Consider the following 55,837-nt stretch of genomic DNA (forward strand, 5'->3'; position numbering starts at 1 on the left):
ACGAACACGATGCACTGATCGCAGCCACAGCCCTCGTCCATGGCATGACGGTCGTTACCCGGAACGTTGCCGACTTTCAGCCCACCGGGGTCACCATTCTCAATCCCTGGCAGCCGGCGAGAGCCGGCTGGATCTGCCCATGATCAAACGACGAACCAAAGCAGCGCCAGCCCCATCCCGGCCAGGGTCATCGGCACGCCCGATCGGGCATGGGTCGCGAAATCCACCACCAGCCCCAGGCTGCGGACGCGTTCGACCGCGATGATATTGGCAAGGCTGCCGACCACCAGAAAGTTCCCGGCGAGCGTCGAGAGCACGGCAAGTGCGGTCAGCGCCGCCGGCGACCAGTCGGGCTGGATCGCCAGCAGCAGCATCACCAGCGGCACATTGCCGATGGTGTTGGAACCGGCAAGCGTCAGCGGGGCCATCACCGCCAGCCGGTCCGGCGCGATGCCGGCGCTCGCGAGCCAGGCCAGCGCCTGCCCCGGCAGACCGGTGGCCGCAAAGGCGCCGGTCACCACGAACAGGCCTGCGAAGAGCAGCAGCAGCGACCAGTCGACCTCGGCCAGCAGGCGACGGGTTTCGATCCGGCGGCTGATCATCAGCGCGGCGGCGATCGCAACCGCGGCCTCGACATGGGGCACGGGGGTCGAGAAGGCGACCAGCACCGCAAGCAGCGCCACCACCGCCTTGATCAGCGCCGGGCGATCGACCGCCGGCGCCATCCCCATGTCGGGGGCCGTCCCGGACAAGCTGTCCGCCGCCAGATGCCAGCGCCGCCGCCAGACCAGGACGATGGCGAGATGCACGGCCACCAGGGCCGCGAGCGAGGGCACGGCCGCCGCCGCGGCATAGCTCCAGAAATCGAGCCCGCCCAGCTGACCGATCAGGATGTTCTGCGGATTGCCGATCAATGTCAGAGCCGAGCCGGCATTGGCACCGCCCGCCAGCCCCAGCACGAAGGGCCGGGGATCGAGCCCCCGCCCCCACACCCCGCGGGCCAGCGGCAGGGCGAGTGCGAAGACCACGACGTCGTTCGACAGCACGGCCGAGGTAAGCCCTGAGACCGCCACCACCAGCCCCAGCAGCAGGGCCGGCCCCACCCTGCCCGCCGCCAGCCGCGCCGCCGCCCGGTCGTAGAAGCCGGCGAGTGCAAACTGCGCCGACAGGATCATCAGCGCGAACAGCAGGATCAGCGTCGGCCAGTCGATCAAGGCCAGCGCCGCCTCGGGCGTCACCGCCCCGCTGATGACCATGGCCAGCCCGCCGATCACGGCGATCCCCGTGCGATCGACCGCCAGCCCCGGCCAGCGCCCGGCCGCCATGCCGGCATAGACGGCCAGGAAGATGGCGAGGGTGAGCCAGGTCATCGGCGGACCGGCTGGTCGTAGGCGGAACCGGCAGAGGCCATCGGCACGCTCGCGGCGGAGAGGACGGATCTCCGTCTATCGGCCGGCCGGGGCCGGAGGTCAAGCCTGTCAGGATGTGAACCGCCCGTTCAGATCCGCTCGAACGTCACGAAGGGGGAGAGCAGCGAGATCAGGAAAGCGGCCGGGTTGAGCAGCGGCGGGGCATCGTGGAGCAGCGGTTCGGCGTGGGCGGCGGCATCGATGTCGACCGCGTCCCCCGTGCCGGGGACCAGGGCATCGGCCAGCGCACGGGCGATCAGGGCCTGGCCGGCACCATTGAGATTGAGGTTGTCGATGCCGTAAAGGCCGGGCGTTTCGGGGTCGAGGATCAGATTGCCGAGGGCGAGACGGCGGCCGCCGACATCCACCGGCAGGCCCTCGCCGCCATGCTTCTGATCGTAGGGCGCCAGCACCGCGGCGGGATCGACCTCGATCACCCGGTCGGCCGTGCGGCCGATGGCGCCGCGGAAGGCCTCCACCGCCTTGCGCCAGGTTTCGGCGGCATGGGCGTCGAATTCCACCACCTCGCGGCCGGTCATGTCGCCGCGCATGGCCAGGAAGCCGACATAGCGCCGCCAGTGGTCGCGCGCCTTGGGGTCGCGGCCGGGATCCTGCTCGTCCGGATGCAGGGTTTTCGGGCGGAGATTGGCAACCAGGCCGGGCCGGGGCAGACCCAGCAGAACCACGCGCTGCGTCTCTTCCAGGCCCGGCGCCAGAGCCTCGCCCAGCCGGCGCATCGCCTCGGGCAGGCGGGCGAGACGGCGGTCGAAAACGTCGATCCGCTTGCCGGCCATGATCGCGCTCACCAGCCCGTCATTCTGGCCGATACCGATCACCAGCCGCTTCGGCCGGCGCAGATCGACCTGGTCGACCTGGGTCAGCCCGTCGAGCTCGGCCAGGCCGCGCGGGTTGAGGGTATGGACGGTTTCCACCCCCATATGGATCTCGACCAGCTCGTCACCGGGCAGGCCCGAGGCGGCGCGGAAACGCTTCGCAGCCCCGGCCAGCATCCGCCGCGCGCCACCGGCACTGCCCGAGGCCGGATCGGTGAGATCGCCCACGGCAGCCCCCGAAATCGCGAGCACGTCGAACCAGGCCGGGCCCTCGGCTTTCGGGCCGGCCAGATCCGCCTCCCACAGCGCCAGATCGCCCAGGATGCGCTCGCGGAAGCCGGCGACGTTCAGGGCACCCGCCGCCAGATCGCGGCAGGCCTGTTCCATATCGGCCAGCACGGCGCGGGGCAGCGCCACCGGCCGGATCGGCAGCCCGGCGGCGGCGGCGGCCAGCACCGGCGGTGCCGCCGCCGCGCGGCGGCCATCGATGGTGGCGGAACTCATCCCGTTGAGCGCGTTGTCGCCGATCACCATCAGTTCGGGCGACCGGAAGCCGCGCCCGTCGATGGCATCGATCATCTCTGCCAGCGCAGACCGCGCCGCGGGTTCGAGGGCCATGATCCTTGTCTCCTCCCTGGACGCGGGGCCGGGGTGATCATCCGGGCGTGACTGCATCGCACGCCATCGAATGCGCGCCATCCGCGCTTTTCTTATGATGATAAATATACCATGAAGAGAAACGATACGGCTACGGTCGCGCCGGGGATGCAGGAGCAGAGTGGCGGCAGCGCCTGGCCTAGCTTCGTTCACCGAAGATATCGGCATAGAGCGCCTCCACCGCGGCCGCCTCGGCGTCGGTGAGGGCCTGGAACTCCCTGCGGCGCGCCCGGCCCGAAAGCTGCCCATTACCCTGGAGAATAAAGCGGAACAGCAGATCGATCATGCGGTCGGGCATGTCGACGATCGCTGTCACCCCGTCGCGGAAGCTGTCATAGCGCCGCAGAAAGGCCGCTTCGTCAGGCAGGTCGACCTCAATGGTCTGGATAACGCACGCCTGGAGAAATTCGGCATGGGGGGTCGCGTCGAAGAACCGGTAGAAGTCGGCTGTGTCGTTCAGAACCTGGATATTGTGCCGCGCGGTCGGCAGCCACTCGACAGCCGGCAGCAGCCGCTCGGAATAGCTTTCCAGCGCGCGGCGATAGGCCTCGATATGCCTGAGGATTGCCGCCGAGACCGGAAATACCACGCCGGGTGGATTGAACCCGCGCGCTGCCAGCGCGTGATGAATGAGATAGCGATGCAGCCGGCCATTGCCGTCCTCGAAAGGATGGACATAGACGAAGCCGAAGGCGAGCACCGCTGCGGCGATGACCGGGTCGAGCGCCGCAGCAGGGCCGTTGGCGAAAGCCAGCAGCCCGCCCAGCAGCGACGCCAGATCCTCCGGCCGGGCGCTCACATGACCTGGCAGAGGCAGGCGGGTCTCGCGATCATGCTCTCCGACGAAACCGCCTTCTCTGCGAATGCCGAGACGCACGAAGCGGGCGTCCCCGATCACCAGCCGCTGCAATCTCAGAAGATCCTCCAGATCCAGCGGATGTCGGCCGGCCTCGCCGATCGCACGCCCCCAGCGCTGGATGCGATCCTGCGGTGGATGCTCTCCTTCGATCGCATAGCTGGACCGCGAATCTTTGAGCAGCAGGAAGGCCGCCGTGCGCGCCAGAAGATCCCGCGGCACCTGCGCCACAACGGCGCGGGCACGGCTGGCCAGATCGCCGGCGGCAAGCCGCTCCAGTGCCTCGGTCCGGAAGACCAGCGGGCAGAAATCCGGTGTCCCCGGAAGATTGTCCCGGACCCTCTGGCGCCGGATGCTGCGGGCCTCGCCGGGAAACTGGATCCGGGGGTCCAGTACGGCGACATATGCGCCGGCAGACGCATCCGGAAGATCCAGAAGGCGGCCGGTCAGCCACTCGTACAGAAACCAGATCCTGCGGGCATGGGCACCGGTGGGCGCGGCACGCACAAGCGCCTCGACCGGCTCAGGGCCGATGCAGAGGAACAGCCGCTTGAGGACGGCCAGATCCAGGCCCTCATAGCGGAGCGCAAACACCAGATGGCCCGTCAGATCGCCGGCCGGCGCATGTCGAGGGGTCAGCAGACGCCAGGCATCGTCCTCCACGATCCGATGGCGGATGCCGATCGCGAACAGGCGGCGCGGCAGAGGCACGTTCAGCCGGTACGCCTCGATCAACGCTGCATACCCCGCCGGTGTTGCGGGCGCCGGCAGACGCCGATCCCGGAAGACCGTCACACGACCGGGAAAGGCGGCATCCGATGCGGCATGCATAACAAATCCTCCGGCTGTCGTGAAAAACGATTCCACGCCGTGAAGACCGATTCCTCAAGCCCCTTGATCGTGAAAAATGATTCCAAAGACCTTCGCCGCTGTCAGCGCGCCCAACAGAAAACCGCCGGGCATCGCTGCCCGGCGGCGGGGTGGGTCGGCGGGGTGAGGCGGCGTCACTTCGCGGCGAGCAGGGCCGCCTGAAGCGCCTTGTCCTGCACGACCTGGCGGACCGCCTCACGCAAGGCCTCTTCCAGCGCCGGCGCGGCGTTGTCACCCGAGAACATCATGATGTCCTTGTTCATGCCGACGGCCCGGTAGGCGCGGCTGTAGACCAGGGTGCCGTCGGGCTTCGTCGCGGTCAGCATGAAGGCGACCTCGGCCACGGCTTCGCCGCTCCAGAAGCCGGTCTTGAAGTCGTTGTAGAAGGTCTGGGTCTCGATCACGACATGAATGCCGCCCTCGCCGATGGTGAAGCCCAGCGACTGCAGCTCGGTGCGCACCGCGTTCGCGACCTCGGCGACCACGTCATTGGCGGCCAGGATGCGGGCGGTCTCCATGCCATAGCCGTTCTTCTTGCTGGAGATGCGGTCGCGATTGGACACGCGGCCATCCTGGCCCACGACCTCCAGCGTCACGTCCGATGCCCCCTGCACCAGCTCCAGATTGGCCGGGGCGGTGTAGTGGACGGGGATCGAATCCTCGGTGAAGGCGCAGGCGGAGAGCATCAGCAGCCCCAGGGCCACGGTGATCAGCTTCTTCATGGCAGGTCCGGCTTTCTTCGGGGTGTCGGATGACCGCGCGGGGTCAGTCGACGATCTTCACTTCCTTGGGGCGCGACACTTCCGACGGCAGATTGGCGGTGGAGAGCACGCGCTGATAGCTGCCGCTGGTCTGGATCATCACCGGGGCGCCGGGGGCGAAGATCTCGTCGCCCTCGTCCTGTTCCTGGACCACGGTGATGGTCTTGCCATTGGCCAGGATCAGCACGTATTCGATGCCGACCCGATCAGCCGCCGCCTGCTCGATCACCGCACCCGCAACCGCGCCGACCAGCGCACCGCCCAGAATCGCCGCGACATTGCCGGTGCCGCTGCCCACATTCGACATCGCAAGCCCGCCGGCGGTACCGCCGACCACGGCGCCGGCGCCGGTGTTCTGGCCGGTGATATCCACCTGGCGCGACGACAGCACCGTGCCGAAGGCCACCTCGCTCGCCCGGCCGACATCCTTGTAGCTGTAGCGGCTCTGCCCCTGCGTCGCACAGCCACCGAGTGCCATGGCCGTCCCGGCCATCAGCGCGATCCCGACGATTCCAGTCCTCGCCCGCCTCACGCGCACCTCCTCTGAGAGATGTCATTCCCTGAAAACGCGCGAAGGTTATGCGGATGCCATGGTTAATGCAACAATGTGCCCGCGATTTGTCGCCAAGGGTTTACTCCAGAACGAAAAAACCGCCGGGCATCGCTGCCCGGCGGTTCTGGTGCGATCCCGGTTGCCCGGGAAGGCGATCGGTCACTGTGCCGTGGCGTCGGCCGCAGTCTCGATCGCCGGCAGTTCGATGTCGCGGCGGTTGACCACCTCGTCGCGCATGCGGGCGATGACATCCGCGATCGGCATGGCCCCCAGATCGGTACCGTTGCGCAGGCGCACGGCCACGGTCCGGGTCTCGGCCTCCTTGTCACCCACCACCAGGATGTAGGGGATCTTCTCCAGCTGGGCGTTGCGGATCTTCTTCTGCATGCGCTCGGTGCTGGTATCCACCTCCACCCGCAGGCCACCGGTGCCGGTCGGCACATCTGCGTCGAACAGCAGGTTGCGGACCTCTTCGGCATAGGCGTTATGCCGGTCGGCGATCGGCACCACCATGGCCTGCACCGGGGCAAGCCAGGTGGGGAAGTTGCCGGCGTAATGTTCGATCAGGAAGGCCACGAACCGCTCATGGCTGCCCAGCGGCGCCCGGTGGATGACGTAGACCGGGTGTTCCTTGCCGTCCTCGCCGATATAGGTGAGGTCGAAGGTCTGGGTGGCCAGGAAGTCGAGCTGATTGGTCGAGATGGCGTATTCGGTGCCGATGACCGACTTGATCATGAAGTCGACCTTGGGCCCGTAGAACGCCGCCTCGCCTTCCACCTCGCGGAAGGGATAGCCCGATTCGATCATCGCCTCGCGGATGATCTTCAGCGCCGCCAGCCACTTCTCGGGTTCGTCGACATATTTGTCGAGCTTGTCGAGATCGGGCAGCGACAGGCGCATGTAATAGTCCTTGATCCCGAACAGGTCGTAATAGCGGGCATGGAGCCGCATGACCTTCAGGAACTCGTCCTTGGCCTGATCGTACCGGCAATAGATATGGGCGTCGTTCTGGCAGAAGCCGCGCACCCGCATCAGGCCCGACAGCGCGCCGCTCGCCTCGTAGCGATAGACCTGGCCGTATTCCGACAGGCGCACCGGCAGATCACGATAGCTGTGCTTCTCCGCCAGATAGACCTGGTGGTGATGCGGGCAGTTCATCGGCCGCAGATAGAAACGCTCGCCATCGATCTCGAAGGGCTTGTACATATCCTCGGCATAATAGGGCAGATGCCGGGACCGGTAATACAGCTCTTCCTTGGTGATCTGTGGGGTGACGACACGCAGATAGCCGTCGCGCCGCTCTTCCTTCTGGGCCAGGAATTCCAGCTCGTCACGCAGCGCCGTGCCGCGGGGCAGCCAGAGCGGCAGGCCCGCACCCACCTCGGGCGAGAAGCGGTAGATCTTCAGCTCGCGGCCGATCTTGCGATGATCGCGCAGCTTGGCCTGCTCCATCTGCCACAGGCAGTGCTCCAGCTCCTCCTTGGTGGGGAAGCAGAGACCGTAGATGCGCTGCAGCTGCGGGCCGTCGCTGTTGCCGCGCCAATAGGCGCCGGCAATGTTGATCAGCTTGAACTCGCCGCACTGGGCGGTGTTCTCGACATGCGGACCCCGGCAGAGGTCGACGAAATTGCCGGTGGTGTAGAACGAAACGCTGTCCACGCCCGCCTGATCGCCCCCGACGGCGGTGTCGTCGCCCGTCTCCTTGGCGATGGCGGTGGTACCGCGATCCCGCAGCAGCTGGAGCAGCTCGACCTTGTAATCCTGGTGATGCTCGCGCATGAAGCCGATCGCATCCTCGATCGGCAGTTCGCGGCGTTCGAAACGCAGCTTCTTCTTGCGCAGCTTGCGCATCATCTGCTCGATCTTCTGCAGATCGTCGAGCTTCAGCGCCTCGGGCAGATCGATGTCGTAATAGAAACCGGTCGCGGTCGGCGGCCCCACGCCGAATTTGGCTTCGGGATAGAGTTCACGGATCGCCGCTGCCATCAGATGCGCACAGGAATGGCGCATTGCATAGACGTCCGGCGCGATCTCGCTCGCCATGGGTCATGTCCTCATCTGCGAGGCGCGCCACCCGCACCCGCATACGACACGGGTGGGCCATGAACGCGCCTTTCCGAGAAAGGGGTATAGGGCCCGCCAGGGGCCGTGGTCAAGGACCGCAGATGTCGCAACACCCCGACATCTTTTCAAGCGAGCCCGGTACTTATGGCAGTGCGGCGGGGCATGCATACCTGCGCCTGCGCGCTCCGGCTGCATGCGGCGGCGCGTTTTCGCGGTAGAGTTACTACCATAAGTTCGAAATCATGATTAAGCTCCCGGTCGAGTTGTTATCCCTCTCCTCCGACCGACCAGGAGCCCGATGTTCCCCCGTCTCGCTTCCGCGGCTGCCGCCCTCATCATCCTTCTGGCCCTGCCGGGGGGGATCGCGCCCGCGCTCGCTGCCGACATCACCGGCCGTGCCAGCGTGATCGACGGCGACACGCTCGACATCCACGGCACCCGCATCCGCATGTTCGGCATCGATGCGCCGGAAAGCGCGCAGATCTGCGCCGACGCACAGAACCGCGCCTGGCGCTGCGGCCGCGACGCCACACAGCTGCTGGACCGGCTGACCGCCGGCCGCACCGTCGCCTGCGAGATCGTCGACCGCGACCGTTACGGCCGGGTGGTCGGGCGCTGCGCGGTCAATGGCGAAGACATCAACCGGCGCATGGTCCAGGACGGTCTGGCGGTGGCTTACGTCAATTACGGCCGCGACTACGTCCCGGCCGAGACCGAGGCGAAGGCGGCGAAGCGGGGGCTGTGGTCCGGCCGTTTCGTGATGCCCTGGGACCATCGCAAGGGCGTGAAGCTGAACCCGCCGCCGGGCGCACTGGCCCCCGCCACGCCCGGGCGCACACCGGCCACGCCGGCGACCGGCGATGGCGGCCATCCGAAGGGCTGCGACATCAAGGGCAACATCTCCAAAGACGGCCGCCGGCTGTATCACGTACCGGGCAGCCGGTCCTATGAGCGCACCCGCATCGACGAGGGCGACGGCGAGCGCTGGTTCTGTTCGGAAGCCGATGCCCGTGCGGCCGGCTGGGAGAAAGCCGGCGGCTGACACCCGGCCGCGGCGACGGGCAAGATCACAGCATGGCGGCCGCCGCTCACAGTTCGTACATCGGCTGATCACACCCGCAGGCCGATTACCTGCGCCATCATCGGAACAGGGTCCCGGCACATGGAGGGGCCTCGACCCGCCCGGCCTCGACCCGATGGAGCAGACCTCTCATGCGCAACCGCGCCAGGCACCACCCCCCACGCAGACATCGCCGGATCGTCGTCAGCGTCGCGGCCGGCACGGCCCTTGCCGCGATGCTGGGCACCCCCGCCATGGCCGGCGATGGCGGACGGCGGGTGATCGCGGCGGTGCCGGGGCTTGAGGTCACCCTGGAAATGCCCGGGCCGCCGGCAACCCACCGCGCCGTCGGCCGCTATGACGACCGCTATGGCGGCGGCTTCGACGGTCCGCAGGGCGCCGAGGCCGAGCTGTGGTCGGAATGGGATGAAGTCGATGTCTGAGCACCTGTTCATCCGGCAGCGGCCGATGGCGCGCCGTCTGGCCGTTCTGGCCATATCCCTGATCGCCCTGCCCGGTGTCATGGCCGGGGCCGGCGCCTTCAATTCCGCCCTGGCCGACCCGCCCCCGCATGCAAAGGGCGGCGGGCCGAAGCATGACAAGGATGAACGCGACCATCGCCATCATCATCGTGGCCCCGACCAGGACGACCACCGGTACGACCACCGCCATGACGATCGCGCACCGGCCCTGATCAATGTGAACATCATCACCGGCGACGAGCGCCGGATCATCACCGACTATGTCGGTCACCATCACGGCCAGTTCGGCTACGAACCGCTGCCGCCGGGCATCGCGCGCAATCTGGCGCGGGGCAAACCGCTGCCGCCGGGGGTCGCGAAGAAGCGCCTGCCGCCCCCTCTCTACGATCGCCTGCCCCGGCGCGAGGGCTATGAATGGATCCAGGCCGGCCGCGACATCCTGCTGATTGCAGCGGCGACCGGCGTGATCGTCGATATCCTGAACAACGCCGTCGACTGAGCCGGCGGCGGACGGCGCACCCGCTTACATGCGTGCCCGGCTGCGGTGTTCCGTGACCAGCAGGGCGTGGATCAGCGCCGCCTGACCCAGCGCCCGCTGCCAGTGGCGCCAGCAGGTGGTGCGGTCCAGCCCCAGATCGCCGGCGATCACCTTCCACAGCCGGCCTTCCGCCCGCGCCCAGATGATCCGCCGGTGCACCGGCTCCAGCCGCAGGCTGATCTCCAGTGCCAGATCCAGGCGCGAGATCTGCGCCGGATCGGGGGCGAGCCCGCGGCCCCCGGCCTCGCGACGCCCACCCGCGGGGCGGCCGCTGCCGACCCCCAGATCATCCCACGAGATCCGCGCCCGCTGCGGCCGCTCGGCCGGCGGCAGCCGGCGCAGCGTCTGCGCCGCCTCGTCGAACAGCGCCTTCACCGGCGCCAGAAGGTCCTGCGCGCGGGGCGCGCCGAACATGCCCCCCTCCATCTCGTCGAGGGATCCCAGGGCTTCAGGGCTGCGTGCCATCGTATTGCCTCCCGTTTCGGTTGCGTCCCCCAAGATTGACCATGGCCACCCCTCTGATCAAGCGAAATATGTCCGTTTTGGCCATTGCACTTTGCGGCCACATCGACCATTTTATGGCCATGCAGAACCGCATCCGCGAGTGGCGCGAACGGCGCGGGCTGACCATGCATGAGCTGGGACAGCGCGTAGGAACCGAGGCGTCACAAATCAACAAGCTGGAAAAGGGCTCCCGCCGGCTGACCGCCGAGTGGATGAGCCGGCTCGCGCGGGCGCTGGATTGCGCGCCGGCCGATCTGCTGGTTTCGGACCACCCGCCCCCGGCGGCGGGTGAGCTCGGCGAACCGGCGGTTCTGCCCCCGTTGCCCCCCCATCCCGCGGCAGTGCTCCATGCCGGCTTCGGTGTCGAACCGGCCCATGAGACGACAACGCCGCCCGGTGCTTCACCACGTGACCTTCCGGTCTATGGTGCAGCCATGGGCGGCGATGACGGGGCGTTCGATTTCAACGGTACGGTCAACGAATACGTCGCCCGGCCGCCGATTTTGGCCGGAGTGGCCAACGGCTATGCGGTCTATGTTCAGGGGGAGAGCATGGAGCCGCGCTATTTCGCCGGCGAACTGGTCCATGTGAACCCCAACCGGCCGATCACGCCCGGCTGCTTCGTGGTGGTCCAGATCCGCACCGGCGACCCGCATGTACCGACCCGCGGGCTGATCAAGCAGTTCGTCCGGCGCACCGCGACCCGGCTGCATCTGCGCCAGTTCAATCCGCAGGGCGAGCTGGAGCACGAGCTTGGTCAGGTGCTGAGCATCCACCGGATCGTCGGCGCCAGCGATTACGGCTGAACCGACGACCTCTGCGGTTTCGACCCGGCAGCGCGGGTGGCGAGCCGCGCTTCGACCATGCGGTCGAGCGTATCGGGGGCGATGGACAGGGTCTTGAGCGCCTGGGGCACGGTCTCGCGCAGATAGGCCGTAGCCACCGGCACCACCTCCCCTGCCGACTCCCCGCCTGCCGGCACCTGACCCAGCGCCCGGTCGACGGCACGTTCAAGCGCCGCCTCCAGATAGGCGCGCACCCGATCGTCGCGGGCGACACCCGCCCAGCCGGCGATGCGGCCCAGCGCCCAGGCGCCGGCCACCATCACCCCGGCGCCGGCCAGTTCGGCCACGACACCGCCCAGGCGCGCCACGAGAAGATCGTCGATCCCGGTCATGCTGCGGCTCCTTCTTCGGTGGCGAGCGCCACGGCCCGCCCGTGAACATCCAGCACCCGGCGGGTCCAGCCGCGCCCGAAGCGCGGAAAGCCGGGGCGGGTGGCATAGATCTGCAGGCGGCCTGCGGCCATGTCGGCCAGCGCCTGGGTCAGGCGCTGGGGCCGCTGGGCGGCGGCCCGGGCGGCATTGACGGTGCGCGGGCCCATGATGCCGTCGACATCGGCGCCGACCGCCTGTTGCAGCAGGCGCACAGCCCGCGGCACGCCCAGATTGACGGCGCTGTCGAAGGTGAAGAGGGCAAGCGGCGGCGGCAGCTGATCGCCGCGGATGGGCTGCCAGAATTCGCGGGCATAGATCGCCGCCGCATCCTCGCGGCCGAGGGCGCGGATCCGGTCGGCCCCGGCCCCCGGTTCCAGCCGGCGCAGGAAGGCCAGGCTGATCCCCCAGCGGGTGATGCCGCCGGGATCCATCGGATCGTCGGAGACGGTCTCACCGCCTTCCCAGGTCAGCACGACCTGAAGGCTCGCCTCGAACAGGCGGGAACGGAAGGCGGCATCGGGAGAAGACATGTCCATGGGGCGGCCTCCCTCAGCTGCGGCGCACGGCGATCAGCCGCACGATGACTTCTTCAAGGCCTCGCGGGCCCAGATAGGCGATGGCCACGATGGCCGCGGTGCGGGGCGGGCCGGTCAGGCCCAGCTGATGGGCGATGCCGTCGGCGACGATGCCGATCGCGATCGCGGTCACCAGTTCCCACAGGAGATGGGTGCTGAAAAAGCGCCGCCGGCCGCGCTGCACTTCGCCCACATGGACGAGCAGCCGGCCCAGATAGGCGGCAATCACGGTCAGGCCCAGGAGGTCGGCGGTTTCACGCATCGCCGACCACAGGCCCTGGAGAAGGTCGTGCATCGGATCAAGGGTCCTGTCGGATGGGGGATTACGCATGCGCCGGCAGGCGCAGGCAGCGATCCGTCATTCGACAGCATGCCGGCCGCCGGGCGGTCATGCATGGCCGGGAATGCGGCCACTTGCGGCCGCGCGCCCCGTAGTCGCCCTTATCGTCCCCGCCCCCTTGCCGTCGTCATACTCACCAGTATATTCAGCTGATGATCGGTATACGATCACCAACGACGGGACGCGGCCAGTACGAGCCGGCGCCCGCCCAGGGAGGAGAGCCAGTTCATGAACAAGGGTGTGATCGCCTGCGCGCCGATGGAGCAGGTGGTTTACGGAACGCCGGCCGCCGAGGCGGTGGCGGCGGAAGCCGCCCGGATCGGAGCCGGCCGGGTGTTTCTGCTGCATTCCGGCACGCTCGACCGCGAAACCGACGAGATCGCCCGCATCCGCGACGCCCTGGGTGACCGGCTGGTCGGCAGCAGCGCCGACATGCCGCCCCACAGCCCGCGCGCCCGGGTGATCGCACTTGGCCAGACCCTGCGGGAGAGCGGCGCCGATCTGCTGGTCACCGTCGGCGGCGGCTCGATCACCGATGGCGGCAAGGTCGCCCGGCTGGCGGCGAAGATGGGCTGGACCGATCCGGCCGAAATGGAACCGCATCATATGTACCCGTCGGAAGACGGCGGCATCGTGGTGCCGCAGGTCCCCGATCCCGACATCCCGCAGATCGCCGTGCCCACCTCTCTGTCGGGCGGCGAGTTCTTTCCGCTGGGCGGCAGCACCGACGAGGTGACCGGGCTGAAGCAGGGCTATCTCAGCCGCGGCATGGGGCCGCGCGTGGTGGTGCTGGACCCGGCCATCACCCGCCACACCCCCGAATGGCTGTGGCTGTCGACCGGCGTGCGGGCGCTGGACCATGCCATGGAGACGCTGGGCTCCCTGCTGTCCAATGATTATTGCGACGGCATCGCCGCCTGCGCGCTGGAGCTGCTGGCCGAAGGCCTGCCGCGGGTGAAGGCCGATCCCGAGGATCTGGAGGCCCGGCTGAAATGCCAGATCGGCGTCTGGCAGAGCATGATCCCGATCGTGGCCGGGGTGCCGATGGGGGCGAGCCACGCCATCGGCCATATGCTGGGCGGCGTGGCCGGGGTGGCCCATGGCCACACCTCCTGCGTGATGGCACCGGCGGTGCTGCGCTTCAACGCGCCGGTCAATGCCGCGCGTCAGGCCCGGATCGCCCGGAGCCTGGGCGCCGCAGCGGGCGAAACTGCGGCCGATGCCGCCGACCGCTTCATCGCATCCCTCGGCATGCCGCGCAGCCTGTCGGCGGTGGGCGTGACCGCGGCCGATTTCGACCGCATCGCCGAGGCGACCATGCACGACATCTGGATCCGCACCAATCCGCGCCCTGTCGACGGCCCCGCAACCGTGCGCGGCATTCTGGAAAGCGCCGCCTGACCGACACGGATGCCGGCGCCCCGCCTATTCGGGGCGCCGGACCATGCGCAGCACCAGCCCGGCCATGCCCCGGCAGATCTCGGCAGTCGACAGCCGGCCCTGCGGGTTGTACCAGGTGAAGGCCCAGGAAATCATGCCGCCGATGGCGAGCGCCGTGAGGCGCACATCCTCGATCTCGAACACGCCGGCCGCCACACCTTCCTTCAGCAGCGCCGAAAGCTTGTGGTCGAAGGCCTTGCGCCGGCGGTTCAGCTCCACCGCATCATCGGCGGGATAATTCTTCTCTTCGCGAAAATAGATCGCAGTATAAGCCTGCTGTTCCAGCACGGTACGGGTGATCGCCTCGATCGCCGCCGCCAGCCGCTGATCGGGCGTGCCCTCGGCCGCAAGCGCCGCATCCAGCGCCGCCACCGCCTCGGTGATGCCGCGGCGGCAGATCTCGGACAGGATCTCGGCCTTGTTGCGGAAATGATAGTAGATGAACGGTTTGGTCACCCCCAGCCGGGCGGCGACCGCCTCCAGCGTGGTGCCCTGATAGCCGTGCTCGTAGAAGGCGGCGGCCGCCTCTTCCAGAATCCGTTCGCGCTTGAAGGCGATCACTTCGTCGCGCATGACGCCGCCGCGCCGGGACATCCGCCCGCCGCCTGCCGCCGCCCTGCCGCCGCCCTCGCCCTGCTCATCCATCCGTTTTCTCCCGGCTCATTCCCGGCGACCCTAGCTTGCAGGCCATGCCGGCGGCAACATCGACAGCGGGCGCGCGCGACCATATCTTCTCGACAGAGGTTGAGGCATGATCCACGCGACTGAAAGTCAGTCGCAAATCAAGCCTTCGACCTGAGCGACACCTGGACGGAAAGGTCTCCGGACATGACCGATGGAACCATCACCCTGCCGGCTGCCGGCACTGCCGACGCCGAAGCGCATGTCGTGCCGCCGGCGGCCTTCCGCGCCGGGCTGCGCCGGCTTGCCGGGGGTGTCACCATCGTGGCCACGGGGGACCGCGGCGATCGGGCGGGGCTGACCGCCACCGCGGTGATGTCGCTGACGGCGGAACCGCCGCGGGTGGCCGTGGCGATCAACCGCTCCGCCCAGGCCCATGACCGGATCCTGGCCGAGCGCCGGTTCTCGATCAACCTGCTCGCCGCCGATCACGGCGCCCTCGCCCGGCTGTTCGCCGGCGGCGACCCCGCGCGTGCCGGCGAAGCCCGGTTCGAGGATGCCCTCTGGACCACAGGCATCACCGGCGCGCCGCTGCTGGCGCCTGCCGCCGCCAGCCTGGACTGCCGGCTGGCCGATACGGTGACCTTCGAAAGTCACACGCTGATGATCGGCCGCGTGGCCGAGGTCCGCGCCCGCGATGCCGCAACCGCGCTGGTCTATCACGACGGCTGTTTCGCCGGGCTTGCGCCCATCGACTGACAGGGCGGGGCCGCAACCGGACACCGTCTGATCACTTGGCCCGGCCGGCCGGATCTGGTGCCATAGGGGCATCGCCATCGTGATCGCCGCAGCCAGGAGCCCGCAGCCCGCCCATGACCCAGACCCTTCCGGAGCATCGCCCGCCGACGGAGTTGCTTGCGCATGGCCGGAATTGCTGGCGGACCGCCCGGGCGGAACGGTTCTCGCTGATCATCGATGCCGACGCCTATTTCAACGCCGCCCGGGCGGCGATGCTGAACGCCCGCCACAGCATCCTGCTGATCGGCTGGGATTTCGACGCCCGCATCCGCTTCGGCCGCCCGGCCGGCCCGGATGAAGGACCCGAGAAGCTGGGCGATTTCATCCTCTGGCTGGCAAAGCGTACCCCCTCGCTGAGGATCAGGCTGCTGCGCTGGGATACCGGCGCCTTCAAGGCCCTGTTCCGCGGCGACACGCTGTGGAGCGTGCTGCGCTGGAAGGCCCATCCGCGGATCACGCTCCGGCTGGACGGCGCCCACCCCTTCATGAGTTCGCATCATCAGAAGATCGTGGTCATCGATGACGGCCTCGCCTTCTGCGGCGGCATCGACATGACCGGCCAGCGCTGGGACCGCCGCGCCCATGCCGACGACGACCCCGAGCGCACCCTGCCCGGCGGCAGGCCCTGCCCGCCCTGGCATGACGCGACCAGCGCCTTCGACGGCGCGGCCGCCCGGGCGATCGCCGATCTGGCCCGGGCGCGCTGGCTTGCGGCTTCGGGCGAAACGCTGCCGGCGGTGACCGGCACGGCCGACTGCTGGCCCGCGACCCTCGACCCCTGGCTGCGGGATGTGGAGATTGCGATCGCCCGCACCCAGCCGCGCATGGACGGGGTGGAGCCGATCCACGAGATCGAGGCGCTCTATCTGGATCTGATCGCCGGCGCCCGGCGGCTGATCTATGCCGAAAGCCAGTATTTCGCCTCGCGCCGGGTGGCCCGCGCCATCGCCGCCCGTCTGCTGGAAGAGGACGGGCCCGAGGTGGTGGTGGTCAACCCGGTGATCGCCGACGGCTGGCTGGAGCCGATCGCCATGGACACCGCCCGCGCCCGGCTGTTCGAGGCCCTGCACCGCCTGGACCGCCATGGTCGCTTCCGGATCTATCATCCGCTGACGGCAAAGGGTACGCCGATCTATGTCCACGCCAAGGTGACGGTGATCGACGATCGCTGGCTCAGGGTCGGCTCGTCGAATTTCAACAACCGCTCAATGCGGCTGGACACCGAATGCGATGTGGTGATCGACACCAGCCTGCCGGCCAATGCCGCCCTCGGGCCCCGCATCGCCCATATCCGCGACGATCTGCTGGCCGAACATCTGGACACAACGCCTGAAGACATCGCCGATCGCTACGCCGCCTGCGGCTCGATGATCAAGGTGATTGAAGATCTGCGCGGCCAGGGCCGCACGCTGGTGCCCTATCGGCTGCCCGATCTCAGCCCCACTGAGAAATGGCTGGCCGACAACGAAATCCTGGACCCCGACGGCCCCGAGGCGATCTTCGAACCGCTGAGCCGCCGCGGCCTGTTCCGCAACTGGCATTTCCCGAAAAAACTGATGCGCAAGGGGCGCAGGCTGTTGCCGCGGCCGCCGCGCTGACCCTTCGCACCCGCACCCGCCACATCAGTCACCCGTGTCGGATGCCGGTACAAAACGGCCATAGCCGGTGGCGGTCTTCGCACCGGCGCCGATCCATTCCAGCGCATCGGCCAAGGCCTGAAACATCCAGTCCATCTTGTCCATGGCCTGATCGGTGCGGGGCATGATCGCGAAGCGGAAGGCCTGCCCCGGCGCCACCGTCAGGAAAGAGATCGGGTTGGGACTGAACCAGTCACCCGGCGCCGGCACTTGGCCCGCGGACTGATAATAGGGCTGATAATGCGGCGTCATCACATCGGCCTGACAGCGTATCCTGTCGGCGGGGATGGCATCCAGGAAGATGAAGGCACCGACACTCGCCGCCTCGTCCCCGGCACCTTCGGGGGCCGTGCCGAAGATGGTTTCGATCGGCATCGGCAGGTCCTCGCCGGGCAACCAGTCCCGGCACCAGGATTTCACCATGCCCTTCACCGAGCTGCCGGGCAGATAGGGCACCCCAAGCGTGTGATGCCAGGCGAAGCCGTTCTCGACCGGATGGTCGCGGCCCAGGCCGCTCACGAACCGCCAGTCGGTGACAAACCGCCGGTGGCGGGCCTGACAGGCATCGAGCCACCGGCGGCGGCGGTCATCTGCCTCTTCCAGCAGGGCTGCGTCGCCGAGTATGCGATCGAAGCGCGCCGCCCAGTCGGCCGCACCCGCTTTGATCCCCCTCGGCGCGTCGGGCTCTCGCAATCCGGTCCAGTCGGGTTTCCAGGTATCGCAAAAGCGATCGAAGCGCAGACCGTCATTGCCGCGGCTGTTCCCGGACTGGCGCACATCCCTGGCGATCGCGGCCGGCAGCGGCATCACGCTTTGGCCGTCGACGGCTGCCGACGGGACAGACCCGGCATCGGAAAGCAGCCGGCGCCCATGCATGATCAGGGCGCCCCCGGCCGGGGCCGAGGCGGAGGTGCGCGGAATATGCAGAGGGCCCGGCTGGCGTGTCGAGGCCGCCTCTTCCCGTACCCGATCCGGCGGTCGCCGCCCGTCTCTTCCCCTGCCCTTCGATTTCTTTTTACTCACGTCTTCCCCATCATCGGCATCGGCATCGGCGAGATAGGCCTCGGCGAACTTCTTCAGCCAACGCAGATAGGCCTGCGCCTCCACCCCTGCCCAGACATAGGTGGCGTCGTCACAGGTCGTGACTGCATGAACCAGTCGATCCCCTGTGACAGCAAGCGGGCTGTCCGGAAACCCCGTGCAAAGCCAGACATTCAGATGGGTCATAAGGGCTCTGGCCGCCGCCGCATCGTCCTGACGATCCGACGCCCCGTCCCGGACAAGCATCGCCAGCGCCTGACCCAGCCCGTTGATCACAATTTCGGCCGGCAGGCTGCGGATGCGCTGACGATAGGCCCGGGCCGACGTCATGGCCCGGACCCCCATCACCGCCTGATGGGCCGCCCTGGCCCTCAGCCGCTCCAGATCGCTCATGCCGCCGCCCCCTTTGCAAGCCAGCGGCAGCCCACCCAGCCAAGGCCGGTGGTCTCATTCGCGCCGATGCGCAGCCACGCACAGGCCGCGTCGTCCACAACCGCCCGACGCAGGGTTTTGAACACGGCATCGCCGCCGCCGCGGGCGCTGAGCGTGGCATAGAGCAGGGTGTCCGGCGGCAGGTTTTCCTCGTACCACAGGTTCCGGCTCGCCTTGGTTCCTTCCGCCAGAACATTGTGCGCCGCCACGGGCAGAGCATTGTCGGCCGCCCAGGCGAAATCGTCGTCCGACACGATACAGAGCTGGCGAGACAGACGGTGGGCGGTCAGCGCGGCATCGTCGTGAAACAGTGCCCCAAAAGCCCTGACGGCGTCCGGTGGAACGGCGCCGGCGACGCTGAACAGCCGGTCCTCCAGGAAGATCCGGTCGTGTCTGGCCACGTCGTTGATCAGAACCTCTCCGGGCCCGGGGATCGCCAGCGCTTTAAGGGCCGCGAACAGAGGCTGCGCCTCGAAACCGCAGCGGCTCCGATCGCGCAGCAGGCGTTCCAGGATCAGCGGGCAGGTCAGCCACAGATAGGGGGCCGACAGCGAACGCACCGGCAGCAGCAGCAGGCGGGCATCCGATATCAGCACACCACCCGCGCGATCCTCCAGGCCGAAGACATTTGCGAGGTCGTCGGGCTGCCAGGCGGCCGGCGGCCGGTCGCGAAAATGCGCCTTCAGCGCGCCCTTCATGCCCGATCCCGGAATAAAAGGGTGGCGGGTCACGCTTTCACGCGCCACACGAAGGTCGATGGCTCCGTCGGTCTGGCCGGTGCCCGGGTGCAGAAAGGTTTCGGCCAGCATGCCAAGCATCAGATGTGTCATGTCCCCCCCGACGAGGCGTCACGCCCCCAGATCAGTTCGCCATATCCCCAGTCGGTCATGCCGCCCAGGCTGCGGGGGAGGTCTTCATCCCGCAGGTCCCGATCGCAGGTGATGTGCCAGGTCGTGCCGGCGGCAAGCAGCGGATGCTGCGCCATCGGGCGGTTTCCGACCGAATCCCATCCGCCGGCGATGTCGGCACGCAGGGCGCTGACCATGGTGATCTTCAGCCCGTCATGCCCCGCAAACGATGCCTGCGGTTCCAGCATGGCGGCGGTCGCCCGGACCGGGGTCAGCGCAATGGCAACGCGCCGTGCCGTATCGGCCGTGCGCTGGAACACGGGCCGGGGCGGCGCGACGCAGCTCAGCCAGGCGGCACGATGCTCGCCGCCCAGCGACACCACCCCCAGCTCCCCCCGGTGCGCCTCGACCTTCGCCCTCAGCTCTGCCGACAGGCCCGAGACCTGCAACGCCAGGGCAACGCCCCGGACAGGGCGGATGTGGGAGGCGATGTAGAAATGGCCGTCTTCCACCCGGCGGGTGGCGTTGTCGCGGCCGATACCCACCCGTTGTTCCACGGCCCAAAGCTCCGCCTCCTCGTACCAGCAGCGCGATGCACCGGGCGGCGCCTGCCCCGGCACCTTCCCCTTCAGAACCGCCGACAGGCCGTCGGCGGTCAGCCACAGGCCATTCGGTCGCCGGCAGAATGCGGCGTCGCGCTCGTCAGTGGCAGGCGCCGGCAAACGGATCGGATCGGGCCCCAGATCCGTCTGCAGAACGGTCGCCGAGGGCTGGAGGCGCCGGAACCGCCGCCCGGCCGGCGTGCCCGCGGGCGTTTCCACCACCGAGGCCGGGGCCGGATAAAGGCGGTGCCACGCCCCGTCCGGTTCTCTGCGCATCAACCATGGCCCCTGAAAACGCAGACCTGCGGCCAGCCGGTCGCCATCACCCAGCGCGACCTTGATGTCGGTCGACCAGTCATTCTGCCCGTCCCAGCCCAGAAGACGCGCAAGGGCGGCCCGCAGCGCCCCCACCAGGGTGGGCGGGTTGGGCGGGAACAGGCTTTCCGCAAGGGCGGCGCCCGGATCGTCCTGGTTGAACGGCCGGCCGGTGCGGAAGAACAGTGTGTCCAGCGGTTCGAAAATGAACAGCAGGGCCGACGGTTCAGCCATCCTTCGCCTCCCCCGTCTCCGGCCCCTGCTCCGGCTCGGGCTTCGTCGCGGCGGGCATGTTCTCGGCCAGAAAGCGCAGAACCAGCCCGGCCCCGGGATCGAAGGCGGCGGTCTCGCCTCCATCGCCCCGCATGCGGCGGCAGAGGTTGCGGTAGTCGACCATGACGGTGCGGAGCTGCGCCTCGCTCAATGTGCGGGTCGACGGATCGCCCCGAAAGGTCTCGATCAGCAGATCCAGCAGGCGGTCGTCATCGAAATCCGGCAGGTCGTCTGCCGCATGAAGCCCGGCCAGCATTGTGCCGAACGGGCCGGCGAGCGCATGAATGAAGCCCGACGAGACCCGGACATCCCGCGGATTGACCATGCCGTCGATCATGCGAACCAGCGCGCCGACAGCGGGGCCATTCCAGGCGGAAACCCACTCGCGATCCTTGCCGCCCGGCTTCAGTATGGCGAGCGCCAGACTGTTGCGGCCATTGGCGGTCTTGGCCAGATCCTTGAGCAGCGTCCGCGCCCGCTCCAGCACCAGCCGGAGCGGGACGGCCGCTTCGGCGAAGACGATGCCGGCGGAAATCGTGGCCGCGGCGACGAACGCCGCCGCCGCCGTCGGCACCAGTCCGGAGGCTGCGGCTGCCTCGTGGGCAGCATCCCGATAGGCCCGCTGCAGGGCCCGGGCACAGGCGATCGCATCCGGCAGAGGCAGCAGTGCCATCACATCGTCGCCGCCGGCATAGATGGTGGCCCCGCTCGCCGCGCGGACCCGGGTGTCGACCCGGGCGGTAAAGCCCGAAAACAGCGCAGTCACGGGATCAACCCCGGCGCTGCGGATCAACGCACCGACATTGTCGCCATCCATCAGCAGCACGGCGTAATAAGGCGAAGGGGCCCCGATGCCGCCCTCGTCGATCAGCTTCGCCAACCGGGTCCGTAGCCTCTTCCGGGTGACGTCGGAAACTTTGAATTCCCGCGGATTGGCCAGAGCAGCGTCGAAAAACAGATTGCCGTCCAGCGCCATGAAGCCTGCCTGCTCGGGCAGACCGAGATGACGATAGGCGTGCCGTTCGGCCACACGATAACCGGCAAGCTCCGTCTCCCGGCCGATCTCGTCCGCATAGGTCCGGGCCAGTGCCTTGCCGGCCTGATCGGCCTGAAACCGCTGCATCCAGGGCAGAGCCGCCATATAGCGGGTGGACGGCCAGGATCTCAGCCGGTCGCGGCTGCCACCCGGCACCCAGCCGATCGCACGCTTCAGCACAGCCACAGGCAATACCGGAAACAGCCGTTTCACAAGGGCGATCGCCGACAGGCGTTCCCCCTCGGCAAGTTCCAGCGTGTCGACATCGGTCGGCTTTTCCCGCACCGCCCGGCGCAGCGCCGCCCAGAACGCGTCCTGCTTCGCCCGTTCGGATCGCACCGAACGCAGCCAGCCCGACAGTTCCGGCCAGTCCCCCATCAGCAGACAGTTGTCGCCTCCATCGGCACCGGTCGGGCCACTGCGGAGATGGGCACGCCAGTTCTTGCGCATGGCAAGCCAGTGCCCCGTTTCTGCCGGTGGCAGCTGCGGCCCGGCCACCCAGATCACCTCCCAGAAGCCGGCCATCTGCCGGTCCCAGAGCGCATCCAGACCAGGCCGGCCGCCTTTCGCCGCCGTCGTCACCGCATCGGTGACGAAGGTGTCGCGGACCGCCTGGCCCAGCCCGCACCAGGCATCCTGCACCGCCTTGCGGCAGATCGCCGGATCCACCCCGTCGGGCAGGTCGGCCGAGAACTGATTGGGCAGCGACCCGATGAAGGGCGCCGCCGCCAGACCCGACGGTGCGCCGGTGATCGCAAGAAACAGCGGATCCTCGTCCACCGCCGGCACCAGGATGCGCCCCCCTGCAGCGGTTACCGCCGCCATGGCCTTGCCGGTCAGCCACGAGAGCAGAAAGGACCCGGCCCAGAGATCCCGCGTCCGCCGCGCCTGGGCCACGAAGCCCTGCACCGGCCCGATCGATACCATCAACCGCCGCATGGCCACCCCGGTCGGCCCGGTCATGACGTCGACCGGCCGGTCAGGATCCAGCCGCCATCCACCACCCGGAACGGGGATTGGCGGTGGGGAGGACGACCATGGCCATCGATCAGGTCGAACAGCGGATCGAAATTGAAAGCGTCCGGCGAGGGCGCGGTAAGCGTTCCGACCGGCTGATCCCCGCGCTTCACGCTGAAACTGTCGCCGTCGGGCAGATAGCGCCCCGGCAGGATGGTGATGACACCCAGATAGTCCTGCCCCACACGGTGAACATGCATCAATACGGGGCTCGCCCGGCGGTCGCGGGTGGCAGCGGCGGCGCCAACCGTCACCTTCCTGTTAGTTGTTGAGCTGTAAAAGGGCAGAGGCACACCGAATGCCACGCGCTCGGGCACACGCTCCGCCGTTTGCCCTCCAGCAATTTCATAGAACCAGTCGTGATCCTCGTGGAACTGCCGCCAGGCCGGTTTGTCTCGGTACGCGATCTTTCCGTTCCGACCGGAGCTGCGATAAAGCATCATGCCGACGCCGAGCATGTTCAGCGTTTGCGACCATGAGGGCGGCATGAATTCCAGAGCGGCGTGTAACGATACAGGTCCCCCGGAACCGCGCTGCCCCTGCCACTGCGGCCGTCGTGCAGTCGGGACCTGACCGGCCAAAGGCACCGCCTTGCCGGCCGCGACGATGGCACAGACGCTGCCACGCATCCCGTCGCGGCCCGGCGCGAAGGCGGACCAGTCGGGGCGGGCCCTGGCGGAGGCGACATAAGTCGCCGGCAGCACCGCCTTCAATCTCTGGACATAGTCGCGCAAAGTTTCGGGCGGACTGAAGATCGCCTCGCCGTCCCGCACGAGGTCGAGCAGGGCCACACTGCCGAAACCGCGGCGGCTGCGTGCCCCCATACCCCCCAGCAAACCGAACAGCTTCAGTGCCGCGATCAGCCCATCGACATCGCTATCCGCCCGGCAGCGAAGAGCGATCGAGAAGATCGTGCCCGGCTTAATTCCCCGGCGATGAAAGGCCGGTCCCCCCAGATCCCTGCTGTAGAGAACCGGGCCGTACCCCAGATAGGCCACGCCACCCGGGATGGCGGCGCCATCGATTTCCGCTGACGCAGGCAAGGGCTCGGAACCCGGCGGAAAAAGATCGGTCTCCGCCGCCGGCGCAGAGGTGAGCCGCAGCATGAACGCAGCCTGTCCACGCGCCGTGCCGCCGCGTCTCTGCCTGCCGCCCTCGTCGTCGGCAGGGGCACCGAACAGCGCATCCTCTTCCCGTTTGAGGGTGGCCGTATCGTTTCCGAGCCGGGCATAGGCCAGACTGCGCCACCAGAACCGCAGCGCCGCCTTGATCGCCGTCGGCCGGATCTCCGCCCCCATTATCCCGTCCGACCCGCCGGCCTCGCCGGGGAACATCGGTGTCGTCGTCTGGAACCGTGCAAGAATCTCACTGCCGCGCGCCATAACCACCACCCGACCATCGGTGCCGGCAATAATCCGACTCCACAACCAACAGGTTTTATTGTTGGCACGTGGCAGATGATATGTCACCAGGAAACCGCTCGATGTGACGTTCCACGGACATGCGTCGCCCGACAAGAGGGGGAAACGTCACCCTCGGCCACAAGATCGTAGGTATGTAGAGGCTGGTCAGTGCCAGTATCGGCGTCAGGGTCACCAGGCCGCAGTGCACGTCAGCCCTGAGGGCATGAAATCAGCCCTGGACGCATGAAAAAAAGAACGCCACCATTTCTGGTGACGCTCTTTTCGAATTTGGTGGGCGCACAAGGACTCGAACCTTGGACCCGCTGATTAAGAGTCAGCTGCTCTACCAACTGAGCTATGCGCCCGCATCGTGCGGTGCGCGGCTTATAACAAGGGAAAGCGGGGTCTGCCAAGAGGGTTTTTCGATGTCCCGTGAATTTTTTCCGACGCCCTGAATTTCCCAGTTGTTTTCAATAGCCCTCCAGCCCGGGTTGGCGGCGCAGCTGGACGTCGCGGTGGGTGTTCACGCAGGCGAGCAGGCCGAAGGCGATCATCAGGGTCATCATCTGTGTGCCGCCATACGAGACCATGGGCAGCGGCACGCCCACCACCGGGATCAGCCCCATCACCATGGCGATGTTGATGAAGTAATAGAGGAAGAAGGTCGTGCCCACGCCTGTCGCCACCAGCCGCCCGAACACCGTGCGGGCCCTGAGCGAGACCGAGAGCGCATAGAGCACCACCGACACGAACAGCAGCAGCAGCAGGATGCCGCCGATCAGGCCGAATTCTTCGGCATACATGGTGAAGATGAAATCGGTCTGCTTCTCGGGCAGAAAGCTCAGATGGCTCTGGGTGCCCTGCATGAAGCCCTTGCCGGTGATGCCGCCGGAACCGAGCGCGATCTTGGACTGGGTGATGTGATAGCCGGCGCCCAGCGGATCGCGCGACGGGTCCATGAAGGTCAGAACGCGCTGGCGCTGGTATTCATGCAGCATCGACCAGCCGACCGGCAGCGAGGCGCCGAACAGCGCCAGCACCACCAGGAATTTCCAGGCCCGCACCCCCGCCACGAAGAAGGTCGCCCCCGCCCCCAGAATGAGCATGCCGGTGGTGCCGAGATCGGGCTGGCGCAGCACCAGCAGCGACGGGGCGGCCACCATCGCCAGCGGCAGCAGCAGGGTGACCGGCCGGCGGATGTCCTCGGCGGTGCAGCCGTGGAAATAGCGGGCCAGCGCCAGCACGATGGCGATCTTCATCACCTCCGACGGCTGGATCTGAAAGAATCCGAGGTCGATCCAGCGCTGCGCGCCCATGCCGATATCGCCCATGATCTCCACGGCCACCAGCAGCAGCAGTGCCACGCCATAAAGAGGATAGGACAGCTTCAGCCAGAGTTTCAGATCGGTCAATCCGATCACGACCATCAGCACCACGCCCGCGGCGAACCGCGCCATCTGCGCATCCGCCCAGGGTTCGAGACTGCCGTTCGCTGCGGAATAGAGAACCAGGAAACCGGTGCCGGCGACCATGGTCAGCAGCACCAGAAGCCCCCAGCCGAAAGAGCGGATGCGCTGGGCAAGTCCCAGGCTGGCCGGGGCGGAATGATCATGCAGGCTCATGTCGCCTCCCCTTCCGGTGAACGGCCGGGCCCGCGGGCGACGCGGTCGGGCCGCAGGCGTGCGGGTGCGGCAGGCTGCGGTTGCGGCGCCGGCGGCCGGTTGCCGCGGCGCTCGCGCTCGGCGCCGAGGGCAATCGTCGCCCGCAGGATGTCGGCCACCACCGGGGCCGCGACGCCACTGCCGCTGCCGCCATGTTCGATGATGCAGGAACAGGCATAGCGCGGCGCGCTGAGCGGCGCATAGCCCACGAACAGCGCATGGTCGCGTTCAAGCCAGGGCACGTCCGCCGCCTTGTAGCGGCCGCTCTCGCGTTCCGCCCGGGTGATGCGCCGCACCTGGGCGGTGCCGGTCTTGCCGGCATAGGCATAGGCCGGGTCCTCGATCATCGCCTTGTGCGCGGTGCCGCGGCGGTTGTTGACCACCCGGCGCATGCCTTCCAGCACCAGTTCCATATGGCCGCGATCGATGCCCATCGTGTCGGCCAGCTGAATGCCGCTCTCGGGCAGCGGCACGGCCGGATCCAGCCCCGTGCCACCCGCCGGTGCCGCCACGTTCCAGAGCTGCGCCCCGGCCGCACGGGCATCGTCGATCTCGCGATAGAGCCGGGGCACCACCGCGCGGCCGCCATTGGCAAGCCGCGCCGTCATGACCGCCAGCTGAAGCGGGGTCGACAGGACATAGCCCTGGCCGATGCCGGCGATCAGCGTCTCGCCCTGGGTCCAGCCGCGGCCGCGAGCGGCCATTTTCCAGTCCTTGGTCGGCATCAATCCCGGGCGTTCCCCCGGCAGGCCGATCTGCAGGCGCTGGCCCAGACCGAAGCGCTGGCCCATGGCGGCGATCGCATCGATGCCGACCCGTCGGGCGATGTCGTAGAAGAACACGTCGCAGGACTGGGAAATCGCCTCGACGACACCGACCTCGCCATGGCCGCCGCGCCGCCAGCAATGGAAGCGGTTGTCGCCCATGTCCAGATGGCCGGGGCAGAAGACGGTGTGGTCGCGCGGGATCACGCCGGCTTCCAGCGCCGCCAGCGCCACCACCATCTTGAAGGTGGAGCCCGGCGGGTACTGGCCGCCCAGCGCCTTGTTGATCAGCGGCGCCCGCGGATTGGAGGTCAGCTCCGTCCACTCGGCCATGGAGATGCCGCGATCGAAGAGCATCGGGTCGAAGGTCGGCACCGAGGCCGCCGCCAGGATATCGCCCGAATGAATGTCCATCACCACCGCGGCCGCGCTGTCGAAGGCGAGCCGGGCGGTGGTGAAGGTCTGCAGATCGGCATCGATGGTCAGCTGGACATCGTCGCCCGGCACACCTTCGGCCCGGTCCAGTTCGCGGATCTCGCGGCCATAGGCATTGACCTCCACCCGGATGGTGCCGGCGCGGCCGCGCAGCCGCGGCTCCGCCGCCCGCTCGATCCCCGATTTGCCGATCCGGAAATCGGGCAATTCCAGCAGCGGGTCGCCGTCCAGATCCTTCTCGGCCGGGGCGCCGACATAGCCGATGATATGGGCCATGGTGGCGCCCATCGGATATTCGCGGGCAAGGCCGACATCGATCATCACGCCGGCCAGATCCGGCCCGTTGACCTCGACCTTGGCGACCTCGTCCCAGGTCAGGTTGTCGCGCACCGGCAGGGCCGAGAACCGCCGCCGCCGTTCCGCCTCGCGCACCACCCGGGCCTGAACGTCCTCGGGCAGTGTCACGAGCCGCGAGAGCTGGGAGAGGACCTGTTCCAGATCCACCGCCTGTTCGGGCACGACCAGCAGGCGGTAATTTTCGCGGTTGAGCGCCAGCGGCCGGCCGTCGCGATCGAAGATCCGGCCACGCGGCGGCGCCAGCAGGCGCAGGCTGATCCGGTTGTCGTCGGCCAGCGTCTTGTAGCGGTCGGCTTCGGCCACCTGCAGATACCACATCCGCGCGCCCAGCACGCCGGTCAGCGCCAGCTGGGCGCCGCCCAGCAGCAGGGTGCGGCGGGTGATGAGCCGGTGGCGGTTCTGTTCGTCACGCATGGAGCAGGGCACCGAAGGTCGACGCGCAGAGGAAGGGCGCTGCGCCGCCGGGGGCCGGTCCGGGCCGGCCCCCGTGAAGATAGGATCACTGCCGGCGCAGCGCCAGCGCATGGATCTGGCCAAGCAGCCATGCGGCAGGCGGATAGGCGGCAACGCTCGCCATCCACTGTGCCACCGCCGGTGCCGGCGACAGCACCGACCAGGCATAGATCATGGTGGTGACCCACACCAGGCTGCAGGCGACCAGTGCCACCGCCGCAAAAGCCGCCCAGATCAGCAGGAACGACTTGCCGCGGAAGACTTTCCGCTGGCTGACCAGGATCGCCCGGACCACCAGCAGCACCAGTGCCGTCTGGCCGAACGGTCCCCAGCCGATCGCATCCTCCACCAGCCCCAGAATGAAGACCGACCAGTAGGGCAGCCGGTCCGGGCGGTAGATGCTCCAATAGGTCACCGCGATCAGCACCGGCCAGGGCACCATGGCGGTGCCCCCCAGGCGCGACCAGGGCGCTGCGGCGATGAGCACGAAAGCAAGGCTCACCAGGAAGGGCACCGAAGCCCGGACCTGGCGGTCAAGCTTCTGCAACAGCGTGTCGTTCATGCCCCTCCGCCGGCCGTCACTGGCTGCCGGCCGGTGCCGGTGCCACCGGCAGGGCCGGCGAAACCTCGGGCGCCCCTTCCGGATGCAGCTCGGTGCCGAGCAGGATGCGCACGAAATCCAGCCGCCGCCAGTCCACGAAGGGTTCGACCCGGATCTGGCCCTCCTCGACCGAGATCACCCGGCCGACGGCAAGCCCGGGCGGAAAGATGCCGCCCTCGCCCGAGGTCACCACCCGCGCGCCCACATCGGGCACCACATGCGGCGGCAGATAGGCAAGCGCCGGGCGCGGCGAATTGTCGCCGGCCAGTATGGCCCGCTGGGCGGCCCCGTCCGGGGTTTCCACCGTCACCGGCACGCGGCTGTTCAGGTCCGAGAGCAGCAGCAGACGCGACGAGGTCTCGCCCACTTGGATCACGCGCCCGACCAGACCGGCCGAGGTGACGGCGATGCCGTCGCGGGCCATGCCGTCGCGGGCACCGGCGGAAATCAGCAGGGTGCGCACGAAGGGCCCGCCGGTATCGGCCAGAATCCGGGCCGACAGGAAGCGCTGTTCCGGGTCTGGCACCACGCCCAGCTGCCGGCGCAGGGCCGTATTCTCGGCCGCAAGCCTGAGTGCCACCTGCTCCCAATGGCGCAGGCGCTCGTTCTGTTCGGTCAGCCGGGCATTCTCGGCGGCAAGATCGGTCAGGGTGCCGATCCGGTCGGTCAGCCCGGTCAGGCTGGCGACCGGGCGCGAGAACAATTCCAGCGCCGGCATCGAGGCGTCGGCGATGGCGGTCCGCAGATCGGTGACGGGCACGACGTCGAAACGCGTCGCGATCATCAGGCCGACGGACCCCACCACCAGCGCTCCGAAAGCGAAGCGATGGGCGAGCTGTCTGAGTGGCTGAGCCACGGCGCGGCCGTATCCGAGCGGCTTCACCGGAGCGTACTCCCCAAGGCTGAGGGGCTGGACTGGCCTTCAAGCATGACATGACGACGGCCGGGACGCCATGGTCCGGACATCATCATGACCGCAGGGCAGGTCTTCCCGGATTGCGGGCATGGGGCGCGCGTCCCCGGAAAGACCTTGAGAAGCGGGTACCCACAGGCAGGTCGCCGGTCAGTACTGCTCGTAGAGAACGTGCTTGAGCTTCTTCATCTCTTCGAGCGCCCGGCCGGTGCCCAGCGCCACGCAGGAGAGCGGGTCATCGGCGATCGAGACCGGCAGGCCGGTCGCATTGCGCAGCACCAGATCCAGATTGCCGAGCAGCGCCCCGCCACCGGTCAGCACGATGCCCTTGTCGACGATGTCGGCGGCGAGTTCGGGGGCGGTATGTTCCAGCGCCACCTTCACCGACTCGACGATCTGCCCCACCGGCTCGGCCAGGCTTTCGGCGATCTGGCGCTCGGTGATCACGATCTCGCGCGGCACGCCGTGCATCAGGTCGCGCCCCTTGATCTGCAGCACCTTGCCGTCGCCATCGGCCGGCGGGCAGGCGGAACCCACCTCGGTCTTGATCCGCTCGGCGCTCGATTCGCCGATCAGCAGGTTATGATTGCGGCGGATATAGGCGATGATCGCCTCGTCCATCTTGTCGCCGCCCACGCGCACCGACCGCGAATAGACGATGCCGCCCAACGACAGCACCGCCACCTCGGTGGTGCCGCCGCCGATATCGACCACCATCGAACCGGTGGGCTCGGTGACCGGCAGGCCGGCACCGATCGCGGCGGCCATCGGCTCTTCGATCAGGAACACCCGGCGCGCACCCGCGCTTTCGGCCGATTCCTGAATGGCGCGACGCTCCACCGCGGTCGAACCCGAGGGCACGCAGACGATGATCTGCGGGCTCGCAAAGGTGCGACGGTTGTGCACCTTGCGGATGAAGTGCTTGATCATCTCTTCGGCAACTTCGAAATCCGCGATCACGCCGTCACGCAGCGGGCGGATCGCTTCGATATTGCCGGGTGTGCGGCCGAGCATCAGCTTGGCCTCTTCGCCCACGGCGAGGACCTGCTTCTTGCCCTTGACGTTCATGATCGCAACCACCGACGGCTCGTTGAGCACGATACCCCGGCCCTTCACGTAGACGAGCGTGTTGGCGGTGCCGAGGTCGATGGCCATGTCGGCCGAGAGAATGCCGAGGAGGCTCGAAAACATGTAGCTGGCTTTGCTCGCTGGATCTGACTGTCAGTGCCCGGACCGGGGGTGCGCCGGCGGCGTCGAAGCCTGCGCCCCGGCCACCGTCCGGGCTGCGCGCAAGGGTCTGCGCACTCTGGGACGGACGGGGGCGAACGCGGCGAGATTACGCCACAAACCGCACCGCATTGAAACCGTCAATTCGGTGTCGGCGCATCGAACGCGACGACGCCCGCACAGGGAACGGGCGGGGCCGTTCCCGGGCGGGCGTCGTGTCCGGCGGGGGCGCCGAAACGGGAAAGTCGGGCGTGATCAGATGGCGGCGCTGCGGATCGACGGATCCGCCGCCTCTTCCGGTGCATCCGCCGCCTTCTCCAGCAGTTTGGCGAGGGCGTTCACATAGGCGCTGGCCGAGGCGACCACGGTGTCGGGATCGGCGCCGATACCGCCATGGCTGCGGCCGCGGGCGCCGAGACGTACGGTCACGCGCGCCTGGGCATCGGTGCCTTCGGTCACGGCATGAACCTGGTAGAGCTGGAGCACCGCCTCGTGCGGGATCGCCTGACCGATGGCGTTGAAAGCCGCATCCACCGGGCCGTTGCCGCCGGCGCTGGCAGAGCGGGCAACGCCGTTCTGCTCGATGGTGATGGTCGCGACATGGTCGACGCCGATGCCGCAGGCCACGGACAGCGCAGTCAGCTTCAGGCTTTCACCCTCATGCCCGGCGCCATCGGAGACCAGGGCGACCAGATCATCGTCGAACACGGTCTTCTTGCGGTCGGCCAGGTCCTTGAAGCGACGGAACGCATCTTCCAGCGCGTTGTCGCCCAGCTCGAAACCCAGCTCCTTCAGCTTGGTCTTGAAGGCATGGCGGCCGGAATGCTTGCCCATCACCAGCGACGACTTGTTCACGCCCACCGATTCCGGGGTCATGATCTCGTAGGTCTGGGCATTCTTCAGCATGCCGTCCTGATGGATGCCGCTTTCATGCGCGAAGGCGTTCCGGCCCACGATCGACTTGTTGTACTGGATCGGGAAGCCGGTGACCGACGAGACCAGCTGCGAGGCCTGGGTGATCAGGGTGGTGTCAATGCCGGTGCCCACACCCATCAGATCGGCGCGGGTGCGCATCGCCATCACGATCTCTTCCAGCGCCGCATTGCCCGCGCGCTCGCCGATGCCGTTGACGGTGCATTCCACCTGACGGGCCCCCGCCGAAACCGCAGCCAGCGAGTTCGCCACCGCCAGCCCCAGATCGTTATGGCAATGCGCCGACAGGATCGCCTTGTCGATGTTCGGCACATTGTTCCGGATCGCGCGGATCAGGCCGATATATTCCTCGGGCATGGTATAGCCCACGGTATCGGGCACGTTGATGGTGGTGGCACCGTTGGCGATCGCCACCTCGATGGCCCGGTACAGGAATTCAGGCTCGGTACGGGTGCCGTCTTCGCAGGACCATTCGACGTCGTCGGTGAAGCGGCGCGCGAAGGAGACGCTGTCGGCGATCGCCTCCAGCACCTGCGCCTCGTCCATGTTCAGCTTGAACTTGCGGTGCAGCGGGCTGGTGGAGATGAAGGTGTGGATGCGGCGGCGGCGGGCCGGCTTCAGCGCCTCGGCCGCGCGCTCGATATCGGCATGCTTCGCGCGCGCCAGGCTGCAGATCACCGCCTCACGCGAGCGCTCGGCGATCTTGTAGACCGATTCGAAGTCGCCGTTCGAGGCGATGGCAAAACCGGCCTCGATCACGTCGACGCCCAGGCGCTCCAGCATCTCGGCGACGCGCAGCTTCTCGTCCAGCGTCATGGAAGCGCCGGGGCACTGCTCGCCGTCGCGCAGCGTGGTGTCGAAAATCACGACACGGTCACCGGCATTGACCTCGGCGGCACGGGTGGTGTCGACCGGCTGACGGGCGGGATTGGTCTCGGTGGTCATCGGGAACTGCCTTGCTTCGAAGAGAGACGGGCCGGGGCCGCGGGCGATGCGGATGAGGATGGGCCCGGACGGGAGCGGCACGCACCGGCATCCTGCGCCGGGCATGCGGATCTGTCTCTTGTCCCCTGAGCGTGTGTCACCCGCGGTTTACGCAAGTGACCGTACGGCGCTCAGGGGCCGATAAGTCGAAGCGAAAGGGCAAGGCCAAGGAGGATGACGATCACGCCACCGGAGGCCATCAGGAACAGCTCCGCGCGCCGCGCCTCGGCACGTGCAATCACCGCTGCCCGCGCGGTGGCGCGGCGGCGTGCGGCAATGGCGGTGTGGCGCGGATCGTCGTACATCTGCTTCCGGGTTCCCGGCTGTCTGGTCCTGGTGGGTGTCTGGTCCCGGCGGTGCGTCACCGCCGTCGCGTAAGGCTCATACGGATGGTGGCATCTTATGGACCACGTCTGACCGCATGATGGCCGACATCGCGACGCTTGTCGACCGGGTATTCCGGCTTTCCGTGACCGATCCGGTTCAGACCCGATCGATAACAGTGTGATTGACCTTATGCGCAGGTCGAGCACAGTGTCCAGGGAGAAATGCGAAATCCCGATGTTTTGTGTCGGATTTCCCGAAACCAGGGCAACTTTCTTGTCCTAATTGCCGGATCGCAGCGCCGGACCGATCAATCCCCGCGCCGGATAAAGGGCGCGAGTTTCAGCCGGGTGCGATGGGGGGCCCCGGCCGTGCCGCCTTCCGGTGTGCGGCCGCGGAAATAGTCTTTCTGCCACCCCACCCGGCGTTCACTGCTGGCCTCGTCACCCAAGGCTTCGATGAAGGCCGACCGGCCGGCGACGAAGGCGGCGTGGGCGCGTTCGGTGTCGGGTTCGCTCGCGATCGGGCGGATCTCGGGGCGCATCGCCTCAAGCAGCGCCGGCAGCACCGGCACGATGGCGGCGAAGGGCTCGCCCGTCTCGAACCGCACCGGCGTGTTCACGCGGGTGAAGCGCCAGTTCATGGTGAAGCCGAAGGGCGACCAGCCGGTTTCCACCAGCCCCTGAAGGGCCGCGATCGCATCCTTGGGCCGGTTGACCGGCCCCTGCACCATCAGCGCCACCTCGGGTGCCGTGCGAAACAGCCAGGGGACGTGGAAGGTCAGGATGCCCGATCCGAAATGCCCGACCGCAGGCACCGCCGCCGCGGGGTCGTCGGGCGTCACCACCACCCCTGCCGGCGCCTCGTCCCCCGTCCAGACCGCGGTGAACCCGGCCGGGTTCAGCAGCTCCCACCCCCAGGCATTGGCGATGGCGAGCGGCAGGCAGCGATAGGCGAAGCCCTGGGGGGTGGCGTCCATCCATGGCCGGTCCACCGGTGCCGGCCGGATGGCCGGCCCGTCGGCGCCCAGGGAAAAGGCGGTCAACCGGGTGATGTCGTCAGCGTCGCTCATGGGCCCAAAGACTAGCGTCTTCAGGCCAGCAGCACCAGCAGCACGCCCAGGATCACCGCCAGGCTTCCGGGGATGTCGGCAGCCCTGGGCGTCTCGCCCAGCAGCAGACGGCCCATGATGACGGTGAAGACCAGTTCCACCTGACCGAAGGCGCGCACCAGCGCCGCGGTTTCCAGGGTCATCGCCCAGGCCCAGCCGGCCGAGCCGGTGACGCTGAGCAGGCCCACCAGCGAGGAACTCCGCCAGGTGCGGAACACGGCGGTGAAGGTGGCGGGCTCACGCGCCAGCAGCCAGCCCCCCATCAACACGGCCTGGATCGAGTTCATCACCGCCAGCGTCGCGATCGCCCGCGGGAAGGCATCGCCCTGCCCCAACTCCAGCGCGCCCGCCCGGATGCAGACCGAGGCGACGGCGAACATGGCGCCCGCCCCCAGCCCGTAAAGCGCCGCCCGGTCGCCGGCGCCGCGCGCCAGTGCTTTCAGCCCCTCGCGATTGCCGCGAGTGGCCAGCGCCACCACGCCGGCCATGCAGACCAGGATGCCGGCCCATGCCGTGGCGCCCAGCGCCTCGCCCAGCACCGCCCAGCCGACCAGGGCCACGATCACCGTCTCGGCCTTGGAATAGACCGTGCCGACCGCGAAGCCGCGGGCGCCGAAGGACATGATCAGCAGGTTGGTTCCCAGGATCTGGGCGATGCCGGCCAGGGCGCACCAGCCGGCATGGGCCAGCGTCAGATCCGGCACGCCGGCAGGCGAGGCCGCCACGATCCCCAGGGCCGCGAGCGAGACCGGCGCACCATAGGCATAGCGCACGAAGCCTGCGCCCTGAACGCTCAGCAGCCCGCGCAGCCGCTGCTGAAGCGCCGTGCGCGACGCCTGCAGCGCGGCCGCGGCCGCCGTGACCACCACCCAGGTTTCGACCATGCCCTTGCCCTGCCCTCATCCGGTTGTTATGGACATTGGTATACCATTGCGCCTGATATTGGTATACCATGCGAATCCTGCGGGCCAGACCCGCAATTCCCGCGCGGGTGTCGCGTCATGATCTGCACGTATTCTGTGCGGCTCGGGCGCCGGATGGCGACAACAGCCCAGGCTGCCATCGCAGCCCCGCCATCCTCGGACCGTCAGACGGCCATGACCATGGCTGGCCGCATCCCCCCACTCCGGAGCGGGTGCATGGCCCCGGCCGGTCAGCCAGCCGCCGTCGCCGGATGCCGTGCGCGCATTCACCATTTCGGCACCAGAGATCATGACCGGCATCGCTCCCCCCGCGGCCGGCGCACAGACCCCGTTCGTGCGCGAGGCCCCGTTCATGCGCGAGGTAAGGGCAACCTTCGCCCTCGCCTGGCCAATCGTGCTGACCAACCTTGCCCAGATGGCGATCACCACCACCGACGTGCTGGTGATCGGCCGGCTGGGCCCCGAGGCGCTGGCGGCCGCTACCCTCGGCGCCAATCTCTATTTCGCGCTGTTCATCTACGGCATGGGCCTCGCCATGGCCACCGCCCCGATGCTCGCCCAGGCGGTGGGTGCCAGGCTGGGCGTGGTGCGCGATCTCAGGCGCACCGTGCGCCAGGGTCTGTGGCTCTGCCTTGCCGTCTCGACCGCCTGGATCCTGGTGCTGGGCCAGACGGAGACGATCCTGCGGGCCATGGGCCAGTCGCCCGATCTTGCGGCTGCGGCTGCGGTCTATGTCGATACGCTGCGCTGGGGCATTCTGCCGGCGCTGTGGTTCGTGGTGCTGCGTAACTTCATCTCGGCGCTCGGCCGGCCCCGGTCGGCGATGGTGATCACCATCGGGGCGGTGCTGGTCAATGCCGTGCTCGATCTGGGCCTTGTGCTGGGGTATTTCGGCCTGCCGGCGCTGGGGCTGGAAGGGGCCGGCATCGCGAGCACGCTCGCCAACATCTTCCTGTTCGGCGCGCTGGCGCTGGTCACGCTGGCCGACCGCCGCTTCAGCCGCTTCGCGCTCTATGGCCGCTGGTGGCGGGCGGACTGGCCGCGGCTTCGCGAGATGCTGAAGATCGGCCTGCCGATCAGCCTGACCATGGGGTTCGAGGTGACGGTGTTCAACGCCGCCGCCTTCCTGATGGGGCTGATCGGCACCAACCAGCTCGCCGCCCACGCCATCGCGCTGCAACTGGCCGCCGTCACCTTCATGGTGCCGATGGGGGTGGCCCAGGCGGGCACCGTGCGGGTCGGCATCGCCGCCGGCCGGGGCGATGCCGGGCGGATCCGCGAAGCGGGCCGGGCCGCCATCCTGCTCGGCATCGGCTTCATGGCGCTTTCGGCGGTGGTGATGCTGACCATGCCCCGCACGTTGATCGGCTTCTTCCTGGACGGCAACGACCCGGCGGTGGCCGAGACCACGGCGATCGCGATCGGCTTCCTGGGGATCGCGGCCATCTTCCAGCTGGCCGACGGCGCCCAGGCGGTAGGGGCGGGCCTGCTCCGCGGGCTCAAGGACACCGCCATTCCCATGCTCTATGCCGGCTTCGGCTATTGGGGCGTGGGGCTGGGGGTGGGCTCAGGCCTCGCCTTCGGGCTGGGCATGGGCGGCACCGGGCTCTGGATCGGCCTGGCCTCAGGCCTCGCCACCGTGGCGGTGCTGATGCTCACGCGCTGGGCCCGGCGCCACCGGCTGGGGCTCGTCCCCGCCGGTGCCGGAAGCAGCCGCAGCGCGGAAACGTCCGACGCAATTCCCGAGGTCGCTTGATCCCGTCATAATTGAGGGCGTATAAATCGCCGATCACTCAACCATGGAGAGATCGGCGATGCCCTCCCCCGCTCCGCACACCGGTGCCGGCGATCGCCCGCGCCCGGCCGTGCTGGTCCTGGTGCGCGAGACCACGGCCGACGTCACCGCAATCGACGAGGCGCTCCACGCGCGCGGCGCCCGCCCCATCATCCGCCGCCCGGAAGCCCTCACCATCCGCATCAATGGCCGCCGGCCGGTGATCCTGGATGCCGATGGCAGCCCGCTCACCCCCGACGCCTGTCTGGGCTGGACCTCCCTTGCCGCCCGCGATGCCGGGCTCTGGCTGCTCAGGGCGCTGGAAATGGCCGGGATCCCGGTCATGAACCGGGCCGCGGTGCTCGATGCCGGCCAGTTGAAGCCCACACTCTCGCTTCGCCTCGCCGCCGCGGGCCTGCCCCATGCCCGCACCCTGATCGCAGGCGCCGATGCCGATCCCGACGCGCTGATCGCCGAACTCGGCCTGCCGATGGTGGTGAAGCCCTGTCTCGGCACCAAGGGGGGCGGGGTCGGGCCGCTCGGCGATCGCGCGGCGCTGGCGGGCCGCCTTGCCGCAGCCGGGGCCGAAAGACTGCCGCTTTACCTTCAGGAATTCCTGCCCAATGACGGCAGCGATCTGCGCATTCAATGCGTCGATCACCGGCCGGTCTATGCCTTCCGCCGCCATGCGGCACCGGGCGCTTTCGTCGCCAATCTTCATGCCGGCGGGCGGGCCGAGACTCTGACCAGCATTCCCCCTGCCCTTGCCCGGCTGGCCGCGGCCGCGGCGCGCGCGGTGGATGCACCGCTTGCCGGCGTCGACCTGATCGAGGTGCCGGGCCGCGGCCCGGTGATCCTGGAAGTCAACATGACCCCGGGCATCTACACCGCCGCCACGCTGGCCGGACCGGACCGGCCGGTGCTGGAACCCCTTGCCCGCCAGGCGGTCGACCTGCTGGCCCAGAGCCTGATCCGCCTGGCGGGCGGCAATATCCGGCGGAGGCAGGCGGCATGACGCGGGTTCAGCCCGTCCGTTGCGCAACCGCGGCAGAGCTGCTTTCGGGCATCGCCTGGCCGATTCGCGCGCGAGGGACGGCGCGGGCGCGCGGCCGCAGCATCGGCCAGGCCCTCGGCCCGGCGATCCGCGCCTTTCTGGACGAGGATGTCGCCCATCTGGACCGGCTGCGGCCCGAACCGCTCGGCCGCGAGGCCGCACGGCGGCTGGCGCTCGATTTCGCCGCCCCGATCGGCGGTCTTCTGCCCCAGGTGATGGCCGAGATCGAAGGCCTGGCCGAAGGCGCCGGCATCCCGGTCGTCGATGCACTGATCCTGCAGCTTCGGCGCGAACTTGCGGCCCCGGGTTCTGGGCCTGTGGTTGCGGGTTCCCCGCAGCCGGAAGACCGGTCGGGCGGGCTGGAAGGCTGCACCACCCTCGCCTTCACCGGCCCGGGCGGAAACTCGCTGATCGCCCAGACCGCCGATCTGCCCGGCGACATGGACGGGCTCGGCACCGTGCTCGACCTCGACGGCGACGGGCCGGGCGGCCGGTCGCTCGCCTGGGCGCCGCTCGGCCAGCTGGGGTTTCTGGGCGTCAACCAGGCCGGGCTCGCCATCGGCATCAACATGGTGGTCGCCCCCGGCTGGCAGGTGGCGCCACCGCCCTATCTGATCGTCCGCCATCTGCTGGGCCTCGGCGATGCCGATGCGGCCGAGGCGGCGATCATCCGGCTGCCGCGCGCCACCTCGCGCTGCTACACCCTGGCCGACCGGACAGGCCACCGGATGATCGAAACCACCATCGACGCCTGCCGGCGGCTCGATCCCGATCCGGAGACCCCCCAGGCGCGGCTGGCCCATTGCAACCACTACCTGCATCCCGATCTGGCGCCGCTCGACCGGGTGCCGGCCTGGTCGTCCACCCGGCTGCGGACGGCGCGGCTGGACGAGATCTTCGCCGAAAGCCCCTGGGCGGAGGGGGCTGCCGAAGCCGGAGATGCACGGGCCGTGCTCGCCGACCATGCCAATGCGCCGCTGTCGATCTGCGCCCATGGCCGCAACAGCCCGCGGCTGGGCCGCACGGTCGCGAGCGTGATCCTGGACCCCGCCGCCCGGCAGATGGCGGTCGCCCTCGGCACGGCCTGTGATACGGCCTTCACCACATATCGGCTGGAGGATACGTCATGGAACGGGTGATCCGGCTCCGCCTGGCGGTGCTCTTCCTGGAAAAATTCGCCGAAGCCGCCATCTTCCCCTTCATGGCCCTGCTGTTCGCCGAGCGCCTGGGGACCGGCACGGCCGGGCTGCTGATCTTCGCGGCCTTCGCGGGCGCGACGGTTGCGGGCATCTGGGCCGGGCATCTGGCCGATACCCGCGGCCGACGCCGGGTGCTGGTGCCGGCCGAAGCCGGCCGGGCACTGGCCGCCGCGGCACTGGCACTTGCGGTGCTGCCCGAAACCCGCGCGGGCGATCCGGTGCTCGCCGCCTGGATCGCCGCCCTGCCCTTCCTGGGCCTTGCCGTCGCCGCCGGCATTTCCACCCCCACCGCCGAGGCGACGGTGATCGACCTCGCAACGCCCGAACGGCGGCGGCGGATCTATGGCGCGGTCTACTGGGTGACCAATGTCGCGCGCGCCAGCGGCACGCTGGCCGGGGCTGCCGCCTATGGCGCCTGGTTCGGCTGGCTTCTGGCCGGCATCGCCGGCCTTGCCGCCGTCGTGACCCTGGCGCTGGCCGTGGCCCTGGTCGAGACCCGGCCGGTGGAGCGGCCCGCCCCCTTCCGTCCGGCCGAGATGCTGGCCGGCTATGCCGAGGTGCTGCGCGACCGGCTGTTTCTGCGCTATGCCGCAGGCGTGGCGCTCTCGCTGGCGGTGGCGGCCCAGCTGGCCCATTACGTGGCGGTGCGGCTTGGCAGCCTGCCCGGGACGATCCGGCTGATCGACTGGTCGGGCCTGCATCTGGTGCTCGACGGCCCCGGCCTGTTCGGCCTGCTGCGGATCGAAAACGGGCTGATGGTCGTGGCCCTGGCACCGCTGGTCCAGATCCTGGCCCGCGGGATGTCCGACACCAGCCGGCTGACCATCGGCTTCGCCCTTTTCGCCGCCGGCTTCTGGGTTCTGGGCTGGTCGACCGACGCCTGGCTGCTGATCGGCTTCACGGCGCTGTTTACCGTGGGCGAACTGCTCTACGCCCCGCCGAAGCTGGCACTGATGGCGGCGCTTGCGCCTGAAGCCGCGCGCAGCCGGGCGGCGGCGGTGATGAATCTGGGCTTCCGCCTGGCGCTGATGACCGGGGCTGCCGGCGTTGCCGCGGTGGGCCATGTGCCGCCCCAGGTGATGGCGGCGCTGTTCCTGGCCGGCGGCCTGCTGGCCGGCTGGCTGCTGGTCGATGTCGCCCGCCGTGTGAACGGTGCCGCGGTGCCCGGCCGGGTGGCCGGCGGATGACGGCCGGCACCGCGCCGGAACGGCCGGCCATGGCCTTCTGCCGCCCCGACGGCAGCGGCGGCAACCCCGCCCTGGTCCAGCTGGGTGGTGACGAAGAGGCGGCACGCGCCCTCGCCATAGGATATGGCGCCGAGGTCACCTGGCTTCAGCCCGATGCCCGGGCAGGCTGGCGGGCGCGCTTCTTCCTGCCCGAAGCCGAGATCAGCCTGTGCCTGCACGGACTGCTGGCCGGGGCGGTCCGGCTGTGGCGGGACGGACGGGCGCCGTATCGGGAGCTGATCATCGCCACCGCTGCCGGGCCGCAGACGGTCAACCCCATCCCGGCCGATCATCGTCCGCCCGGGGCGGCGATCCGGCTTGCGGGCAATCATCACCGGCCGGTCGACGGCGCCGCCGCATTGCGCCCCGACATCGCGTCTGCCACTGGTCTGGACGATCTCGGCACCTTCCCGCCGGCGCTTGCCGGTGCCGCCCGGCCCAAGCTCGTCCTGCGGCTGGCCGATCCGGCGCTGATCGACCGGGCGGTGCCCGACCCTGCCGCGGTCGCCCGGCTGGCCGGCCGCACCGGCGCCACGGGCCTTTATCTCTACGCCCCCGATCCTCGCGCCCCGATCAGCCCAACGGCGGATGGCGACCTGCGCATCCGCGCCCGACATTTCCCGGCGGGCCTCGGCATCGCCGAGGATCCGGCGACCGGTGGTGCGGCTGCTGCACCGCTGCTCGATCTGGAGCATCACGGGGCGGGACGGATCGATGCGGCCGTCATCGACCAGGGGCCCGGCACCGGCACCACCCGGCTCGGCATCCGGCGGATCGATCCAGCAGGGTCCATCTGGCTCGTCTCAGGGCGTGTCACTTTCTAAAGGCTTTCTTAAATTTCAGGCAATTATGATCGAGACGTGCGGATGCCGCCGGCATCCTGCCCCTGTGCATGAAAGGAGGGGAGATGTCGCGATCCTCGTCGATCCGGACCCGACTCACCTGGTCGAGCCTCGTCTCCGCGCTGCTGATCGCCGCTGCAGGCGGTGCCGGCATTCTGGGGCTGGTACGCTCCGATGACGGGCTTTCGGCGGTGACCCGGGTAACCGCAGCCGTGCGCCAGCAGATGCAGGGCGACATGATGCATGATGCCCTGCGCGCCGACGTGCTGATGGCCCTGCGCCTCGCACCCGATGCCCCGGCGGCGGACCGGGCAGCGGTCGCGGCCGATCTGGCCGAACATGCCGATATTTTCCGCACCGCAATGCATACCCTGCGCGATCTTGACGTATCGCCTGCCATCGCGGCGCAGCTTCCGGCGGTCGCCGCCGCCGTGGACGCGTATGTACGTGCCGCCGAGACGATCGTGTCCGCCGCAGGCCGGGACCGGGCTGCCGCCGAAGCGGGCTTCCCGGCCTTCCTCGACGCCTTCGGCGACCTTGAAACCCGCATGGGCACGCTCGGCGACGAGATCGAAGCGATCAGCGGCACCGTCGCCGCCGAGGCGCAGGCGGATAATGCGCGGCTGATGACCATCCTGCTGGTCACGGCCGGCTTCGCCACGCTGCTGGTGCTGTCGGTCAGCCTGATCATCGGCCGGGATGCCGGCCGGTCGATCGACCGCATGGCGCAGCGCATGACGGCGCTGGCGGCGGGCGACACCACCTCCGAGGTACCCGGCACCGGGCGGCGCGACGAGATCGGCCGCATGGCCCAGGCGGTAGAGGTCTTCCGCAACACCGCGCTCAGCAATGACCGGCTCACCGCCGAACGCGCCGAAGAGACCACCCGTCGCGAACGCCGCACGGCCGAGATCGAGACCGCCTGCCGGCGCTTCGACCACGAGGTGTCGGAGGCGCTGCGCCAGGTGATCGCGGCGGTCGCCGGCATGGAAGGAACGGCGCGCGAGATGCGCGGCCTCGCCGACGCCGCTACCAGCGATGCGGGCGAGGTCGGCCGCGTGTCCGAGGTGTCGGCGGCCAATGTGAAGGCGGCTGCCGAGGCGGCCGAGGCGCTGGCGGCCTCGATCGCCGATATCGGGCGCGAGACCGCGCGCAGCGGCGGGCTGGCGGCCGATGCCGCCCGTCAGGCCCGCGAGGCCAATGCCCAGATCACCACGCTCGCCGACGCCGCCAGTCGGATCGGCCAGGTGGTGGGCCTGATTTCAGAGATTGCCGAACAGACCAATCTTCTGGCGCTCAACGCCACGATCGAGGCGGCGCGCGCCGGCGACGCCGGCAAGGGCTTTGCGGTCGTCGCCTCGGAAGTGAAGCAGCTTGCCGACCAGACCGCCCGCGCCACCGCCGAGATCGCCGAGCGGATCGGCGGCATCCAGAGCGAAACCGGCCGGGTGGTGACGGTGATCGGCCGGATCGGCACCACCATCGGCGAGATCGACGGCATCACCGCCACCGTCGCCGCTGCGGTGCAACGGCAGGGCTCCGCCACCCACGAAATCGCCGGCCGGGTCGATCAGGCGGCCGCCGGCAGCCGCGACGTCTCGGCCGGCCTTGCCCGGGTCACCGGTGCCGTGCGCCGCACCGGCGATCAGGCGGCGGCCCTGCAGCAGGTGACCGACGATCTCGCCACCCGCGCCCGCGGGCTGAAGGGTCAGGTGGAGGGCTTCCTCGGCACCGTCAGAACCGCCTGACGCGCGCAGACAAGCGAAGGGCGCGGCCCCGTCTCCGGAGCCGCGCCCTTCGTTTATTCCAGCCCGTCCGTCACCCGACGGCCGGTACCGGGGTCAGCCTGCGTACTGGCCCTGCCGGCGCGGACGGCCTTCGCCGCCGCGCGCCTGCTGGCCCTGGGGCCGGTCGCCGCGCGGCGGGCGCGAAGAGCGCTGGGGCCGATCGCCGCGGAAGCCGTCGCCGCGGAAGCCGTCGCCCTGGGGCCGGTCGCCGCCCCGGAAGCCGTCACCACGGAAACCGTCGCCACGGGCGCCATCCCCCTGCGACCGGTCCGCATAGGGACGATCACCATGGGCGCGCTGCCCCTGACGCTGCGGGCGCTGCGGACGCGGGGCACCCTCGCCCCGCTCGCTGCGCTCACCCGGGCGGCCATGGCCACGACCGGCCGGACGGCCGACGCCGCCGCCGGGGCGGGCCTTGGAGGCCGGACGGCCGTTGCGCATCGGCTGACGCTGGGGCAGACGCTCGGGGGCGGAGGCGATCGATTCCGGCGTGCGCCGCTCGTCGATCGGCAGGGTCTGGCGGGTCAGACGCTCGATATCGCGCAGCAGGCCCAGCTCGTCATCGGCACAAAGCGTGATGGCGATGCCCTCGGCGCCGGCACGCGCGGTGCGGCCGATGCGGTGGACATAGCTCTCGGGCACGTCGGGCAGTTCGTAGTTGAACACATGGCTGACGCCCGAGACGTCGATGCCGCGCGCCGCGATATCGGTGGCGACCAGGATCCGCACCCGGCCGTCACGGAAACCGCCGAGGGCGCGTTCGCGCTGGCTCTGGCTCTTGTTGCCGTGGATGGCCGCGGCCGGCAGGCCGGCGACTTCAAGATCGTGTGCAACCCGGTCGGCGCCGCGCTTGGTGCGGGTGAAGACCAGGGCGCGGTGAACGCCTTCGCTCTCCAGCAGTTCGATCAGCACGCCGCGCTTGCGGGCAGGCTCGATGCGCACGACCCGCTGCTCGACGCGCTCGGCGGTGGTGGCAACCGGGGTCACCGACACTTCGATCGGGTCACGCAGCATCTCGCCGGCCAGCACGCCGATCTCCTTCGGCATGGTCGCCGAGAAGAACAGGCTCTGCCGACGGGTCGGCAGCTTGGCCAGAATGCGGCGGATCGGGATGATGAAGCCCAGATCGAGCATGTGATCGGCCTCGTCCAGCACCACCACCTCGGTGCGGTCGAGCTTCAGCGCGCCGCTGTCCAGATGGTCGACCAGACGGCCCGGCGTCGCCACCAGGATGTCGAGACCGCGGGCAATGGCACGGATCTGCGGGCCGGCGCTGACGCCGCCCACCACCACGGCCACATGAACGCGCATGTGACGGGCATAGGTCTTGATGTTGTCGGCGATCTGGGCGGCCAGCTCGCGCGTCGGCGCCAGGATCAGGCAGCGGGTGCGGCCCGGCATGTTGGCGCGGTTCCGGTCGGCGGCGATCCGGTTCAGGATCGGCAGCGCGAAGGCCGCGGTCTTGCCGGTGCCGGTCTGGGCGATACCCAGAAGGTCACGGCCCGCCACCAGATGCGGGATGGCCTGCTCCTGGATGGGGGTCGGCGTCACGTAGCCCGCCTGATCCAGGGCGCGAAGCAGCGTCTCGGACAGGCCAAGCTCGGAGAAATTGGTCAAGGGTCGGTCTTTCGAACGGGTGGCGCCGCCGCGACCGGCGGGCAGAAAGCCACGCCGGCTGCGGATATTCCGGCAGCCGGATAAGTAAGGGACGTGCCCCGCGTGCCTGGGCCAGTCATGGGCGTCCGCCGCAGATCGGCGCCAGGACGGCGAACCCGGCGCCCCTGGGGGAGACCGTTTGCGGTTCGTCACGCGGCCGGGGCGCCCGGCGGGTGGCAGGTCGCGGAGCAGTAAAGCCCGAACATGCCCGTTTGAGGTTTTATGGGTGACGGGCGGGACCGCCACCGATCGGATTGCCTGAGTAACACCCGCGGGTACCTGCCGCAAGTGCGAAATACCCGGGCCTGCCCTGCGTGGGGCGGGCCCGAATGCGCGAAGGCCCCGGTCGAGCGGTGCTCGGCCGGGGCCTTCGGAACTGGCGGAGGAGAAGGGATTCGAACCCTCGATAGGGCTTTAGACCCTATAACGGTTTAGCAAACCGCCGCCTTCAGCCACTCGGCCACCCCTCCACGGCAGGTCGTGCGTCTAGATAACCGTGCGTCATCGGCTTGTCAACGACAAGCGGGACGATCAATGCGCATCGCCCTCCGGAGCCTTGCCCAGCGCCTGATCCAGGTCGGCGATCAGATCCGCCGCCGCCTCGATTCCGACCGAAATCCTGAGCAGATCGTCGGGCACGGGGCTGTCCTTGCCCTCCACGCTCGCCCGGTGTTCGACCAGGCTTTCGACCCCACCGAGCGAGGTTGCGCGTGCGAAGAGGCGCAGACGCGCCGCAACCTCGACCGCCCGGTCGCGGCCGCCCGCCACCCGGATCGACAGCATGCCGCCGAAGCCGCCGGTCATCTGGCGCTGGGCGATCTCGTGCCCGGGAAAATCGGGCAGACCCGGATAGAGCACGGCGTCGAGCCGCGGGTCGCGCGCGAAATGCTGCGCGATGGCCAGCGCATTGGCCGAGGCGCGCTCCACCCGAAGCGCCAGGGTGCGCATGCCGCGCAGCAGCAGCCAGGCTTCGAACGGCCCCGGAACATTGCCCGACATCGACCGGAGCTGCCGCACCCGCGCCCAGAGCGGATCACCGGCCAGGGCCGGCGCCACCGTCAGCGTGCCGGCGAGCACGTCGGAATGGCCGTTCAGATACTTCGTCGCCGAATGCATCACGATATCGGCGCCGTGATCGATCGGCCGGGTCAGGATCGGGGTGGCGGCGGTCGAATCCACCGCCAGCACCGCCCCCGCACGATGGGCGAGCCGGGCCGCGCCCGCGATATCCGTAACCCCCCAGAGCGGGTTGGCCGGGCTTTCCACCCAGACCAGATCCGCCCCTTCATCGAGCGCTGCCGCCAGTGCCTGCTGATCGGTCATGTCGACGAAGGCGACGCCCAGCCCCGAGGGCCGGCCGACCTCGATCAGCCATTTGCGCAGGCCCCAGTACATGATCTCGGGCGCCACCACCCGCGCGCCCTTGGGCAGGGCCTGGAACAGCGTGACGGCAGCCGCCATGCCCGATGCGAAGACCAGGCTTTCCGCCCCGCCCTCAAGCTCGGTGAGGACGGCCTCGGGCGCGTCGTAATTGGGGTTGTCGGCCCGGGTGTAGACCCGCCCCCGCGGATAGGACAGATCCGCCGCCCGTTCATAGGTCGTGGCGGGATGGATCGGCGGCACCACCGCGCCGGTCGCGGGATCGACCTGCCCGGTGGCCCGGGCAGCAACGGTCGCGGGCGCAAGCGGACGCGCGGCGTCGGTCTTGTCGGTCACGGCCACTCCTTTCACAATGCGCATCCGGCCGGGGCAGAGACCGGACGACGCATCATATGTCGCCCCGATCCTGCGCCGGACAAGGCCTTGCCGTCCATCAGGCACCCATTTCAGGAGCCCCTGCCCCATGACCGCCACCGGCTTCCCCGCCCCTTCCGGCATCGCCGTCGACAGCCGCTTCGACGGCGGCAATGGCGATCTGATCGCCATCGGCACGGCCGGCGGCCGGACGGTGGTCGACCTCGCCATCCGCACCGATGCCGGCTGCAGCTTCCGCCAGTGGTTCCACGTCAGGCTGTCAGGTATTGCGGGCCGGCCGGTGACGGTGCGGCTGCTGAATGCCGGCAGCTGCACCTATCCCAAGGGCTTCGACGGCTATCGCCCGGTCGTCTCCACCGATCGCAGCCGCTGGACCCGGGTGCCGGGCCGTTACGACGGCCAGGTGCTGAGCCTGGATCTGGACCTTGATGCCGATCAGGTCGAACTGGCTTATTTCGCGCCCTACGACCTCTCGGCCCATGCCGATCTGGTGGCGCGGACCGGCAGCCGGCCGGGGGTGCGTCGGGTCCGCCTGGGCAGCACGGTCGACGGCCGGCCGCTCGACGCGCTTGCGATGGGGGCGTTCGACGGCACGCGGCCGGTCTGCTGGATCATCGGCCGCCAGCATCCGGGCGAGACCATGGCCAGCTGGTGGATGGAAGGCGCGCTCGACCGGCTGACCGACGCGGCCGACCCGGTGGCCGTGGGCCTGCGGGCTGCGGCCGATCTGGTGGTGGTGCCGAACATGAACCCGGATGGCAGCTTCCGCGGCCATCTGCGGGCCAATGCCGCCGGCGCCAATCTGAACCGGGAATGGGCGACCCCCACCCTGGCCCGCAGCCCCGAGGTGGCGGTGGTGCGCGCGGCCATGATCCAGACCGGCGTCGCCTTCTGCCTGGACGTTCATGGCGACGAGGCGCTGCCGCATAATTTCATCGCCGGCTTCGAGGGCATCCCCGATCTGCGCCCGGGGCAGCTGGACCTGCTGGCCCGCTATCGCGGCCGGCTGGACGAGGTGTCGCCGGACTTCCAGACCCGGATCGGCTATCCGGCGGCCCGGCCGCAGACCGGCGATCTGTCGATGTGCACCAACTGGGTCGCCAACAGTTTCGGCGCGCTGGCGATGACGCTGGAACAGCCGTTCAAGGATTGCGTCGAGGCGCCGGATGCGGAAGAAGGCTGGTCGCCCGCGGGCTGCCGGCGGCTGGCCCGCGCCTGCCTCGACGTCCTGGCCGAAATGGCCCCCACCCTCAAGACGGGACACGCCCGCTGATGCTCCCCACGCTCAACGGCATCAAGACCTGCGACACCTGCCGCAAGGCGGCCAAGGCTCTGGAAGCCGCAGGCCGCGCCCACCGCGTCCGCGACCTGCGCGACGACGCGCTCAAGGCCGAAGAGGCCGGCGTCTGGCTGGACCAGATCGGCGCCGAGCGGCTGGTCAACCGCCGCTCCACCACCTGGCGCAATCTGGGTGACGCCGACCGGGCCGTGGTCGAGGCGGCGATCGCGGGCAATGGCGACCGCGCAGCCCTGGCCGCCCTGCTCGCCCGCGAACCCACCCTGGTCAAGCGCCCGGTCTTCACCGACGAGGACGGCCGCATCATCGCCCTGGGCTTCGACGCCCCCGCCAAAGCCGCCCTCGGCATCTGAAACCCGGCAGGACCGGGAACGCCCCTGCCCCAAAAGCCAGGCACCGGCCACCCGAAGGTGGCCGGCGCAAGCCGCCATTGAGGCGGCGGCCAAGGCCACGGTAGTGGCCGCCCGGCGAGGGACTAACAGACTCCCGCCATTGAGGCGGCGGCCAAGGCCACGGTAGTGGCCGCCCGGCGAGGGATTAACAGACTCCCGCCATTGAGGCGGCGGCCAAGGGCGCGGGAGCGCCCGCTTGGGCCGAGGGACTAAAAGATTCCTCTCCCCTCCCCTCTCTCAATCAAACACCTGATCGGCCATGCTCCACGAGAAATCGGTCTTCATGGCGTTGCCGAACAGCGCCGGATCGTCGAAGGCCACCGGCTGGTCATAATTGGCGGGGTAGCTCGGCGTCTGACTCTGGGATCCGGCCGGATAGACCGCGGCCATGCCATGGCAGGTCATGCAGTTCGAGGTGATGCCCGACGGGATGCCGGGATTGGTCTCCAGATACGGGTTGTAGCAGACCAGCATCTGGCCGTTGACCTGCTGGGAATAGGCCGTGCACATGGCATAGGCGTTCCACGGCGCCGCCAGCGTCGCGGGCTGGCCGGTCATGGAGCCGGGGCCTTCCGAGGTCTCGAATTCAGACGTGCCCTGCCAGTAGAAGGTCTGCCAGGTCCAGGGATCCTGCTCCTTGGTGCTGACATGCATGGCGACCAGCACGGCCATGTCGCCGGCGGTGACGTTCGGGTTGGCGAAGCCCTGCGCCTGGGTCGCGGTCATCGCGAAGGCATAGAACATGCCGATCGGGGCGGTGTAATAGCTGCTGCAGCTGAGCTGCGGGTCCTGGAAGAAGCTGCCCGGGGTCGGGGCCGCCGAAAGTTTCGTCATGCCGGATGTCGCCGTGTTCGACGGGTCGACGATCACGCAGTCGTTCCAGTTCTGGACGTAATAACCCTGGGCAGGGTTGTTGTCGGTGTTGACCGCGCCGGTACCCTGCCAATAGGGCACCGCGGTGGGCGTTGCGGCCTTCACATAGCCGAAGACCGGTTTGGTCTCCATCCCGGTTTCGGGGAAGTCGCGCACGGCCCGGGCCCCGGTCGAGGTATTGGCCGGGAAGGCGGCGGCATAGGCCTGAAGGCTGCTGCCGTTGTTCACCTTGAAGGTACCGTAGGGGGTGACCTGCGGGGTGGAAACGAAGAGCGCCGTGGCATTGTCAAAGCGCTCGGTCTCGACGATCACCGATCCCTGGGATGCCGTCGCTTCCAGCGCGCGACGACCATGCGGGGTGTGGGAGAACTGGCGCGGAATCCTGAGCGGCCTGAGCTGCGGCAGGGCGACGCCACGCTCCAGCTGGCTTCGAACGGCGCCGAGCGTCTCGGCCTCTGCCGCGGTCTTGGTGCCGGTATTGCTCGTCTGGCCGAAGATCTGCGCCTCGGACACCCAGGTATCCCAGACCGGCAGATTGTTCTGGCCGGTCGGCTGGGTCATCGCCTGCCAGATATCCCAACCATGGCCGGTGATGGCCGTCTGGTTGTTCGCATCGACCCATTGTCCGATCACATAACCCGGGGTGGGGAAGTTGAAACCGCCGGGCATCGGCTGCGGGATCACTGCGCCGTCGGCAGCGGCTGCAGGGAGGGATGCGACCGTCAGGCCGCAGACTGCAAGGGCCGCACAAAGCGCGCGACCCGGCTGAAAACCAGCTTTCATGACACGCCCCATCTTCAGGTGTTTTTATGGCTTGTTGGTCACCTGATGATACGAGCCATCGTAGCTATAGGCGAGGAAGAAATTACCTATGGTTGATTTTATCGGATTCTGATTCCGAAAGAGCCACCAGATCGCTGCGTAACCGGCCAGCATCGCCATCGGCGAGCAGGGCTTCCGTCGCCGCATGGGCACGTTCCCAGACCGGCACCGCCCGCGCCAGCACGGCCATGCCGTCGGCTGTCAACCGCAGCAGCCGGCCGCGGCGGTCTTCGGGGTCGACCTCGCTTTCGATCAGGCCGCGGCGCTCCAGCGGCTTCAGATTGGCGGTGAGCGTGCTGTGATCCATCGCCAACAGGCTGGCGATATCGCCTTTACGCGGCGGCACCGGCCGGTTGAGCGACATCATCAGCGAAAACTGGCCATGGGTCAGCCCCACGGGCCGGAGCGCATCGTCGAAGCGCCGGGCCAGTGCCCGGGCCGCCCGCTGCACGTGCAGACAGAGACAGGCATCGCGTACCAGAAGCGTGGTTTCGAAGGGAACGACCGCAGGTTTTGACATGGCTCATCAAGGTTGATATCAAGGTAAAAAAGATCGCGACGTCAGTGCAGCCCTGGCATCACAGCAGGCGGCCCCGCCCGCATTTCCTGACGAGGATACCACGCATGCACACCGATCCAGCACCGGAACACGCCTGGCTTCGCCGTCTCGCCGGCCGGTGGCGCTACACCGCCGACTGCTTCATGGGCCCGGACCAGCCCCGCCAGACCTTCACCGGCACCGAGACCGCCCGCATGCTGGGCGATCTCTGGCTGATCGCCGAGGGCGAGGGTGAAATGCCGGGCGGCGGTACCGGCCGCAGTCTGCTGACCATCGGCTTCGATCCCGACCGGGGCGGCTATACCGGCACCTGGGTCGGATCGATGATGACCCGGCTCTGGGTTTACGAGGGCCATATGGACGGGAACGGCCGCGAGTTGACGCTTGCTGCCGAAGGGCCGGATTTCTCGGGCACCGGCACCGCTCTCTACCACGACATCCACCGGATCGAAAGCGACGACCGGCGGCTGGCCATCTCGAAGGTCCGCATGCCCGACGGCAGCTGGCAGGAATTCATGACCGCGGTCTATACCCGGGTCGCCGGCTGACCCGCGGATCGCCAGCCTGTCCGGCGGTCTCCGAAACCCGTATCATCCCCGCCTCTGATCATCCGAAGAACATGCGGGGGAGACATGGTGACGCCGGATCTGCTGACCTACGAGGCCTGTGCAGGCGCCCTTGACTGGGCGGGAGCCGTCGAGGCGTTGCGGCGCGGCCATCTGCGGCCCCGGGCCGAGATTGCGGATATCTTCCTGGGGCCCCGCACCGCCACACTGCTCAACCGCGCGGCCTTCATCCCCGGCCTCGGCTATGGCGTGAAGGCGGTGACGGTGATGGACGGCAATGCCGCGCGCGGCCTGCCCACGGTGCAGGGCGCGATGATGGTCTATGACGCAGAGATCGGCAGCCTGCGCGCGGTGATCGACAGCCGCCTGGTCACCGAGTTCAAGACCGCGGCGGATTCGGTGCTGGGCGCGCGCCTGCTCGCCCGGCCCGACAGCCGGCATCTGGTGATTGTGGGCGCGGGCGTGGTCGCCGGCAGCCTGATCCGGGCCTATGGCGCGATCTTCCCCGATCTGGAGCGGATCTCGGTCTGGGCACGGCGGCCGGAACAGGCCCGGACGCTGGTCGACGCCGCTCGCGGCCCTGCCGAAGCCGCCGGTATCACCGCCCGGCTGGAGGCCGCCCCCGATCTGGAGGCGGCACTGGCCGAAGCCGACATCATCTCAAGCGCCACCATGGCGCGCAGCCCGGTCATCCCCGGCGCCCGGGTCCGCCCCGGCACCCATGTCGACCTGATCGGCGCCTTCAAGGCGGATATGCGCGAGGCCGACGACGCCCTGATCGGCAGCAGCCGGTTGTTCGTGGATTCGCGCGCAACCACGCTGCACCATATCGGCGAGCTTATGATGCCGATCGCATCGGGCGTGATCACCGAGGCCGATGTGCTGGGCGATCTTTACGATCTGGTCCCGGCCGCCACGCCCGCGCGGCGCTCGGCCGACGAAATCACCGTCTACAAGAATGGCGGCGGTGCCCATCTCGATCTGATGATCGCCGACTACATCGCCGCCGCTGCCGCCGGCTGAGACTTAGCCAGGCTTGGCCTGCAGCCTTGAAAACCTCGGTTGCGGAACCGCGGTCCGGGGGGTTTGATGTCCGGCGACATTCAGGCAATCCGGAGGTGCGGCATGGCCGCGGGACGCAGCATGACACTGCGGGAATGGGGGCTGCTGGTGCTGCTCTCCATTCCCTGGGGCGGCTCGTTCTTCTTCATTGGCGTTGCGGTGAAAGAGCTGCCGCCCTTCACCATCGTGGCGACGCGGGTGCTGCTTGCCGCCATCGCCCTGCTCGTGGTCCTGCGTCTGCGCGGGCTGGCCATGCCCCGCTCGCCGCAGGTCTGGGCGGCGTTCTTCGGCATGGGGCTGCTCAACAGCCTGATCCCGTTCAGCCTGATCGTCTGGGGGCAGACCCAGATCCCGAGCGGGCTTGCCGCCATCCTGAACGCCACCACCCCGCTCTTCGGCGTGCTGGTGGCCCATCTCGCGACCAGCGACGAAAAGGCGAGCCCGAACCGCATCGCCGGCGTGCTGGCCGGCTTCGCCGGTGTCGCCGCGATGATCGGCCCGGCGGCGCTGGATGGCCTGGGAGGCAGTGTCGCAGGCCAGCTCGCGGTTCTGGGCGCCGCCTTCTCCTACGCCCTGGCGGGGGTTTTCGGCCGCCGCTTCGCCCGCATGGGGGTGGCGCCCATGGCGACCGCCACCGGCCAGATGACCACCGCGGCCATCATGCTGGTGCCGCTCGCCCTGATCGTCGACCGGCCGTGGACCCTGCCCGTGCCGGGCTGGGGGACGGTCGCGGCGATCCTCGCCTTCGCGCTCGTCTCCACCGCCTTTGCCTATGTGCTGTTCTTCCGCCTGCTGGCGACGGCGGGTGCCACCAATCTGATGCTGGTCACCTTTCTGGTTCCGGTCAGCGCCATTCTGCTCGGCCATGCCTTCCTGGACGAGAGGCTGGAGCCGAAGCATCTGATCGGCATGGCGATGATCGCAGCCGGCCTTGCCCTGATCGACGGGCGGCTGCCGGGCCTGCTGCGCAGCGCGTTCCGCCGCAGACCCGGCACGGCACCGGTCAGGAGACCCTGACCACCTGCTTGCCGAAATTGTCGCCGGCCATCATCCGCAGGAAGGCTTCGGGCATCCGCTCGAAGCCGTCCAGCACATCGTGGCGGAAGCGCAACCGGCCGTCGCGATGCCAGGCGGCGATGCGGGCCATGGCCTCGTCGCGCAGATGCCACCAGTCGAAGACCACCAGCCCCTGGATCATCGATCGGGTGACGACCAGCCGGGCGCTGGCACGCAGGCCGATATCCTGTTCCGGCGCCTGATCGACCACGGCGATACGGCCGCAGATCACCACCCGGGCATGGGTTGCCAGATTGGCCAGGGCCGCATCATGGATCGGGCCGCCGGTGTTGTCGAAGAAGACGTTGACGCCACCGGGGCAGGCCTCGGCGATCGCCGCCTTCATGTCGCGGGCGGTGCGATAATTGATACCGGCATCGAAACCCAGCTCCCGGCACCAGGCGAGCTTGTCGTCGGAGCCTGCGATTGCAACCGCACGCGCCCCCTGCAGCTTCGCGATCTGGCCGACCATCTGCCCCACGGCACCGGATGCGGCAGAGACCAGCACGGTATCGCCGGGCTTCGGCCGCGCGATCTCGATCATGCCGACATAGGCGGTCAGGCCGGGCATGCCCAGCCAGGACAGCGCCGCCTCGGGCGGGGCGATGTCGGGGTTCACCCGGTTGGCACGGGCGGCACCCGGCAGGTCGGGGCTCAACACCGCATATTCCTGCCAGCCGAAGGTCATGCTCTCGACCAGATCGCCCGGGGCCCAGCCGGGATGGTTGGAGACGATCACCTCGCCCACGCCGCCGCCCTGCATCAGCTCCCCCGGCGCCACGCCCCTGGTGTAGTTGCCGGCCGCGGCAATCCGCCCGCGCATATACGGGTCGACCGACAGCCAGAGCGTGCGGACCAGGATCTGGCCGGGCCCCGGCTCGGGCATCGGGCTTTCGATCATCCGCCAGGTATCGGCGGTCGCCTTGCCTTCCGGATGCGCGGCAAGCACCCACTGCCGGTTGGTCTTCGATACGGTCGTCTGCGATACGGTGCCGGTCATCTGTCCTCCCATAAGGGCTCAGCCGGTGGCCAGGGGGGCCTTCACCGGACGTGGCCGTTGCACCCATTGTGCCGCGAGCACGCTGCCCAGCACCAGGGCGATGCCCGTGGCCTGTACCATCGACAGATGCTCGCCCGCGATCGACAGCCCCAGGATCACCGCGGTCACCGGGCTCAACAGCGCCAGCGGTGCCACCGCCCCCGGTCCCAGCCGGCCCAGGCCGCGGAACCAGAGCATGTAGCTGACGGCGGCCCCGAACACGCCCAGATGCACGAAGCCGATCATGTGATGCAGGGTCGGCACCGGCAGCGCCGGCTCGAAGATCAGCGCGGCGGGCAGCAGCAGCAGCCCGCCCGCGGTCAACTGCCAGGCGGTGACGGTCAGGGCCGACACCGGCGGCTGCCAGTGGCGGCTGAACACGGTGCCGGCCGCCATTGCCGCCGCCCCGCCCAGCCCCGCCGCGATGCCGATCGGATCCAGCGCCGCATCGGGCGACAGGACCATCAGCGCCACGCCCAGAATGCCGACCAGCGCCGCCGCCACCGCCGCCGCCTTCACCGGTGTGCCGATCACCATGCGGGCCAGCAGCAGCACGATCAGCGGCTGGATGGCCCCCACCGTCGCCGCCACCCCGCCCGGCAGGCGATAGGCCGAGACGAAGAGCAGCGCCCAGAAGATCGAGAAATTGAGCGCGCCCAGTATGAAGGACCGCCACCACCAGCCCCCCGTCGGCAGCCGGCGGACCAGCAGCAACAGGATCAGCCCGGCCGGCAGGGCGCGCAGCATGGCCACCGTCAGCGGGTAGCCCTGGGGCAGCAGCCCCGTCGTCACCAGATAGGTGCTGCCCCAGATCGCCGGGGCGATCGCGGTCAGCAGCACATCGCCATTGCGGCCGATATTGCGCGGCATCTCATATCCTTCGGGCAGCCTTCCCCTGAAGGCTAGCCCGATATATCTCGACGTCAAGATAATTATCTCGACATCGAGAGACCGGCTTGACCGCAGAACACCGCAGCTCCATGATCCCGGCCATGGATCACGTCGACCGCATTCTCGATCAATGGCACCGCGAACGGCCCGATCTCGATATCGGGCCGATGGGGCTGATCGGCCGTCTCACCCGCCTGATGACCCATCTGATGCGGGAGATGGAGAAGACCTTCGCCGCCCATGGGCTCACCTATCCAAGCTTCGATGTTCTGGCCACGTTGCGCCGTTCAGGCCCCCCCTATGCCCTCAGCCCCGGCGATCTGATGGCGACGACCATGGTTGCCTCCGGCACCATGACCAACCGCATCGATCAGCTGGAAAAGGCCGGGCTGGTGGTGCGCCGGCCCAATCCTCAGGATGGCCGCAGCGTGCTGATCGCCCTGACCGACCAGGGCCGCAGGACCATCGATGCCGCGGTTGCCGACCATGTCGCCACCCAGAAACGGCTGGTCGACCATCTGTCGGCCAGGGAACAGGCCGCACTCGACGCCCTGCTGCGCGACTTCCTGGCCGGGCTCGACCCGACCGCCTGATCCGGCTTGCCGTCTTTCCGTATTCGGGATATTTTTCCGAATATGGAAAAGATACCCGTCACCCCCAGCTTCGACGACCGTCTGGCGCTCCGGCTCAAGGCCCTGCGTCTGGCGGCGGGCTGGTCGCTGGACGATCTGGCGGCCCGCGCCGGGGTCAGCCGGGCCAGCCTGTCGCGGATCGAGAATGCCGAGGTCAGCGCCACCGCCGCCGTGCTCGGCCGGCTCGCCGCCGCCCATGGGCTGACGATGTCGCGGCTGATCGCGCTCGCGGAAGACGATTTCACAGCCCTGCTCCGGCCGGCCGATCAGCCGGTCTGGACCGACCCCGCCACCGGCTTCCGCCGCCGCCAGATCTCGACCCCCGCCGCAACACTCGGCGGCGAGGTGCTGGACTGCGAGCTGCCGCCGGCGACGCGGATCGATTACGACCAGCCGCCGCGCCCGGGGCTGGAACATCACCTTGTGCTGATGACAGGCCGGCTCCGGGTCACGGTCGAGGGCACGCCCCATGACCTCATGCCCGGCGA

General features: G+C 68.9%; 51 protein-coding genes, 2 tRNA genes and 1 pseudogene (2 of these 54 cut by a window edge). 21 read left to right on the forward strand and 33 right to left on the reverse strand.

The window, feature by feature from the left end; all coding sequences use genetic code 11:
- Positions 1-143: pseudogene (locus P7L68_RS21705) on the forward strand (hypothetical protein); its annotated part reaches 7 nt to the left of the window's first position; the annotation flags it as partial.
- Here the strand turns inward: P7L68_RS21705 and P7L68_RS21710 are convergent.
- The 6 genes from P7L68_RS21710 to thrS all read right to left on the reverse strand — a co-directional run bounded on the left by P7L68_RS21710 (position 144) and on the right by thrS (position 7,982).
- Positions 144-1,370: an SLC13 family permease gene (locus P7L68_RS21710; protein ID WP_372001585.1), complete on the reverse strand. Its 1,227-nt coding sequence runs from the start codon at positions 1,368-1,370 to the stop codon at positions 144-146.
- Between the two features lie 128 nt (positions 1,371-1,498).
- Positions 1,499-2,860, reverse strand: coding sequence for a hypothetical protein (locus P7L68_RS21715; RefSeq protein ID WP_372001587.1), 1,362 nt, complete (start codon positions 2,858-2,860; stop codon positions 1,499-1,501).
- Positions 2,861-3,038: 178 nt separating this feature from the next.
- Positions 3,039-4,586, reverse strand: coding sequence for a Fic family protein (locus P7L68_RS21720; RefSeq protein WP_372001589.1), 1,548 nt, complete (start codon positions 4,584-4,586; stop codon positions 3,039-3,041).
- A 173-nt stretch (positions 4,587-4,759) separates the two neighbouring features.
- Positions 4,760-5,347: a YajG family lipoprotein gene (locus P7L68_RS21725; RefSeq protein ID WP_372001591.1), complete on the reverse strand. Its 588-nt coding sequence runs from the start codon at positions 5,345-5,347 to the stop codon at positions 4,760-4,762.
- 43 nt (positions 5,348-5,390) lie between these two features.
- On the reverse strand, positions 5,391-5,879 hold the full coding sequence (locus P7L68_RS21730) for a hypothetical protein (protein ID WP_372001593.1): 489 nt from the start codon (positions 5,877-5,879) through the stop codon (positions 5,391-5,393).
- Positions 5,880-6,098: 219 nt separating this feature from the next.
- Entirely contained in the window at positions 6,099-7,982 is a 1,884-nt protein-coding gene (thrS, locus tag P7L68_RS21735; RefSeq protein ID WP_372001595.1) for a threonine--tRNA ligase, read from the reverse strand.
- Between the two features lie 319 nt (positions 7,983-8,301).
- Here thrS and P7L68_RS21740 point away from each other — a divergent pair, with 319 nt between their 5' ends.
- The 3 genes from P7L68_RS21740 to P7L68_RS21750 all read left to right on the forward strand — a co-directional run bounded on the left by P7L68_RS21740 (position 8,302) and on the right by P7L68_RS21750 (position 10,044).
- Complete coding sequence (locus tag P7L68_RS21740; RefSeq protein ID WP_372001597.1) at positions 8,302-9,045, forward strand: thermonuclease family protein; 744 nt, start codon at positions 8,302-8,304, stop codon at positions 9,043-9,045.
- Between the two features lie 170 nt (positions 9,046-9,215).
- Positions 9,216-9,506 (forward strand): hypothetical protein, encoded by a 291-nt coding sequence (locus P7L68_RS21745; RefSeq protein WP_372001598.1) that lies wholly within the window; start codon positions 9,216-9,218, stop codon positions 9,504-9,506.
- Positions 9,499-10,044 carry an anti-virulence regulator CigR family protein gene (locus P7L68_RS21750; RefSeq protein WP_372001600.1) on the forward strand — a complete coding sequence of 182 codons (546 nt, stop codon included), beginning with the start codon at positions 9,499-9,501 and terminating at the stop codon, positions 10,042-10,044. Before P7L68_RS21745 ends, P7L68_RS21750 begins: the two co-directional genes overlap by 8 nt.
- 24 nt (positions 10,045-10,068) lie before the next feature.
- Here P7L68_RS21750 and P7L68_RS21755 read toward each other — a convergent pair whose 3' ends face one another.
- Complete coding sequence (locus tag P7L68_RS21755) at positions 10,069-10,548, reverse strand: DUF6362 family protein (RefSeq protein ID WP_372001602.1); 480 nt, start codon at positions 10,546-10,548, stop codon at positions 10,069-10,071.
- Positions 10,549-10,589: 41 nt separating this feature from the next.
- Between P7L68_RS21755 and P7L68_RS21760 the strand changes: the two genes are divergently transcribed.
- Positions 10,590-11,393, forward strand: a complete 804-nt coding sequence (locus tag P7L68_RS21760; protein ID WP_372006918.1) for an XRE family transcriptional regulator — start codon at positions 10,590-10,592, stop codon at positions 11,391-11,393.
- On the opposite strand, the gene P7L68_RS21765 is transcribed toward P7L68_RS21760, so the two are convergent.
- Genes P7L68_RS21765 through P7L68_RS21775 form a run of 3 tightly spaced genes read right to left on the reverse strand, consistent with a single transcriptional unit; the run spans position 11,384 to position 12,673 of the window.
- Positions 11,384-11,764, reverse strand: a complete 381-nt coding sequence (locus P7L68_RS21765; protein ID WP_372001604.1) for a hypothetical protein — start codon at positions 11,762-11,764, stop codon at positions 11,384-11,386. The two genes, P7L68_RS21760 and P7L68_RS21765, sit on opposite strands and share 10 nt — an antisense overlap.
- Positions 11,761-12,339, reverse strand: a complete 579-nt coding sequence (locus tag P7L68_RS21770) for a glycoside hydrolase family 108 protein (protein WP_372001606.1) — start codon at positions 12,337-12,339, stop codon at positions 11,761-11,763. The genes P7L68_RS21765 and P7L68_RS21770 overlap by 4 nt, the downstream gene beginning before the upstream one ends.
- Before the next feature lie 13 nt (positions 12,340-12,352).
- Entirely contained in the window at positions 12,353-12,673 is a 321-nt protein-coding gene (locus tag P7L68_RS21775) for a phage holin family protein (RefSeq protein WP_372001607.1), read from the reverse strand.
- Between the two features lie 273 nt (positions 12,674-12,946).
- On the opposite strand from P7L68_RS21775, the gene P7L68_RS21780 reads away from it, so the two are divergent.
- Positions 12,947-14,119 carry an iron-containing alcohol dehydrogenase gene (locus tag P7L68_RS21780; RefSeq protein WP_372001609.1) on the forward strand — a complete coding sequence of 391 codons (1,173 nt, stop codon included), beginning with the start codon at positions 12,947-12,949 and terminating at the stop codon, positions 14,117-14,119.
- A gap of 24 nt (positions 14,120-14,143) precedes the next feature.
- Here the strand turns inward: P7L68_RS21780 and P7L68_RS21785 are convergent, their stop codons facing one another.
- The gene (locus P7L68_RS21785) at positions 14,144-14,803 is read right to left on the reverse strand and encodes a TetR/AcrR family transcriptional regulator (RefSeq protein ID WP_372001610.1); all 660 of its coding nucleotides are present in this window, start codon (positions 14,801-14,803) and stop codon (positions 14,144-14,146) included.
- 183 nt (positions 14,804-14,986) lie between these two features.
- Between P7L68_RS21785 and P7L68_RS21790 the strand changes: the two genes are divergently transcribed.
- Positions 14,987-15,538, forward strand: a complete 552-nt coding sequence (locus tag P7L68_RS21790) for a flavin reductase family protein (protein WP_372001611.1) — start codon at positions 14,987-14,989, stop codon at positions 15,536-15,538.
- A 113-nt stretch (positions 15,539-15,651) separates the two neighbouring features.
- A complete protein-coding gene (locus tag P7L68_RS21795; RefSeq protein ID WP_372001613.1) occupies positions 15,652-17,175 on the forward strand; it encodes a phospholipase D-like domain-containing protein in 1,524 nt (507 codons plus the stop codon).
- 24 nt (positions 17,176-17,199) lie between these two features.
- On the opposite strand, the gene cmr6 is transcribed toward P7L68_RS21795, so the two are convergent.
- The 15 genes from cmr6 to P7L68_RS21870 all read right to left on the reverse strand — a co-directional run bounded on the left by cmr6 (position 17,200) and on the right by P7L68_RS21870 (position 34,828).
- Positions 17,200-18,648, reverse strand: a complete 1,449-nt coding sequence (gene cmr6 / locus P7L68_RS21800) for a type III-B CRISPR module RAMP protein Cmr6 (protein WP_372001615.1) — start codon at positions 18,646-18,648, stop codon at positions 17,200-17,202.
- Positions 18,645-19,517: a type III-B CRISPR module RAMP protein Cmr4 gene (cmr4, locus tag P7L68_RS21805; RefSeq protein WP_372001617.1), complete on the reverse strand. Its 873-nt coding sequence runs from the start codon at positions 19,515-19,517 to the stop codon at positions 18,645-18,647. The genes cmr6 and cmr4 overlap by 4 nt, the downstream gene beginning before the upstream one ends.
- On the reverse strand, positions 19,514-20,686 hold the full coding sequence (locus P7L68_RS21810; RefSeq protein WP_372001619.1) for a type III-B CRISPR module-associated Cmr3 family protein: 1,173 nt from the start codon (positions 20,684-20,686) through the stop codon (positions 19,514-19,516). The genes cmr4 and P7L68_RS21810 overlap by 4 nt, the downstream gene beginning before the upstream one ends.
- Entirely contained in the window at positions 20,679-22,724 is a 2,046-nt protein-coding gene (locus tag P7L68_RS21815) for a type III-B CRISPR-associated protein Cas10/Cmr2 (protein ID WP_372001621.1), read from the reverse strand. The genes P7L68_RS21810 and P7L68_RS21815 overlap by 8 nt, the downstream gene beginning before the upstream one ends.
- Complete coding sequence (locus P7L68_RS21820; RefSeq protein ID WP_372001622.1) at positions 22,721-24,295, reverse strand: RAMP superfamily CRISPR-associated protein; 1,575 nt, start codon at positions 24,293-24,295, stop codon at positions 22,721-22,723. The genes P7L68_RS21815 and P7L68_RS21820 overlap by 4 nt, the downstream gene beginning before the upstream one ends.
- A 175-nt stretch (positions 24,296-24,470) precedes the next feature.
- Positions 24,471-24,546: transfer RNA gene (locus P7L68_RS21825), tRNA-Lys, on the reverse strand.
- Between the two features lie 105 nt (positions 24,547-24,651).
- A complete protein-coding gene (gene rodA, locus P7L68_RS21830; protein WP_372001624.1) occupies positions 24,652-25,803 on the reverse strand; it encodes a rod shape-determining protein RodA in 1,152 nt (383 codons plus the stop codon).
- Positions 25,800-27,812, reverse strand: a complete 2,013-nt coding sequence (mrdA, locus tag P7L68_RS21835; RefSeq protein ID WP_372001626.1) for a penicillin-binding protein 2 — start codon at positions 27,810-27,812, stop codon at positions 25,800-25,802. Before mrdA ends, rodA begins: the two co-directional genes overlap by 4 nt.
- 85 nt (positions 27,813-27,897) lie before the next feature.
- Positions 27,898-28,413, reverse strand: coding sequence for a rod shape-determining protein MreD (mreD, locus tag P7L68_RS21840; protein ID WP_372001628.1), 516 nt, complete (start codon positions 28,411-28,413; stop codon positions 27,898-27,900).
- 16 nt (positions 28,414-28,429) lie between these two features.
- On the reverse strand, positions 28,430-29,335 hold the full coding sequence (mreC, locus tag P7L68_RS21845) for a rod shape-determining protein MreC (RefSeq protein WP_372001630.1): 906 nt from the start codon (positions 29,333-29,335) through the stop codon (positions 28,430-28,432).
- Between the two features lie 180 nt (positions 29,336-29,515).
- Positions 29,516-30,556 (reverse strand): rod shape-determining protein, encoded by a 1,041-nt coding sequence (locus tag P7L68_RS21850; RefSeq protein ID WP_014744280.1) that lies wholly within the window; start codon positions 30,554-30,556, stop codon positions 29,516-29,518.
- Positions 30,557-30,847: 291 nt separating this feature from the next.
- Positions 30,848-32,470, reverse strand: a complete 1,623-nt coding sequence (locus tag P7L68_RS21855) for a 2-isopropylmalate synthase (RefSeq protein ID WP_372001632.1) — start codon at positions 32,468-32,470, stop codon at positions 30,848-30,850.
- A gap of 170 nt (positions 32,471-32,640) precedes the next feature.
- Positions 32,641-32,814 (reverse strand): hypothetical protein, encoded by a 174-nt coding sequence (locus P7L68_RS21860; protein ID WP_372001634.1) that lies wholly within the window; start codon positions 32,812-32,814, stop codon positions 32,641-32,643.
- A 329-nt stretch (positions 32,815-33,143) separates the two neighbouring features.
- Positions 33,144-33,905 (reverse strand): DUF6065 family protein, encoded by a 762-nt coding sequence (locus P7L68_RS21865; protein ID WP_372001635.1) that lies wholly within the window; start codon positions 33,903-33,905, stop codon positions 33,144-33,146.
- Positions 33,906-33,925: 20 nt separating this feature from the next.
- Positions 33,926-34,828 carry an EamA family transporter gene (locus P7L68_RS21870; protein ID WP_372001637.1) on the reverse strand — a complete coding sequence of 301 codons (903 nt, stop codon included), beginning with the start codon at positions 34,826-34,828 and terminating at the stop codon, positions 33,926-33,928.
- 295 nt (positions 34,829-35,123) lie between these two features.
- Here P7L68_RS21870 and P7L68_RS21875 point away from each other — a divergent pair, with 295 nt between their 5' ends.
- From P7L68_RS21875 to P7L68_RS21900, 6 genes are all read left to right on the forward strand, one after another.
- Positions 35,124-36,623: an MATE family efflux transporter gene (locus tag P7L68_RS21875; RefSeq protein WP_372001638.1), complete on the forward strand. Its 1,500-nt coding sequence runs from the start codon at positions 35,124-35,126 to the stop codon at positions 36,621-36,623.
- Between the two features lie 58 nt (positions 36,624-36,681).
- Entirely contained in the window at positions 36,682-37,656 is a 975-nt protein-coding gene (locus tag P7L68_RS21880) for a RimK family alpha-L-glutamate ligase (RefSeq protein WP_372001640.1), read from the forward strand.
- Complete coding sequence (locus tag P7L68_RS21885) at positions 37,653-38,834, forward strand: C45 family autoproteolytic acyltransferase/hydolase (protein WP_372001642.1); 1,182 nt, start codon at positions 37,653-37,655, stop codon at positions 38,832-38,834. The genes P7L68_RS21880 and P7L68_RS21885 overlap by 4 nt, the downstream gene beginning before the upstream one ends.
- On the forward strand, positions 38,822-40,081 hold the full coding sequence (locus P7L68_RS21890; protein ID WP_372001644.1) for an MFS transporter: 1,260 nt from the start codon (positions 38,822-38,824) through the stop codon (positions 40,079-40,081). Before P7L68_RS21885 ends, P7L68_RS21890 begins: the two co-directional genes overlap by 13 nt.
- Complete coding sequence (locus P7L68_RS21895; protein ID WP_372001646.1) at positions 40,078-40,944, forward strand: PhzF family phenazine biosynthesis protein; 867 nt, start codon at positions 40,078-40,080, stop codon at positions 40,942-40,944. The genes P7L68_RS21890 and P7L68_RS21895 overlap by 4 nt, the downstream gene beginning before the upstream one ends.
- 83 nt (positions 40,945-41,027) lie before the next feature.
- Entirely contained in the window at positions 41,028-42,710 is a 1,683-nt protein-coding gene (locus tag P7L68_RS21900) for a methyl-accepting chemotaxis protein (protein WP_372001647.1), read from the forward strand.
- A gap of 93 nt (positions 42,711-42,803) precedes the next feature.
- Here P7L68_RS21900 and P7L68_RS21905 read toward each other — a convergent pair whose 3' ends face one another.
- From P7L68_RS21905 to P7L68_RS21915, 3 genes are all read right to left on the reverse strand, one after another.
- Complete coding sequence (locus P7L68_RS21905; protein ID WP_372001648.1) at positions 42,804-44,366, reverse strand: DEAD/DEAH box helicase; 1,563 nt, start codon at positions 44,364-44,366, stop codon at positions 42,804-42,806.
- Between the two features lie 416 nt (positions 44,367-44,782).
- Positions 44,783-44,875 (reverse strand) — tRNA-Ser (locus tag P7L68_RS21910).
- 61 nt (positions 44,876-44,936) lie between these two features.
- Positions 44,937-46,121, reverse strand: a complete 1,185-nt coding sequence (locus P7L68_RS21915) for a PLP-dependent aspartate aminotransferase family protein (RefSeq protein WP_372001650.1) — start codon at positions 46,119-46,121, stop codon at positions 44,937-44,939.
- Between the two features lie 127 nt (positions 46,122-46,248).
- Here P7L68_RS21915 and P7L68_RS21920 point away from each other — a divergent pair, with 127 nt between their 5' ends.
- Positions 46,249-47,433, forward strand: coding sequence for a M14-type cytosolic carboxypeptidase (locus tag P7L68_RS21920; protein ID WP_372001651.1), 1,185 nt, complete (start codon positions 46,249-46,251; stop codon positions 47,431-47,433).
- The gene (locus P7L68_RS21925; protein WP_372001653.1) at positions 47,433-47,810 is read left to right on the forward strand and encodes an ArsC/Spx/MgsR family protein; all 378 of its coding nucleotides are present in this window, start codon (positions 47,433-47,435) and stop codon (positions 47,808-47,810) included. Before P7L68_RS21920 ends, P7L68_RS21925 begins: the two co-directional genes overlap by 1 nt.
- Before the next feature lie 276 nt (positions 47,811-48,086).
- Here the strand turns inward: P7L68_RS21925 and P7L68_RS21930 are convergent, their stop codons facing one another.
- Both P7L68_RS21930 and P7L68_RS21935 read right to left on the reverse strand, forming a co-directional pair.
- Entirely contained in the window at positions 48,087-49,505 is a 1,419-nt protein-coding gene (locus P7L68_RS21930; RefSeq protein WP_372001655.1) for a hypothetical protein, read from the reverse strand.
- Between the two features lie 82 nt (positions 49,506-49,587).
- Positions 49,588-50,064 (reverse strand): MarR family winged helix-turn-helix transcriptional regulator, encoded by a 477-nt coding sequence (locus P7L68_RS21935; protein ID WP_372001656.1) that lies wholly within the window; start codon positions 50,062-50,064, stop codon positions 49,588-49,590.
- A 104-nt stretch (positions 50,065-50,168) separates the two neighbouring features.
- On the opposite strand from P7L68_RS21935, the gene P7L68_RS21940 reads away from it, so the two are divergent.
- From P7L68_RS21940 to P7L68_RS21950, 3 genes are all read left to right on the forward strand, one after another.
- The gene (locus P7L68_RS21940) at positions 50,169-50,651 is read left to right on the forward strand and encodes a DUF1579 domain-containing protein (RefSeq protein ID WP_372001657.1); all 483 of its coding nucleotides are present in this window, start codon (positions 50,169-50,171) and stop codon (positions 50,649-50,651) included.
- Between the two features lie 87 nt (positions 50,652-50,738).
- Positions 50,739-51,692 carry an ornithine cyclodeaminase family protein gene (locus P7L68_RS21945; RefSeq protein ID WP_372001659.1) on the forward strand — a complete coding sequence of 318 codons (954 nt, stop codon included), beginning with the start codon at positions 50,739-50,741 and terminating at the stop codon, positions 51,690-51,692.
- Between the two features lie 102 nt (positions 51,693-51,794).
- Complete coding sequence (locus tag P7L68_RS21950; protein WP_372001661.1) at positions 51,795-52,748, forward strand: DMT family transporter; 954 nt, start codon at positions 51,795-51,797, stop codon at positions 52,746-52,748.
- Here the strand turns inward: P7L68_RS21950 and P7L68_RS21955 are convergent.
- Both P7L68_RS21955 and P7L68_RS21960 read right to left on the reverse strand, forming a co-directional pair.
- A complete protein-coding gene (locus P7L68_RS21955; protein ID WP_372001662.1) occupies positions 52,735-53,787 on the reverse strand; it encodes an NADP-dependent oxidoreductase in 1,053 nt (350 codons plus the stop codon). The two genes, P7L68_RS21950 and P7L68_RS21955, sit on opposite strands and share 14 nt — an antisense overlap.
- An 18-nt stretch (positions 53,788-53,805) precedes the next feature.
- A complete protein-coding gene (locus tag P7L68_RS21960) occupies positions 53,806-54,696 on the reverse strand; it encodes an EamA family transporter (protein WP_372001664.1) in 891 nt (296 codons plus the stop codon).
- Between the two features lie 122 nt (positions 54,697-54,818).
- On the opposite strand from P7L68_RS21960, the gene P7L68_RS21965 reads away from it, so the two are divergent.
- Together P7L68_RS21965 and P7L68_RS21970 are read left to right on the forward strand one after the other, a co-directional pair.
- Positions 54,819-55,310: a MarR family winged helix-turn-helix transcriptional regulator gene (locus P7L68_RS21965; protein WP_372006919.1), complete on the forward strand. Its 492-nt coding sequence runs from the start codon at positions 54,819-54,821 to the stop codon at positions 55,308-55,310.
- A gap of 42 nt (positions 55,311-55,352) precedes the next feature.
- Positions 55,353-55,837, forward strand: partial view of a helix-turn-helix domain-containing protein gene (locus tag P7L68_RS21970; RefSeq protein WP_372001666.1) — the 5' portion only. 85 nt of this gene lie beyond the right edge of the window; the window shows 485 of its 570 coding nt (coding positions 1-485); the start codon lies at positions 55,353-55,355; its stop codon lies off the right edge, out of view.

Source organism: Tistrella mobilis, assembly GCF_041468085.1.
Classification (GTDB): Bacteria; Pseudomonadota; Alphaproteobacteria; order Tistrellales; family Tistrellaceae; genus Tistrella; species Tistrella mobilis_A.

What these genes read in the sequence shown, in the direction of transcription:
- P7L68_RS21710 (WP_372001585.1), bottom strand. Translation starts at nt 1,370, where the DNA reads ATGACCTGGCTCACCCTCGCCATCTTCCTGGCCGTCTATGCCGGCATG.
- P7L68_RS21715 (WP_372001587.1), bottom strand. Translation starts at nt 2,860, where the DNA reads ATGGCCCTCGAACCCGCGGCGCGGTCTGCGCTGGCAGAGATGATCGAT.
- P7L68_RS21720 (WP_372001589.1), bottom strand. Translation starts at nt 4,586, where the DNA reads ATGCATGCCGCATCGGATGCCGCCTTTCCCGGTCGTGTGACGGTCTTC.
- P7L68_RS21725 (WP_372001591.1), bottom strand. Translation starts at nt 5,347, where the DNA reads ATGAAGAAGCTGATCACCGTGGCCCTGGGGCTGCTGATGCTCTCCGCC.
- P7L68_RS21730 (WP_372001593.1), bottom strand. Translation starts at nt 5,879, where the DNA reads ATGGCCGGGACGGCCATGGCACTCGGTGGCTGTGCGACGCAGGGGCAG.
- thrS (WP_372001595.1), bottom strand. Translation starts at nt 7,982, where the DNA reads ATGGCGAGCGAGATCGCGCCGGACGTCTATGCAATGCGCCATTCCTGT.
- P7L68_RS21740 (WP_372001597.1), top strand. Translation starts at nt 8,302, where the DNA reads ATGTTCCCCCGTCTCGCTTCCGCGGCTGCCGCCCTCATCATCCTTCTG.
- P7L68_RS21745 (WP_372001598.1), top strand. Translation starts at nt 9,216, where the DNA reads ATGCGCAACCGCGCCAGGCACCACCCCCCACGCAGACATCGCCGGATC.
- P7L68_RS21750 (WP_372001600.1), top strand. Translation starts at nt 9,499, where the DNA reads ATGTCTGAGCACCTGTTCATCCGGCAGCGGCCGATGGCGCGCCGTCTG.
- P7L68_RS21755 (WP_372001602.1), bottom strand. Translation starts at nt 10,548, where the DNA reads ATGGCACGCAGCCCTGAAGCCCTGGGATCCCTCGACGAGATGGAGGGG.
- P7L68_RS21760 (WP_372006918.1), top strand. Translation starts at nt 10,590, where the DNA reads ATGGCCACCCCTCTGATCAAGCGAAATATGTCCGTTTTGGCCATTGCA.
- P7L68_RS21765 (WP_372001604.1), bottom strand. Translation starts at nt 11,764, where the DNA reads ATGACCGGGATCGACGATCTTCTCGTGGCGCGCCTGGGCGGTGTCGTG.
- P7L68_RS21770 (WP_372001606.1), bottom strand. Translation starts at nt 12,339, where the DNA reads ATGGACATGTCTTCTCCCGATGCCGCCTTCCGTTCCCGCCTGTTCGAG.
- P7L68_RS21775 (WP_372001607.1), bottom strand. Translation starts at nt 12,673, where the DNA reads ATGCACGACCTTCTCCAGGGCCTGTGGTCGGCGATGCGTGAAACCGCC.
- P7L68_RS21780 (WP_372001609.1), top strand. Translation starts at nt 12,947, where the DNA reads ATGAACAAGGGTGTGATCGCCTGCGCGCCGATGGAGCAGGTGGTTTAC.
- P7L68_RS21785 (WP_372001610.1), bottom strand. Translation starts at nt 14,803, where the DNA reads ATGGATGAGCAGGGCGAGGGCGGCGGCAGGGCGGCGGCAGGCGGCGGG.
- P7L68_RS21790 (WP_372001611.1), top strand. Translation starts at nt 14,987, where the DNA reads ATGACCGATGGAACCATCACCCTGCCGGCTGCCGGCACTGCCGACGCC.
- P7L68_RS21795 (WP_372001613.1), top strand. Translation starts at nt 15,652, where the DNA reads ATGACCCAGACCCTTCCGGAGCATCGCCCGCCGACGGAGTTGCTTGCG.
- cmr6 (WP_372001615.1), bottom strand. Translation starts at nt 18,648, where the DNA reads ATGAGCGATCTGGAGCGGCTGAGGGCCAGGGCGGCCCATCAGGCGGTG.
- cmr4 (WP_372001617.1), bottom strand. Translation starts at nt 19,517, where the DNA reads ATGACACATCTGATGCTTGGCATGCTGGCCGAAACCTTTCTGCACCCG.
- P7L68_RS21810 (WP_372001619.1), bottom strand. Translation starts at nt 20,686, where the DNA reads ATGGCTGAACCGTCGGCCCTGCTGTTCATTTTCGAACCGCTGGACACA.
- P7L68_RS21815 (WP_372001621.1), bottom strand. Translation starts at nt 22,724, where the DNA reads ATGACCGGGCCGACCGGGGTGGCCATGCGGCGGTTGATGGTATCGATC.
- rodA (WP_372001624.1), bottom strand. Translation starts at nt 25,803, where the DNA reads ATGAGCCTGCATGATCATTCCGCCCCGGCCAGCCTGGGACTTGCCCAG.
- mrdA (WP_372001626.1), bottom strand. Translation starts at nt 27,812, where the DNA reads ATGCGTGACGAACAGAACCGCCACCGGCTCATCACCCGCCGCACCCTG.
- mreD (WP_372001628.1), bottom strand. Translation starts at nt 28,413, where the DNA reads ATGAACGACACGCTGTTGCAGAAGCTTGACCGCCAGGTCCGGGCTTCG.
- P7L68_RS21850 (WP_014744280.1), bottom strand. Translation starts at nt 30,556, where the DNA reads ATGTTTTCGAGCCTCCTCGGCATTCTCTCGGCCGACATGGCCATCGAC.
- P7L68_RS21855 (WP_372001632.1), bottom strand. Translation starts at nt 32,470, where the DNA reads ATGACCACCGAGACCAATCCCGCCCGTCAGCCGGTCGACACCACCCGT.
- P7L68_RS21860 (WP_372001634.1), bottom strand. Translation starts at nt 32,814, where the DNA reads ATGTACGACGATCCGCGCCACACCGCCATTGCCGCACGCCGCCGCGCC.
- P7L68_RS21865 (WP_372001635.1), bottom strand. Translation starts at nt 33,905, where the DNA reads ATGAGCGACGCTGACGACATCACCCGGTTGACCGCCTTTTCCCTGGGC.
- P7L68_RS21870 (WP_372001637.1), bottom strand. Translation starts at nt 34,828, where the DNA reads ATGGTCGAAACCTGGGTGGTGGTCACGGCGGCCGCGGCCGCGCTGCAG.
- P7L68_RS21880 (WP_372001640.1), top strand. Translation starts at nt 36,682, where the DNA reads ATGCCCTCCCCCGCTCCGCACACCGGTGCCGGCGATCGCCCGCGCCCG.
- P7L68_RS21885 (WP_372001642.1), top strand. Translation starts at nt 37,653, where the DNA reads ATGACGCGGGTTCAGCCCGTCCGTTGCGCAACCGCGGCAGAGCTGCTT.
- P7L68_RS21890 (WP_372001644.1), top strand. Translation starts at nt 38,822, where the DNA reads ATGGAACGGGTGATCCGGCTCCGCCTGGCGGTGCTCTTCCTGGAAAAA.
- P7L68_RS21895 (WP_372001646.1), top strand. Translation starts at nt 40,078, where the DNA reads ATGACGGCCGGCACCGCGCCGGAACGGCCGGCCATGGCCTTCTGCCGC.
- P7L68_RS21900 (WP_372001647.1), top strand. Translation starts at nt 41,028, where the DNA reads ATGTCGCGATCCTCGTCGATCCGGACCCGACTCACCTGGTCGAGCCTC.
- P7L68_RS21920 (WP_372001651.1), top strand. Translation starts at nt 46,249, where the DNA reads ATGACCGCCACCGGCTTCCCCGCCCCTTCCGGCATCGCCGTCGACAGC.
- P7L68_RS21925 (WP_372001653.1), top strand. Translation starts at nt 47,433, where the DNA reads ATGCTCCCCACGCTCAACGGCATCAAGACCTGCGACACCTGCCGCAAG.
- P7L68_RS21930 (WP_372001655.1), bottom strand. Translation starts at nt 49,505, where the DNA reads ATGAAAGCTGGTTTTCAGCCGGGTCGCGCGCTTTGTGCGGCCCTTGCA.
- P7L68_RS21935 (WP_372001656.1), bottom strand. Translation starts at nt 50,064, where the DNA reads ATGTCAAAACCTGCGGTCGTTCCCTTCGAAACCACGCTTCTGGTACGC.
- P7L68_RS21940 (WP_372001657.1), top strand. Translation starts at nt 50,169, where the DNA reads ATGCACACCGATCCAGCACCGGAACACGCCTGGCTTCGCCGTCTCGCC.
- P7L68_RS21950 (WP_372001661.1), top strand. Translation starts at nt 51,795, where the DNA reads ATGGCCGCGGGACGCAGCATGACACTGCGGGAATGGGGGCTGCTGGTG.
- P7L68_RS21955 (WP_372001662.1), bottom strand. Translation starts at nt 53,787, where the DNA reads ATGACCGGCACCGTATCGCAGACGACCGTATCGAAGACCAACCGGCAG.
- P7L68_RS21960 (WP_372001664.1), bottom strand. Translation starts at nt 54,696, where the DNA reads ATGCCGCGCAATATCGGCCGCAATGGCGATGTGCTGCTGACCGCGATC.
- P7L68_RS21965 (WP_372006919.1), top strand. Translation starts at nt 54,819, where the DNA reads ATGGATCACGTCGACCGCATTCTCGATCAATGGCACCGCGAACGGCCC.